The 57,671-nt window shown below is 67.7% G+C and carries 48 protein-coding genes (2 of these 48 only partly in view); 19 read left to right on the top strand and 29 right to left on the bottom strand.

From position 1 onward, the window contains the following. Positions 1–244, bottom strand: the 5' portion of a protein-coding gene (locus ACFQDH_RS04710; protein WP_382398955.1) for a GH92 family glycosyl hydrolase. The gene continues 2,351 nt to the left of window position 1, outside the view; only the first 244 of its 2,595 coding nucleotides appear in the window; it begins with the start codon at positions 242–244; the stop codon falls past the left edge of the window. Positions 245–390: 146 nt separating this feature from the next. On the opposite strand from ACFQDH_RS04710, the gene ACFQDH_RS04705 reads away from it, so the two are divergent. Beyond that, positions 391–1,431: a LacI family DNA-binding transcriptional regulator gene (locus tag ACFQDH_RS04705; protein ID WP_382398953.1), complete on the top strand. Its 1,041-nt coding sequence runs from the start codon at positions 391–393 to the stop codon at positions 1,429–1,431. Between the two features lie 47 nt (positions 1,432–1,478). On the opposite strand, the gene ACFQDH_RS04700 is transcribed toward ACFQDH_RS04705, so the two are convergent. Then, positions 1,479–2,927 (bottom strand): phospholipase D-like domain-containing protein, encoded by a 1,449-nt coding sequence (locus tag ACFQDH_RS04700; protein WP_382398951.1) that lies wholly within the window; start codon positions 2,925–2,927, stop codon positions 1,479–1,481. Between the two features lie 106 nt (positions 2,928–3,033). Beyond that, entirely contained in the window at positions 3,034–4,206 is a 1,173-nt protein-coding gene (locus ACFQDH_RS04695; RefSeq protein WP_382398949.1) for a peptidoglycan-binding domain-containing protein, read from the bottom strand. Between the two features lie 213 nt (positions 4,207–4,419). On the opposite strand from ACFQDH_RS04695, the gene ACFQDH_RS04690 reads away from it, so the two are divergent. Further along, on the top strand, positions 4,420–5,259 hold the full coding sequence (locus ACFQDH_RS04690) for a glycosyltransferase (protein ID WP_382398947.1): 840 nt from the start codon (positions 4,420–4,422) through the stop codon (positions 5,257–5,259). Positions 5,260–5,282: 23 nt separating this feature from the next. Further along, positions 5,283–7,043 (top strand): CDP-glycerol glycerophosphotransferase family protein, encoded by a 1,761-nt coding sequence (locus ACFQDH_RS04685; protein ID WP_382398945.1) that lies wholly within the window; start codon positions 5,283–5,285, stop codon positions 7,041–7,043. A 109-nt stretch (positions 7,044–7,152) separates the two neighbouring features. On the opposite strand, the gene ACFQDH_RS04680 is transcribed toward ACFQDH_RS04685, so the two are convergent. From ACFQDH_RS04680 to ACFQDH_RS04655, 6 genes are all read right to left on the bottom strand, one after another. Next, positions 7,153–10,152 (bottom strand): hypothetical protein, encoded by a 3,000-nt coding sequence (locus ACFQDH_RS04680; RefSeq protein ID WP_382398943.1) that lies wholly within the window; start codon positions 10,150–10,152, stop codon positions 7,153–7,155. After that, complete coding sequence (locus ACFQDH_RS04675) at positions 10,149–10,577, bottom strand: hypothetical protein (RefSeq protein ID WP_382398941.1); 429 nt, start codon at positions 10,575–10,577, stop codon at positions 10,149–10,151. Before ACFQDH_RS04675 ends, ACFQDH_RS04680 begins: the two co-directional genes overlap by 4 nt. Positions 10,578–10,760: 183 nt before the next feature. Beyond that, positions 10,761–11,432, bottom strand: coding sequence for a response regulator transcription factor (locus ACFQDH_RS04670; RefSeq protein ID WP_382398939.1), 672 nt, complete (start codon positions 11,430–11,432; stop codon positions 10,761–10,763). After that, positions 11,429–12,253 (bottom strand): hypothetical protein, encoded by an 825-nt coding sequence (locus tag ACFQDH_RS04665; protein WP_382398937.1) that lies wholly within the window; start codon positions 12,251–12,253, stop codon positions 11,429–11,431. The genes ACFQDH_RS04670 and ACFQDH_RS04665 overlap by 4 nt, the downstream gene beginning before the upstream one ends. A gap of 23 nt (positions 12,254–12,276) precedes the next feature. Next, on the bottom strand, positions 12,277–12,690 hold the full coding sequence (locus tag ACFQDH_RS04660; protein ID WP_382398935.1) for a hypothetical protein: 414 nt from the start codon (positions 12,688–12,690) through the stop codon (positions 12,277–12,279). After that, positions 12,690–14,807 carry a sensor histidine kinase gene (locus tag ACFQDH_RS04655; RefSeq protein ID WP_382398933.1) on the bottom strand — a complete coding sequence of 706 codons (2,118 nt, stop codon included), beginning with the start codon at positions 14,805–14,807 and terminating at the stop codon, positions 12,690–12,692. The genes ACFQDH_RS04660 and ACFQDH_RS04655 overlap by 1 nt, the downstream gene beginning before the upstream one ends. 261 nt (positions 14,808–15,068) lie before the next feature. On the opposite strand from ACFQDH_RS04655, the gene ACFQDH_RS04650 reads away from it, so the two are divergent. Next, positions 15,069–16,220, top strand: a complete 1,152-nt coding sequence (locus tag ACFQDH_RS04650) for a glycoside hydrolase family 3 N-terminal domain-containing protein (protein ID WP_382398931.1) — start codon at positions 15,069–15,071, stop codon at positions 16,218–16,220. Here ACFQDH_RS04650 and ACFQDH_RS04645 read toward each other — a convergent pair. Further along, a complete protein-coding gene (locus ACFQDH_RS04645; RefSeq protein ID WP_382398929.1) occupies positions 16,217–16,996 on the bottom strand; it encodes an SCO6745 family protein in 780 nt (259 codons plus the stop codon). The genes ACFQDH_RS04650 and ACFQDH_RS04645 overlap by 4 nt on opposite strands. Positions 16,997–17,246: 250 nt before the next feature. On the opposite strand from ACFQDH_RS04645, the gene ilvA reads away from it, so the two are divergent. From ilvA to ACFQDH_RS04620, 5 genes are all read left to right on the top strand, one after another. Beyond that, the gene (gene ilvA / locus ACFQDH_RS04640; protein WP_382398927.1) at positions 17,247–18,542 is read left to right on the top strand and encodes a threonine ammonia-lyase IlvA; all 1,296 of its coding nucleotides are present in this window, start codon (positions 17,247–17,249) and stop codon (positions 18,540–18,542) included. A 109-nt stretch (positions 18,543–18,651) separates the two neighbouring features. Then, complete coding sequence (locus ACFQDH_RS04635) at positions 18,652–19,428, top strand: DUF1206 domain-containing protein (RefSeq protein WP_382398925.1); 777 nt, start codon at positions 18,652–18,654, stop codon at positions 19,426–19,428. Next, entirely contained in the window at positions 19,415–19,924 is a 510-nt protein-coding gene (locus tag ACFQDH_RS04630; RefSeq protein ID WP_382398923.1) for a hypothetical protein, read from the top strand. The genes ACFQDH_RS04635 and ACFQDH_RS04630 overlap by 14 nt, the downstream gene beginning before the upstream one ends. A 267-nt stretch (positions 19,925–20,191) precedes the next feature. Then, a complete protein-coding gene (locus tag ACFQDH_RS04625) occupies positions 20,192–21,538 on the top strand; it encodes an HNH endonuclease signature motif containing protein (RefSeq protein ID WP_382398921.1) in 1,347 nt (448 codons plus the stop codon). Positions 21,539–21,680: 142 nt separating this feature from the next. After that, positions 21,681–22,349, top strand: a complete 669-nt coding sequence (locus tag ACFQDH_RS04620; RefSeq protein ID WP_382398919.1) for a hypothetical protein — start codon at positions 21,681–21,683, stop codon at positions 22,347–22,349. A gap of 176 nt (positions 22,350–22,525) precedes the next feature. On the opposite strand, the gene ACFQDH_RS04615 is transcribed toward ACFQDH_RS04620, so the two are convergent. From ACFQDH_RS04615 to ACFQDH_RS04605, 3 genes are all read right to left on the bottom strand, one after another. After that, on the bottom strand, positions 22,526–24,235 hold the full coding sequence (locus ACFQDH_RS04615; RefSeq protein ID WP_382398917.1) for an amidase: 1,710 nt from the start codon (positions 24,233–24,235) through the stop codon (positions 22,526–22,528). A 99-nt stretch (positions 24,236–24,334) separates the two neighbouring features. Continuing rightward, a complete protein-coding gene (locus ACFQDH_RS04610; RefSeq protein WP_382398915.1) occupies positions 24,335–25,690 on the bottom strand; it encodes an NAD(P)/FAD-dependent oxidoreductase in 1,356 nt (451 codons plus the stop codon). A 22-nt stretch (positions 25,691–25,712) separates the two neighbouring features. Then, entirely contained in the window at positions 25,713–26,315 is a 603-nt protein-coding gene (locus ACFQDH_RS04605; RefSeq protein ID WP_382398913.1) for a GNAT family N-acetyltransferase, read from the bottom strand. Positions 26,316–26,414: 99 nt separating this feature from the next. On the opposite strand from ACFQDH_RS04605, the gene ACFQDH_RS04600 reads away from it, so the two are divergent. Then, positions 26,415–26,885, top strand: a complete 471-nt coding sequence (locus tag ACFQDH_RS04600; RefSeq protein WP_382398911.1) for a nuclear transport factor 2 family protein — start codon at positions 26,415–26,417, stop codon at positions 26,883–26,885. Positions 26,886–26,922: 37 nt separating this feature from the next. On the opposite strand, the gene ACFQDH_RS04595 is transcribed toward ACFQDH_RS04600, so the two are convergent. From ACFQDH_RS04595 to ACFQDH_RS04580, 4 genes are all read right to left on the bottom strand, one after another. Beyond that, positions 26,923–28,764: an AMP-dependent synthetase/ligase gene (locus ACFQDH_RS04595; RefSeq protein ID WP_382398909.1), complete on the bottom strand. Its 1,842-nt coding sequence runs from the start codon at positions 28,762–28,764 to the stop codon at positions 26,923–26,925. Positions 28,765–28,883: 119 nt separating this feature from the next. Continuing rightward, positions 28,884–29,588 (bottom strand): aminoglycoside adenylyltransferase domain-containing protein, encoded by a 705-nt coding sequence (locus ACFQDH_RS04590; protein WP_382398907.1) that lies wholly within the window; start codon positions 29,586–29,588, stop codon positions 28,884–28,886. A gap of 31 nt (positions 29,589–29,619) precedes the next feature. Beyond that, positions 29,620–30,333 (bottom strand): GntR family transcriptional regulator, encoded by a 714-nt coding sequence (locus tag ACFQDH_RS04585; RefSeq protein WP_382398905.1) that lies wholly within the window; start codon positions 30,331–30,333, stop codon positions 29,620–29,622. A gap of 286 nt (positions 30,334–30,619) precedes the next feature. Then, a complete protein-coding gene (locus tag ACFQDH_RS04580; protein WP_382398903.1) occupies positions 30,620–30,928 on the bottom strand; it encodes a hypothetical protein in 309 nt (102 codons plus the stop codon). Between ACFQDH_RS04580 and ACFQDH_RS04575 the strand changes: the two genes are divergently transcribed. Together ACFQDH_RS04575 and ACFQDH_RS04570 are read left to right on the top strand one after the other, a co-directional pair. Next, positions 30,916–33,240 (top strand): beta-N-acetylglucosaminidase domain-containing protein, encoded by a 2,325-nt coding sequence (locus tag ACFQDH_RS04575; protein WP_382404807.1) that lies wholly within the window; start codon positions 30,916–30,918, stop codon positions 33,238–33,240. The two genes, ACFQDH_RS04580 and ACFQDH_RS04575, sit on opposite strands and share 13 nt — an antisense overlap. Further along, positions 33,230–36,733 carry a glycoside hydrolase family 35 protein gene (locus tag ACFQDH_RS04570; RefSeq protein ID WP_382398901.1) on the top strand — a complete coding sequence of 1,168 codons (3,504 nt, stop codon included), beginning with the start codon at positions 33,230–33,232 and terminating at the stop codon, positions 36,731–36,733. The genes ACFQDH_RS04575 and ACFQDH_RS04570 overlap by 11 nt, the downstream gene beginning before the upstream one ends. Positions 36,734–36,784: 51 nt before the next feature. Here the strand turns inward: ACFQDH_RS04570 and ACFQDH_RS04565 are convergent, their stop codons facing one another. Continuing rightward, entirely contained in the window at positions 36,785–37,429 is a 645-nt protein-coding gene (locus tag ACFQDH_RS04565) for a GNAT family N-acetyltransferase (RefSeq protein WP_382398899.1), read from the bottom strand. Positions 37,430–37,577: 148 nt separating this feature from the next. On the opposite strand from ACFQDH_RS04565, the gene ACFQDH_RS04560 reads away from it, so the two are divergent. Then, positions 37,578–38,423, top strand: a complete 846-nt coding sequence (locus ACFQDH_RS04560; protein ID WP_382398897.1) for a PhzF family phenazine biosynthesis protein — start codon at positions 37,578–37,580, stop codon at positions 38,421–38,423. A gap of 39 nt (positions 38,424–38,462) precedes the next feature. Here the strand turns inward: ACFQDH_RS04560 and ACFQDH_RS04555 are convergent, their stop codons facing one another. The 4 genes from ACFQDH_RS04555 to ACFQDH_RS04540 form a co-directional block, all read right to left on the bottom strand. Further along, positions 38,463–40,133, bottom strand: coding sequence for a long-chain fatty acid--CoA ligase (locus tag ACFQDH_RS04555; protein WP_382398895.1), 1,671 nt, complete (start codon positions 40,131–40,133; stop codon positions 38,463–38,465). A gap of 81 nt (positions 40,134–40,214) precedes the next feature. Continuing rightward, positions 40,215–41,444: a glycoside hydrolase family 3 N-terminal domain-containing protein gene (locus ACFQDH_RS04550; protein ID WP_382398893.1), complete on the bottom strand. Its 1,230-nt coding sequence runs from the start codon at positions 41,442–41,444 to the stop codon at positions 40,215–40,217. Positions 41,445–41,715: 271 nt separating this feature from the next. After that, entirely contained in the window at positions 41,716–42,495 is a 780-nt protein-coding gene (locus ACFQDH_RS04545) for an SAM-dependent methyltransferase (protein ID WP_382398891.1), read from the bottom strand. After that, the gene (locus tag ACFQDH_RS04540) at positions 42,492–43,151 is read right to left on the bottom strand and encodes a winged helix-turn-helix transcriptional regulator (RefSeq protein WP_382398889.1); all 660 of its coding nucleotides are present in this window, start codon (positions 43,149–43,151) and stop codon (positions 42,492–42,494) included. Before ACFQDH_RS04540 ends, ACFQDH_RS04545 begins: the two co-directional genes overlap by 4 nt. A gap of 58 nt (positions 43,152–43,209) precedes the next feature. Here ACFQDH_RS04540 and ACFQDH_RS04535 point away from each other — a divergent pair, with 58 nt between their 5' ends. Both ACFQDH_RS04535 and ACFQDH_RS04530 read left to right on the top strand, forming a co-directional pair. Further along, on the top strand, positions 43,210–45,432 hold the full coding sequence (locus tag ACFQDH_RS04535; RefSeq protein ID WP_382398887.1) for an MMPL family transporter: 2,223 nt from the start codon (positions 43,210–43,212) through the stop codon (positions 45,430–45,432). Positions 45,433–45,531: 99 nt separating this feature from the next. Beyond that, the gene (locus tag ACFQDH_RS04530) at positions 45,532–46,767 is read left to right on the top strand and encodes an MFS transporter (RefSeq protein ID WP_382398885.1); all 1,236 of its coding nucleotides are present in this window, start codon (positions 45,532–45,534) and stop codon (positions 46,765–46,767) included. 9 nt (positions 46,768–46,776) lie between these two features. Here ACFQDH_RS04530 and ACFQDH_RS04525 read toward each other — a convergent pair whose 3' ends face one another. The 7 genes from ACFQDH_RS04525 to ACFQDH_RS04495 form a co-directional block, all read right to left on the bottom strand. After that, positions 46,777–47,838, bottom strand: coding sequence for an RNA polymerase subunit sigma-70 (locus ACFQDH_RS04525; RefSeq protein WP_382404806.1), 1,062 nt, complete (start codon positions 47,836–47,838; stop codon positions 46,777–46,779). After that, positions 47,831–48,223 carry a VOC family protein gene (locus ACFQDH_RS04520; protein WP_382398884.1) on the bottom strand — a complete coding sequence of 131 codons (393 nt, stop codon included), beginning with the start codon at positions 48,221–48,223 and terminating at the stop codon, positions 47,831–47,833. The genes ACFQDH_RS04525 and ACFQDH_RS04520 overlap by 8 nt, the downstream gene beginning before the upstream one ends. An 87-nt stretch (positions 48,224–48,310) precedes the next feature. Beyond that, a complete protein-coding gene (locus tag ACFQDH_RS04515; protein ID WP_382398882.1) occupies positions 48,311–49,189 on the bottom strand; it encodes an aldo/keto reductase in 879 nt (292 codons plus the stop codon). Positions 49,190–49,250: 61 nt separating this feature from the next. Next, positions 49,251–49,661: a (R)-mandelonitrile lyase gene (locus ACFQDH_RS04510; RefSeq protein ID WP_382398880.1), complete on the bottom strand. Its 411-nt coding sequence runs from the start codon at positions 49,659–49,661 to the stop codon at positions 49,251–49,253. 22 nt (positions 49,662–49,683) lie between these two features. After that, positions 49,684–50,073 carry a DUF2255 family protein gene (locus tag ACFQDH_RS04505; protein WP_382398878.1) on the bottom strand — a complete coding sequence of 130 codons (390 nt, stop codon included), beginning with the start codon at positions 50,071–50,073 and terminating at the stop codon, positions 49,684–49,686. Continuing rightward, positions 50,070–51,104: a zinc-dependent alcohol dehydrogenase family protein gene (locus tag ACFQDH_RS04500; protein WP_382398876.1), complete on the bottom strand. Its 1,035-nt coding sequence runs from the start codon at positions 51,102–51,104 to the stop codon at positions 50,070–50,072. Before ACFQDH_RS04500 ends, ACFQDH_RS04505 begins: the two co-directional genes overlap by 4 nt. 34 nt (positions 51,105–51,138) lie before the next feature. Further along, positions 51,139–52,581: an MFS transporter gene (locus tag ACFQDH_RS04495; protein ID WP_382398874.1), complete on the bottom strand. Its 1,443-nt coding sequence runs from the start codon at positions 52,579–52,581 to the stop codon at positions 51,139–51,141. 101 nt (positions 52,582–52,682) lie between these two features. Here ACFQDH_RS04495 and ACFQDH_RS04490 point away from each other — a divergent pair, with 101 nt between their 5' ends. From ACFQDH_RS04490 to ACFQDH_RS04475, 4 genes are all read left to right on the top strand, one after another. Beyond that, the gene (locus ACFQDH_RS04490; RefSeq protein WP_382398872.1) at positions 52,683–53,591 is read left to right on the top strand and encodes a helix-turn-helix transcriptional regulator; all 909 of its coding nucleotides are present in this window, start codon (positions 52,683–52,685) and stop codon (positions 53,589–53,591) included. A 170-nt stretch (positions 53,592–53,761) separates the two neighbouring features. Then, positions 53,762–55,957 carry an MMPL family transporter gene (locus ACFQDH_RS04485; protein ID WP_382398870.1) on the top strand — a complete coding sequence of 732 codons (2,196 nt, stop codon included), beginning with the start codon at positions 53,762–53,764 and terminating at the stop codon, positions 55,955–55,957. Between the two features lie 10 nt (positions 55,958–55,967). Beyond that, on the top strand, positions 55,968–57,296 hold the full coding sequence (locus ACFQDH_RS04480; RefSeq protein ID WP_382398868.1) for a sensor histidine kinase: 1,329 nt from the start codon (positions 55,968–55,970) through the stop codon (positions 57,294–57,296). After that, positions 57,293–57,671 carry the 5' portion of a response regulator gene (locus tag ACFQDH_RS04475; protein WP_382398866.1) on the top strand. 296 nt of this gene lie beyond the right edge of the window, so the window shows 379 of its 675 coding nt (coding positions 1–379); it begins with the start codon at positions 57,293–57,295; the stop codon falls past the right edge of the window. Before ACFQDH_RS04480 ends, ACFQDH_RS04475 begins: the two co-directional genes overlap by 4 nt.

Here is a 57,671-nt window from a genome sequence, read left to right as displayed (position 1 = left end):
CGGGTGAGGTGTCGGGGCTCCACTGCGTCATACCGAACGGCACGGCGGGCCCGGGGAAGGTGTCGACGGCACCCGAGGTGCCGACGATGGTGTTGACCAGGGACGCGGGGTCGCTCACCAGGGTGGGCGCTGCGTCGGCGGTCGGCACGATGATCAGAGCGGCGGCCGAGGCGAGTGCCGCCGACCCGATCGCGGCACCGGCGCTGCGCGCCAGGCGTCGTGACCGTAACGAGGGAATCTTCACGCTGTGCTCCTTGACTCCGTAGGGCGTTGTCTGTGCTAGACAACGTTGTCAACGTATTCCTGGCGAAGCCCTCCGTGGTGGTTAGTGGGGCGATGGATTTCACTGCACAGTCGTTGTCGTGTATACAGTCCGGAAGCGAGGGAAGGGTGACAACGTTGCCAGCAGATTCGGCAATCGAGGGGCGTCGACCGACAATGCGCGACGTCGCGGCGCGCGCCGGCGTCAGTCTGAAGACCGTGTCCAGGGTGCTCAATGGCGAGTCCGGCGTGTACGTCGAGACCGCTGAGCGGGTTCGCGTCGCAGCCCGCGATCTTCGGTTCGTGCGCAATGAGTCCGCGGCGACCCTGAAGCGGTCCGGACAGCGGTCGCGCAGCATCGGCCTGGTTCTGGAGAACGTCGCGAACCCCTACTGGGCTGCCCTTGCCAAGGCGGTCGAGGACGTCGCCCGGGAACGCGGATTCCTTTTGACGACAGGCAGTTCCGGTGACGACCCCGCGGTCGAGCGACAGCTGCTCGACGAGCTGTGCAACCGGCGGGTGGGAGGTCTGCTGGTTGTCCCAAGTGGCGCCGAGCTGGGCTACCTCGCCGACGAGATCGAGCACGGCACCGTGGTCGTGAGCATCGATCGGCCCGCCGCAGGGGTGAAGGTCGACACCGTGCTGCTCGCCAACGCCGCCGGCGTCCGGGACGGCGTCCTCCATCTGGTCGGTGCCGGGCACCACCGGATCGCGTTCGTCGGGGACACCGTGCGCTACACCGGGTCGCAGCGACTCGCGGGATACCGCGAGGCACTCAGCGCTGCGGGTCTGCCGTTCGACCGCCACCTCGTGCGGCGCGCCCACGATGCGGAGCACGCCCGGGCAGCGGCCCGAGAATTATTGGCACTCGATGACGCGCCGACCGCGATCTTCGCCGGCAACAACCTGCTGACCCGCGGCGTGCTCGAGGCGCTCGGGCCGCAGCGGCGGGAGATCGCCGTCGTGGGCTTCGACGACTTCCCGTTCGCCACGCTGATGGAGCCGCCGGTGACCGTCGTAGGTCAGGACGCCGCCGAGCTCGGCCGCTCTGGTGCGCTGCAGTTGTTCCGCAGGCTCGAGGGCGAGTCCGGCCCGGTTCAGGAGATCGTGCTCGCGACGACACTTGTCGCGCGTGGTTCCGGCGAGCTGACCCCGGCCGGTCGTCGCTGACCAGACTTGGCCCATTGGAAAGTCGGGACCCGCTGTGACGCCGCTGCTCAGCCGTCGACGAGCAGCCCTCGCAGCGGGCCCTGCAACCGGTCCACCCGGCGTGATAGCCCAGAGATCCGGCGGACGCGGTGGATCGGGTCTTGGTGCGCGGCGGAGACCGGGTCCTGTTCATCGCACTGCGTTCGCCAGACCGTGTCGATGACCGACGACGGATCACCGTCCACCTGGTCGGCGGGCAGATCGAGGTGCTCGCTCCAGAGCTGGAGCCGGGTGGTGCGGGCAAGCTTCTCGTCGAGGGTGAGGACGTTCATCTCGGTGTCGTTGTAGAGCGAGTGCTCGTTGAGGTTCGCCGAACCGATCGTGAGCCAGCGGTCGTCGATGATCCCGATCTTCGCGTGCACGTAGACGCCCGGGCTGTCCGCGGTCGGTCCGAGGAGCGTGGTCGCAAGTAACCGGTTGTGGCTGTCGGCGCCGAGCAGCCGACCCAACTGTCCGCGCGTGGTGTCCTTGCCGTTGTTGGGGCGCAGCGGAAGCACCAGCAGCAGCCGGAAGTCGGGGTGCGGTGGGTTACGAAGCTTGTCGATGAGGATGTCGACGACCTCGGCAGACCACAAGAACTGGTTCTCCAGATAAATGAACCGCTCCGCTGCGCGCAGGGCTCGCAGGTAGGCGCCAAGGATCGAGAACTCTCCGTCGGGGAGGAAGCCGTAGATGCTGTTCGGCAGCGTTCGCAGGATCTGAAGGTCCACCTCACCGGCCGGTTCACTCTGGCGTGGGTCAGCGACGTCACGTCCGGTCACCTCGCGCCAACGGTCCACGAAGTGGCGCGCGACATCGACCACCGCCGGTCCCTGTATGACGCTCGCGCAGTCATGCCAGCCCAGCCGCCCGTCGTTCGGGTGCCGGTTGCCGTCCAACCGGTTGCCGCCCAAATGCGTCAGATCGATCCCGCCGACGAACGCGATCTCGTCGTCGACGATGACCAACTTCTCGTGATGGCAGTGCATTGTCCGCTCACGTTTATCCAATTCGCATTCGATGCGCGAGTCGCGTTGGAAGTCGATCCGGTCCTTGGCCACATGTCCGCGAGAGGGCGAGAAGACGGGAAGCGGTGGACCCGCCCATATCAGCAACCGGACTGGCACGCTCTGTGCCTTCTGCGCCAGGAGATCGCGCAACGGAGGCCCCTCAGGACGGAGGAGGAAGTCCGGGCTGGAGTGCCAGCCGGCGATGTGCACATGGGACCGCGCGCCCTCGATCGCCTCCTGCATCCGCCGCAGCGCCGCTTCGCCATCGACGAGAACTTCCATCCGGTTGCCCCTGCGCACGGGCACGCCGTCGACCCATCCCGCGGGAGTGCCGGGGGCCGGCGGGCGAAGCAGTGCAGCGTGTCCGTGACGCCGCAACCGGAACCGATGCTCGGCGGCGATTGCGGCCTCAACTCCGCCTCCGAGTTTGTTGTCGAGGAAGTCCAACGGGGACTGTCGGCTCGTCATGGTCGTCCGCCCTTTCGTGGATCGCAGCCAACCCAACGTATCCACCCGGTGTCCGCGCTCGGTGCGCTTCGGCAAACAACGTCATGTCCATCTTGGGCGGGCGGACTCACCCAGACAACATGCCGCTCACCAAGGCCTGCCAGGTCATCGGACCGCAGATGCCGTCGACGGTCACCGTCGGGACCTCGAGGTGCACGGCCTGCTGGAAGCCACGCACCGCGTTCGCTGTCTTCGGGCCGTACTGGCCGTCCACTGCGAGGTAGGTCGCCGGGTTGCCGGACAGGTTGCGGAAGTTGATCTCCACCTGCACGCCCTTGACCGCCTCACCGTGACTGCCGTTGTGACAGGTGATGACGAGGTGTGACCAGGTCGTCGGTCCGACGACGCCATCGACGACGAGGCCGGCACTGTGCTGGAACTTGCGTACCGCCGCGTCGGTCAGCGCACCGAAGTCGCCGTCCGCGGTGAGCGTCGCACCGTGCGCGTTCAGCAGGTGCTGCAACGTCGGCACCGGGTGACCGTTCGCACCCTTGCGCAGCACTGGCCAGGGCTGCAGGTGGCCGATGGTCACCGTCGTGGGCTGGCGCACCCAGGCCTCGGAGGTGATGTTGACCATGGACGGCTGGTCGATGATGCCGATGGTGTTCCAGGTGAACAACGCATAGCCGGGGGCGCCGGCGCTGACACCGCCGGGCACGCTCACGTGCAACTGTCCGGCCAGCCAGCCGATGGAGCCGTAGCCGCACAGCGAGACGCAGTGATCCTCGTTCGGGTCGGCGTGGAAACCGGTGCCGAACCAGCCGCTCGTCCCGCCTGTGCTGAGCCAGGCGTTGTCCAGCTGGTCCGCGGCAACGCCGAGCTTCACCGGGCCTTGCGCTATCGCCGCGTGCAGGGCGGAGGGATTCGTCCAGTCGACGGTGGCCTGCGGGCCGTCGTCATACACGCTGCCGTTCTGCCGGAAGCCGTCGTGCTGCATCCAGTTGAGGACGTCGGGCAGGTAGGCGCCCTCCAGGACACCGTGGGCGGTGGCCCAGCTGATCGCCTCGGCGTCGGTGATGAAGATCTCCGGGTTGTGGCAAGCCTTGGCGAACGCCTCCTCCGCGGTGACACAATCACCGTGAACATCGTTGCCCCACATGGAGATTCGGGATGGAACCGTCAGGAACTGCAGCGGAGCCGACACCGGTGGCGCGAACGCACGAGCCGCGGCGAGCACATGCCGCGGAGTGGGTATGGCGCCGCGCATCCGCGCGGGAGGTGTGGTGGTCTGGTCGGACATGGTGGTCCCTTTCTAGTGCAGTCAATCAGAAATGGAACAGGCATACGAGCGAACACTCTGAGGAGTCTTCTCGTGGACCGGTTGATACACGAGGCGCCCGTCGACTGAAGCTGAAAGAAGTCTCAGCTTCACTCAGCAACTTCACAGCATCCTTGTGGCACCGTCGCGGACGCAACAGGACCAGCCCTGTCGAAGCGAGAGGATGCCGTGTCGGTGGCGTTCGTGCAGCCCAAATTCAGCGTCGTTGTGCCCCTTTACCGAACAGCCCGGTATCTGCCGGATCTGCTGGAGTCGTTCGATCGCCAACAAGTCGGCAGCTACACGGTGGAGTTCATCTTTGTCGACGATGGCTCCGACGACGACTCGGCCGCGATTGCCGCCACCTGGCTCAACGCGGCCGAGTTCGACGGCTGCGTCATACAACAGCAGAACGCCGGAGTGTCAGCGGCGCGCAATAGGGGACTCGACGCCGCAACCGGCGACTGGGTGACTTTCCCGGACTCGGACGACTTTGTCAGCGATGGGTATTTCTGCTCCGCAGCCAAGGCCTTGGAGCAGCTCGACGATGGTGTCGTGCTGCTCAGCGGCAACGTTCAGCGATTCACCGAATCGACCGGCAAGAAGTCCGATGAGCACCCGCTTCGCTTCAAGTTCCGAGAAGGAACCGGAGCGGTCGACCTCGCGAGGCGGCCGACGTTCATCCAGACCCAATCTGCATCGGCCTTCTTCCGGATGGACGTCATCCGCGAGCACGGCGTTCGGTTCGTCGAAGGGTTACGCGTCGCCGAGGATGCCGTCTTTGCGTCGACGTACTTACTTGCCGCCCCGACGACAAGGATTGCGCCACTGACGGAGTCCGTTTACTACTACCGCCGCCGCGAGGCGGGGACTCGGCCGCGGACACCTATCGCACGAACCCGGATTTCTACTTTGGCAGATTCGAAAGGGGCTATATCCCACTGCTCGAGAGGTTCTCGCAGGCCGAACTGCCGCCGGAGTGGCTGCAGAACATCGTCCTCTACGACCTCGGGTGGTTCTTCCCGCGTGAGCTGACTGTGGAACGCAAGGCGACCCATTTGGACGACGTCGACAAGAAGCAGGTCATTGGCCTGCTCCGAACAGTTCTGGAGTCACTCGACCCGCACGTCATCGTCGACTACCGGCTGACCGCTATAGCTCCGGAAGCTCGCGCACTCATGCTCACCCTCGGTGGCAGCCCGCTGCCCGCGGCGGGTGCGGTCCGGGTCGCGAAGAATGTCCCGGGAGCGTTCGAGCTCAGTTATCTGTTCCAGGGCGAGCAACCCGTCGAGCAGTTGGACTCACTTGGCCGGACGATCAAGCCGCTGGCCGTCAAGACTCGGCAGTTGGACTACTTCGGCCAGGAGGACTTGAAGGAGCGCATCATCAGGCTGCCCGCCATCGCGTCGGTCACGCTCTGCCTGAATGGCAAACCGCAGCTCCTGCGGCACGTCAACTACTACTTCGGTTCGACGCACGCGCACGCGAAGGAAGCCTTCGGCTCTGCTGAGAACCGATCCACCCCGATCTGGAGACAGGTGGCGATCCGGGGCGCCGAGGAGTTGGTCTGCTGGACGAAAGCACCGCTTCGGAACGCGGAGATCGCGCGGAGGGCGGCCACCCTGCGCGGTAGTCGATACCGGGCATTCATCCGGAACTTGGCCAAGACGCCCCATTTCCACCAGAAGTATGACGGTGCGTGGCTCGTCATGGACCGGCTGCGCTCCGCCGGCGACAACGGTGAGTATCTCTACGACTATCTGGACCGCGAGCGACCCGACATCAATGCCTGGTTCGTCCTGCAGAAGGGCGGCCCCGAGTGGGATCGACTGAAGAGTCGCGGGTTCCGGCTCATCGACTTCCGCAGTATCGAGCACCTGGTCGCACTGCAATGCGCCGCCGTCGTCGCGTCCTCCCAGTTGGACGTCGAGATGGAGCAACCGGTCCCCAAGAATTTCTATCGGCGAAGCCAACGGCCGTGGCGTTTCGTCTATCTGCAGCACGGTGTGCTGCAACACAATCTCGCGCACTGGTTCAACGGCAAGGACATCGATCTCCTCACGACCGCCAGCGTCGATGAGCACGAGTCGATAGTCGCCGATGGGACGACATACAAGCTGACCACCGACTCGGTGACCTTGACCGGATTTCCCCGGTATGACGCGGCGGCCCGCGCCGGTGCGAAGCACCCGTTCGGCCAGCGATCGATCATCCTGGTCGCACCGACGTGGCGGAACTCGCTCTTCCTGCCCAAGTCGGCATTCGGGGCTCAGCGACGGTTGAAGGAGCCATTCCTGCACACGGAGTACGGCCGGAAATGGATGGGTTTCCTCTGCCACCCGGATCTCGAGCAGTTCGCCGCACAGAGCGGCGCACAGGTCGTCTATCTCCCGCACCCGAACCTGCGGGGAAACGCGCCAGAGGTTTCTTACCCGGACCATGTGCAGGTCATCGAATCCACGCCGGACACCATTGAGTTGATGAGCAGGGCGCGCGTGACCGTCACCGACTACTCGTCGATCTTCTTCGACGCTGCGCTGGCGAAGTCGCGGGTCGTGTTCTTCCAGTTCGACCAGGACAGTTTCCTCAATGGTGGCCACACCTACCTGCCCGGCCGCTGGGACTACGCGCAGGACGGCTTCGGCCCGGTCGAGTCGTCCGTGGACGGAGCGATCGCGCAGACCATCTGCGCCTACTCGGCGTCCGCGTCGGACTGGCCGGGCGTCTACGACGAACGCGTGGCACGCACCATTCCGTTGACCGACGGGTCCGCCGCCGAGCGCATCACCGACGAGATCGAGGCCAAGTTCCTGAGCTGAGGCGAGAGCCTTTCGCGCACCGGCACGGCCTGGCGTGCTGACGGGTAAGGCGCCATACAGCCCCCGGGCTGAGCTCGGAGGCTGTATGGCGCCGGGCGCTTACGCCGGATCAGACGTGCAGGGCGGGCAGCACCTCCTTGGCGAGCTCCTCGGCCCCGGCCACCAGGTCGTGGAAGTCGTAGGCCAGGTGCACGTTGTCCTCGGTGCCCTGGAAGACGACGTCCGCGTCGAGCGTGACCGAGCCGCCAGAGGTGGCGTCCAGAGTGCCGGTGAACGACGCCGACTTCACGTCGAGCAGGCTGTCCAGCCCGTGCTCGGTGATGTAGGAGCCGACCGCGGCCACGTCGCCGATTGCCGAATTCAATTGTGCCAGAGCCGCATTCGCTGCCTGCAGCACCATGGTGGCGGTGCCCAGCTGCTGCTGGAAGCCGTCGACAGCCTTGCTCGCGGCCGCGATGGCCGCGGTCGTCACCTGCTGCGCGGCGGTCAGCGCGCTCTGTGCCGTCTGCAGCGCGCCCCTGGCAGCCGCCTCCCCACCCTGCAGGGCCAGGATCCGCGGGTCCTGGTCGATCGGGTAGTTCGCCTGCGCGGCCAGTGCCGCGTTGACGGCCTGCTGCGCCGTTTGCAGGACACCGTTCGCCGCAGCGAGCGAGCCCCGCAAGCCCTGGATCGAGACCTCGAGCGCCGCGACCTGGGTGCCGCGCCAGCCGACCTCGGCGCCGAGCTCGGTCCAGCCCCAGGCCTTGTCGTACCAGGCCAGGTTGTTGTACCAGTTGTTCCACCAGGAGATCTCACCGTTCAGCTGATTGATCTGAGCCTGCTGACCGTTGACCTGGTTGGTGAGAGTGCCGGCGGCGCTCTGCGCCACGATGAGCTTCTGCTGCAGGTCGTGCAGTTGCGCAGCCGCACTGTCCCGCTCGGACTGGATCTGGGCGCGAGTCGTACCGATCTGCGCGTCGATCGCACCCAGCGCTTGCTGCGCCTGAGCCACCTTGGCGGAGAAGCCCTGCAGCTGCTGCGTCGCGTCGGCTTGTGCGCGTGTCAGATCGCCCTGCGCGGACTGCACCGATGTGGTGAAGCGCTGCACGTCCGCGTTGGCAGCGGTGACGCTCTGCTGGGCGGCGGTGATGCGGGCCTGCGCGTCGGCGCCGGCCTGCTGCAGGACCGCGGCCGCGCGGCGGGCGAGGTCGGACAGGAAGTCCTGCTGCAGGTCCGCGTGCACCATGAAGCCGGCCCCGGACTGCAGGTTGCCGCCATAACTGTGCACGTCGGCCGAGAAGAGCTCGAAAACCCTTCCGGCACACCGGAAGTCGAAACCGGAGTCGGACAGTGAGACCGAGGCGCCGGCCGTCACGCCGAGCAGGTTGACCTGGCCGTCGAAGGCGATCTTCGGCACCGCGGAGGTGGTCACCTCGATGTCCAGGTCGGGCCCGTTCTTCGGGTCCGTCCCGGTCAGCGAGAAGACATCACCGACGACCACCGGTGACAGCGACCCGCTCGCCTTGATGCCGTTCTGCTGGTCGACCTCGACGTCGGCCGTGGCGGTGAACCCGGAGACGTGCAAGGTGCCGCCGACCCGCAGGCCCTGCTTGTAGGTGAGCGCGCCGATCGAGGTGTCCTCCGGCACGACATACAGGTCCACGTTCTCCAGGGAGATGCCGGCGAGGGTCCCCTGGACGTCGGCCGGGATGTCCGCCGTCACCTGGGACGGGCAGAAGGTGTCCACGACGTCCATCAGCGACAGGTGATTGAACGCCACGATGAGCACGCTCTGGGCCGGGTTCTGCGAGTTGAACGAGACGGCCGCGTTGCCCTGGAACGCACCGATGGTCAGGCCGCCGGCGATGCCGATCGACGGGACGCCCTCGAAGTCGGAGCCGATCTGCAGCGAGACGTCGGTGAGCGCAATTCCCTTGGCGCCGAACGGATCCTGCCAGGTCCCCTTCATCGTGGCGAAGAACGAGATGCCGTTGGGCACGACGCTCACCCCGCCGATGAATTCCAGCGGGCTGGAGTCGATGGTCACGTCGACGGCGCCGGACACCGAGATCGACACGTTCTCCGGGTCCGGGTGCAGCGCGAACTTGGCCTCCTTCAACACGACGCCGTCCGCGATGGTGATGTCGCCGACACCCGCGTCGAGTTCCAGATCCGCCAGCGACGGACCGATCTCGGCCTTCACATCCAGGTGGGCCTCGCCGAGGAATTTGTCGGCGCCCAGCCCGGACAGGTCGAGCCGGCCGTCCAGGAGCACGCCCTCGCTCACGCCCTTGCCGGCCACCGGCTGCAGCTCGTCGAAGGTGAACGCCGTGTCGTCGAACGAGGAGATGACGATGAGCGCATCCGGCAGGTGCACGGTGTCCAGCCCGGTCAGCGCCGGGGAGAGCGACGAGAACCGGTAGTCGTCGTCCAGTTCGATGCCGACCGCGAATCCCCAGCCGGTGCCCTTGCGGACAACGGCCTGCACCCGCTTGAAGCCGGGACCGCTTGCGGCGAAGGACAATTCGGCCTTGTCGACATCGATCGCCAGGACCACATCGGTGAGCGCCAACGAGACCAGTTCCGGCGGCAGGCTGAGTGCGCCGACACCCGCGGCACCGACTACGTCCTGGATCAGCGCGAACGGCGCCACCGAGTCGACGGTTGCGTGCAGGGTGAGTCCGCCGGGCACGGCATACGCGATCGGTATGTCGACCCCGCCCAGGTGCACGGTCCCGGACACGGACCCGGTGGATCCGGTCGTCGTGCGGCTGAAGGCCACCGCAACCTTGCCGACCGAGATGCCGTCCGGACCCACCGGGACGGTCCACTGCGACGGCGACGTGGCGGTGAATGAGACAGCCGAACCGTCCAGGGTGGCGTCGAGCGCGCAGCCGGAAAGGATGAGGTCCGGCAGGCTGCTCGCCACGGTGAGCCCGTATGCCGCAGCGACTGCGGACGCGTTCAGCGTCGCTCCGTCGGTCAGCCCTGCATGCAACGACCACGCAGCAGCGCCGGTTGCGGACGGGTCGCGCTTCACGTTGACGACCATGCCCGCGCCGGCGAAGCTGGCGGTGCCGGTGATGTCGATCTCGGTCCCGTCCGCGGTCCGGGTGAACGTGAATTTCACTGCGAATGCGTCCAGTTCAACGCCCCCGGCGCCCAGGACGGGATTGCGTCCACCGTCAGGTCGCAGCCGACGAGTCGGTGCCCGGCGAGGTCGACGCTGACCCCGACGCTCGCGATCGCGGCGGACGAGACGGCGTCCGCCAGCACTCCCGGTAGCGACGCGAGCGGGTCGCCCGACCCAGCGGCCGCGACGAGCGCGCCGACCGTGACCTGTGAGAGGTCGGCCTGCACCCTGGCCGGCGAACCGTCCGCCGGAGGCGTGACCTGTACGGCGACGCTGGTCGCGCCGACCGTCAGCGTGCCGGTGGTGCCCTGTACTTGCAGGGAGAGCCAGGAGATCCCGGGCAGTGTGTAGACCGTGGCGGGGACAGTGGGCAGTGGCGCGGCGATCGCGGCGGAAGTGCTGGCGTGCATCGTGGTTGTCATGGCTGAATTCCGTTCTGGGAGAACGCCCTACCGTGGTGGCTGGGCTGGTGGAATCCACGATCCGCCGATATCGGGCCTGGGCCGATGGTGCCGGCACGCGTCCTGGAAGCGGGGTGCGCGCACCTCGTCATAGGGGTGCAGGCACCCCCATCTGCCCAGTCCCGAACCGTCAGTCCCGAACGTTCATCGCTGGCCCTCGGCGAGGAACAGCAGCGCGGCCCGCACCCGCGGGTGCTGGCGGGTGTCCCCGGTCAGTCCGAGCTTGGCGAAGATCGAGTTGATGTGCTTCTCGACCGCGTGCTGGCTGAGCACCAGCTCGGCTGCGACTGCGGCATTGGTGTGGCCCTGGGCGATGGCGGCGAGCACCTCCCGTTCCCGGGGAGTCAGCCGTGCGAGGCTGAGATCGTCCGCGCGCGAGCGCACCTGGACCAGCACCTCCACGACCTTGGGGTCGATCGCCGTGCCGCCGGATGCGACCGCCTCGATCGCCGACGTCAGCTCGCCGATCGAGGCCACCCGCTCCTTGAGCAGATACCCGCGACGGCCAGTGCCCTGGCGCAACAGAACCTTCACGTATGCCGCCTCGGCATACTGGCTGAGCAGCAGTACACCCATCTGCGGGTGGGCGCGGCGGCAGTGCTCGGCGATGCGGATGCCCTCGTCGCTGTGCGCCGGGGGCATCCGGATGTCGGTGAGCACGACATCGGGAAGATGCTCCGCGATGGCCGCCAGTGCGGTGTCGAAACTGTCGCAGGCAGCGACCACTTGCAGCGCTTCCGAGCCGTCGATCATCCGCCGGACACCCTCGCGGACCAGGAAGTTGTCCTCGGCATACACCAGTCGGATCGGTTTCACGTCGGCACGCCCGCGGATCCGGGAAGCGTTGCGGTCACGGCGAATTCGTTGTCGCCCAGCTCGCTGCGCACGCTGCCACCGAATGCCTCGATACGGTCGGTCACCAACTCGATGGTCTCGCTGCCGACCGACCCGGCGACATGAGCCTCGAGCGACAGAACGACGCAGGGGCGGGCTGAGATCCCGACCCGGATCGCGCTCGCTCGGTGTCGCGCGAGGTGTCCCAGCGACGTAACCGCGCAGAAGTAGAGGCAGGCTGCGACCTCCGGGCCGACCCCGGATGCGCCGGAGACCGGAAGGCTTCCGAGGTCGGCGGTGACCTCAAGCGTGGCATCCACCCGGGCCCTGGCGAGCCACGACTCCAGCGACGCCGCGAGCCCGACCTCGGCGAGCGTCGGCGGGTAGATCCCGCGCGCGATGTTGCGCAGCTCGTCCAGTGCCAGCTCCGCTTCTCGGGCTGCCGTGGCGAGCGGGCTCTCGAGCAAGCTTTCTCCGGGAGCAGCCACCCGACAGTCACCGACGGCGGCGAGGGCGGCCGAGACGTGGGTGCCGACGCGAGTCGCGACTTCCGCGCGCATCCGCTGCTGCTCCGTCGCGCGGGCGGTCAGCAGACGCTCCCGGGAGGCGCGTAGCGCGGCGGTCAGTCGCTCGAGTTCTGTCTTGCGCTGGCGCAGCTCGACGGTCAGTCGGACGGTCGACAGTGCCGCGCCGGCCGGGCGGGCCAAAGTGTCCAGCATCCGGCGGTCCCACGACGAGAGGGCGCCGGCGTTGTCGTCGCCCTCGACCACGATCTCGCCGAGCGCCGTGCCGGTATGCCGCACGGCGACGGCCGTACCGCGGCCGATCAACGAGCTGGCGGGTGGCCAGGACCGGGCCCACGAATCGCCGTCGGCCAGCCACAGGCGAACCTCGGCTCGTGAGCTGCCGGTCGCGTGGCCGGCGGCTTCGGCGACGCGGGGGCCACCTCGTCGACGGGGAGCGTGGCGGCCAGTTGCGCCGTCAGTTCGCGCATCACTGCATACCCATCGGCACCAACACCGAGAACGACCCGCGCGGCGAGCCGATCGATGGGTTCCCGCAGCAACCACAGCGCGGCGGCAACGACGACGGTGACGCCGACGACCCCGGCCAGTGGCGGCTGGCCGGTGTGCCCAGCGACCAATGCGTATGCGAGTGCGGCCGAACCGAAGACCACCCCCGCCACGACGAACCGGCAGGCGGTCCGCGCGGCCGACAACCGCAGCCCCACCGAGTTCATCAGTGCACTCTCGCGGTGTGCCGGACCGGAAGCCTGCCGTGCAGTCGGGTGCCGCTCTGCGTGCCGCGCATCAACTCGACCTCGCCACCGAGTGCATTCAGCCGAGCGGAGAGCGCGGACAGGCCTCCTGAAGAGTCCGCCGCAGTGCCAGGGGAGGCGCCCGTACCGTCGTCGATCACCTCGAAAGACATCTCGTCGGCGGCGGATTCGACTGAGACCAAAGCGTGCCCGGCATCGGCATACTTCACGACGTTCTGCAGGCCCTCGACGCACGCGAAGTAGACCGCCGTCTCAACCTCCGCAGGCAGTGGACGTGCGGGCGATCCCAGCTCGACGCGCAACTCGACCTCGAGCCCGGTTCGTCCGGCCAGCCGGGCGGCGCGTTCCAAGGCCCCGGCGAGTCCAAGCCGGCGCAGCGCACCGGGCCGGCCGTCGCCACTGAGTTCGCGGATGTCGTTCCGCGCGATGCGCAGCACGTCGCGCAAATTGTCGTGGTCCGGTTGAGACAGCGCAGCGGCGCCGGCGCCGGCGCGCGCGCCGATGATGGCGGCAACCAGAGCCTGCTGGGCACCGTCGTGCAAGGCGCGTTCGAGGGTATGGCGCTCGGCGTCCTGCGCGGCCACAAGACGGCGCCGCGACTCGGTGAGGGCTGCGGCCTGTCCTGCCAGGACGTCGACCTGGCGGGCCAGGGTGACGGTCAACGCGGCGTTGTGCACGAGCAGCCCGGCGTGAGCTGCGATCTCGCTACCGACCGTGTCGTCAGCTGCGGCGAGTCGCTCGCCGGGTGGGGTGTGCACGGCGAGCATTCCGAGCAGCTCACCCTGATGACGGACCGGCCAGCCACGCTCTGCGCCGACCAGGTCGGCAAGCCGGTCGGCTGCCAATTTCCCTGCAGGAAGGTCGAATTCGTCCGATCGGGGCCGGGTGGACGCTGCCGACACCAGTCGGTTCCCGTCAACCAGCCACAGCTCCGCCGCGCTGGCCCGGGTCGCCGCGACCGTCACCGTGACCAGATGCTCGAGTTCGGTGGTAGGTGTCAGGCGCTCCAGCGAGCCGGCGAGCTGGCGCATCGCGTCGGCAGGGCTCAACACCTGACCGAAGACCACGCGGTTGGCCCAGGTGCGACCAGCGGTCCGTAGCGGTTCGACCAGCACGGCCGCCACCGAAAGTGTCAGCGCTGTCACCCACAGGCTGCCGTGCGTCATACGACTGCCCATCGCGACCGCGAGCACGTAGGCCGCGCTGAGCCCGAGAGCAAGCAGTCCGTAGAGGAGGATGCGGCTGAGCAGCCGGTCGATGTCCCACAACCGGTAGTGCACAACTGCGGCGAACAGGACGACGGGAACAACCGCGAAGACTGCCGGAAACAAGCGCTCGATGGTCAGCTGCAGCGATGCCGCCTGGCTCGCCGGGCCCGAAGCTGTGGCGACAACGCCGGCTCCCAACCACACCAGCGCAACGGCCAGGGCGGGCAGCAGGGCGGCGCACAGCAGGCGCGCCGTCGCGCGTTCGCCTGTCGTCGTGCGGGGGTCGGTGATGCGCATCGCCTGTGCGCCGACCCCGATCAGGGCGACGGCGATGCCGAAGAACACCACGAAGAACTGCGGATGGTTCAGGAAGCTGCTGCGCCAGCACACCACCGCCACGACCGCGGTCGTGATCAGAACGATCAGCCGAACTGTCCAGCCTGGCAACCGGATTCGGCGTGGCGGCGTGCCGTCCGGGAAGAGTATGACGGCCCATACGTAGGTCACACCCGAGACTATGTGGAAGGCGAAGTGGATGAGAGCGATCGGCCACGGCGACCCGGTGAGATGGAAGGCGCGGTGACTGGGCAGATTGAAGGTCGCGGCGGTGCCGAGGAGGGCGAACGCGAGCAGGCGCGGCACCCGCTCATCGGGGCGCCGGAGGAACAGCAGCACCCCGAGGGTCAGGTTGAGCACGCTGAAGAAATATTCGACGCCGGTCTCCAGCGGCGTGGTCGCGTCGAGTGCCATGTGCGACATATCGGGCCGCGCGAGGTGCATCGGTACCAGGCCGAGTGCCAGCCAGACCAGGAGGCCGGAGAGATACAGCGCGAACGCGATCCGCACGGCCAGTCGCTCGAACCTGGGCACCTCAGCCCCCTTCACGCCCGCATCAGCCGGTTGTCAACCTTTTCAGAATAGGCCTGCTGGCATCCGGGCGAATCTGAATCGGTTGCCCGCGGTGAGGTGGCCGGCATGGCTGCAGGTGACCCGGGCGGTCAGCGAGAGTCCCTCCCGTCCCGTGCGAATGAAATCCTCTGTGCCGTAAACCGTCCCTCAGAAGCATCGGGACTGCGACACTTGTTTACGCCCGAGCGCACCCCCGATGCCCGGGCGACAAGGAGGCCCGTCATGGGTTCGCAGGTTCGGATCAGCCAGTTTCCAATCAGCAGACGCACCGTTCTTCGCGCGGGAGGGGTGATCGGCGGCGGGCTGGCTCTCGGCCTCGCGTCGACCCAGTCCGCGCTCGCGGACCCGCCGTGGTTCGCGAAACTGTCGCCGGAGCAGCAGGTCGGGCAGCGGGTGATCTTCTCCTACCCTGGCGCCACGCCGTCCGACGAGATGCTGCAGCTGATCAAGGACGGCATGGTCGGCGGGCTGATCTTCTTCGGCGAGAACATCCTCAGCCTCGCCCAGATCGCCGACGTCGTGACCGAGCTGAAGGCCGCACATGCCCAGAGTCCGACGAGCGACTCTCCGCTGCTGCTGATGACCGACCAGGAGGGCGGCGTCGTCCGCCGGCTGCGCGGGCAGGAACCGATCCTGTCCGAGAAACAGGTTGGTGCGTCTGCGGATCCGCTGGCCGAGGCAACGAAGGCCGGCAATGGTGCCGGCCTCGCGCTCAAGTCGATCGGCATGAACCTCAACCTCGCCCCGGTGGAAGACGTCTATCGCGAGGAGGGCAACTTCGATGATCGTTTCGGCCGCTCCTACAGCTCCGACTTCGCCGTGTGCGGTGAGCTCGGTGCTGCCTTCGTCCAGGCGGAGCGGGCGACCGGCGTCGCGTCCACCGCGAAGCACTATCCCGGCCTCGGCTGGGCGACGCGTGACGAGAACACCGACCTCGGTGTCGTCACGCTGAGTCAGTCCGCCGCCGAGATCCGGGCCATCGACGAGGCCGCGTTCACGCCGGTCATCGCCGCAGGCGTCGAGCTGGTGATGACGTCATGGGCGACATACCCGGCGATCGACCCGGACTATCCGGCCGGCCTGTCGAAGATCTTCGTCGACGGTGAGCTCCGCGGTCGCCAGCACTTCCAGGGCGTCACCATCACCGACGCCCTCGAGGCCGGCGCACTCGATCCGTATGGCGACACCGGTGAACGCTCGGTCCTAGCGGCGGACGCCGGCATGGATGTCCTGCTCTGCTCGGGCCGCGATGTTCAGCAGGGTAAGGACGCCGTGAGTGGCGTCACCGCTGCGCTGGCCAGCGGGCGGCTGAACCCCGGTCACTTCAAGATCGCTCTCACGCGGGTGCGGCGGTTGCGCGACAGCCTGAGCTAAAGCACTGCGGCGATCGGCGACAGGCCGTCGATCAGCTCGTCGAGTTCGGCCGCGCTGTGCACGTCGTATGCCGGCGCGGCCAATTCGTCTGTGCAGGCCTCGATGCGTGCCTTGAGGTCCCGTCCCGCATCGGTGAAACCGCCTGCGGCGTCGACGAGTCCGCGGCTGCGCAGGCCATCGACAACCCCCGCGATCTGCGCCGCCGGGAGGTGGTGCAACCGGCCGAACTCCTCGGCTCGCATGCCCATGTCGAGGGCGAGCAGGACGTGCGCTTCGCTGCCGCCGATGCCGTGCGCGACAAGCGTCGCGTTGTGCCCGTCGCCGCGGTGCTCGCGCAGCAGCGTGCCGGCGTGCCAGAGCTTGGCCACCGGCTCTTCGGGTATGGCGAGGGCGCGGAGCCCGGCATACAACGGCCGTCCCTCCATCGGCGCGCTGACCGCTGCCCGGGTGGCGAGGTCGGCGATGCGCACCAGACCGGGGGAGTCGGCGAGTGCACCGATCTTCTGTCGCAGGGCGTCGGCGCTCCCGCGCTCCCGGATGGCGAGAGCTTCCTCCGGGGTGACCTTGCCCCATACCCAGGGGATGTGGCGGGCGACCTCGCCATCGGCGAAGTTGTAGAAGACCGCGTGCACGACCTCGGCGGGCGCCATACCGAGCGGAGCTGCGCGGCCGGCGAAGTAGCCGTCCCAGTAGTTGCGCATCCCGACGGCCAGGAACGCGTCGTTCGGTATGTCGGAGAAGGTGATGGTGCCGATGGGTTCGACCAACTCGAACATGCGGTGAATCTTGTTCTGTGGGTGCGACATCGGTCGTCAGCTCCTGTGATCGGGACAGCGCTCGGGTGGCGTCGTCTCATCATTGCCACGAACAGCATCGCCTGGATACGACAGCGTGGGATGAAATGACCCGACCGTGCCGCACGAACCCGTCGCCGTCACGCCCTCCGTCCATTCGGCGAGACATCGTCTCAACATTCGTCGCAGTGCGTAGATTGAGAGACCGTCGTCGACGAACTGGAGGATCCGCGTGTCAGCCACCGCACACCGCGAACCGAGGGCACCCGAGCAGCCCGGTGGCGCCGGTGTCGTGGCGCGGGCCGCAGCCGAGATCGAGGGCTTCGCGGTGCGAACGCCGCTGCAGCCCAACAGCCGTCTCAGCGAGCTGGTGGGTGCGCGGGTACTGCTGAAACGCGAAGACCTGCAGCCGGTGCGCTCCTACAAGATTCGTGGTGCGGTCAACCTGATTCGCGCGCTCAGCCAGGAGGAGCGCGAGCAGGGTGTCGTGTGCGCCAGCGCCGGCAACCACGCACAGGGCGTCGCGCTCGCCTGCGCGGAGCTGGGCGTCGACGCGCGAATCTACTTGCCCCGCAACACTCCTCGGCAGAAGCGGGATCGGGTCGCATCGCTGGGCGGCGAGCACGTGCGGCTGATTCTGCACGGCGATACGTATGACGACGCGTCCAAGGCGGCGATCCTCGATGCTTCCCGGACCGGTGCCACTCTCGCGCCGGCCTTCGACGACCCGCGGGTGATCGCAGGTCAGGGCACCGTCACCCGGGAGATCCTGCAGGACCTGGGGCGCGCTCCCGACATACTCCTCGTGCCGGTCGGCGGAGGCGGCCTGCTGGCCGGGGCGTTGCTTGCGCTCGCCGAGGCGCCGGCCGAGTTCCACGCCGACCGCTGCCGGGTGATCGCGGTGGAGCCGGTCGGTGCGGCAAGTCTGCAGGGCGCGCTGGACGCGGGTGCGCCACTCGACCTTGGCGAGATCGACACCTTCGCGGACGGAACTGCGGTCCGCAAGGTCGGCGACCGGCCGTTCGAGATCATCCGGGATGCCGGGGTCGAGGTCGCGACGGTCGAGACCGGTGCGATCTGTCAGGAGATGCTGCGGCTCTATCAGGTCGACGGCATCATCGCCGAGCCGTCCGGCGCGATGGCGATGGCGGACCTGGATCGGCGTGGCATCGAACCGGATTCGACGGTGGTCGCCATCCTGTCCGGTGGCAACAACGACGTCAGCCGCTATGCCGAAGTCATCGAGCGAGCGCTCGTGCACGAGGGTCGCAAGCACTACTTCCTCGTCGACTTCCCGCAAGAGCCCGGTGCGTTGCGCCGCTTCCTGCAGGACATCCTCGGCCCGGACGACGACATCACATTCTTCGAATACGTCAAGCGCAACAACCGGGAATTCGGCCCGGCACTGGTCGGTGTGGAGCTCGGCGATCCGGCGTCGTATGACGCGCTGCTGGAGCGCGCCGAGGCGTCCCCGCTGGTTGTCGAACCGATCTCACTGGACAGCCCGATGCTGCGCTACCTCGTCTGAGCACGTCGGGGGCAGGTACCGGCCGTGCCACCGGTCCCGGCCGGCAAACCCCGCGTTCGGGAAAAGGCCGGTGGTGCGGTGTCGCGGGTGGTTATCTGGCCCGGTGAACATGAGCGAGGCGCGCGACGGCGTTCGGCAGGTCAATGAAAGCGGGGCGCTCGACGTCGGCGCCCGTGTCGGCTTCGCCGCCAGCGGAGTGCTGCATCTGTTGATCGCCTACCTCGCAGTGCGGGTTGCCTTCCACAGGTCGGGCAAGTCGCCGGACCAGTCCGGCGCATTGGCGACCCTCGCGCAGAACGCCGCCGGGAAGGTGTTGTTGATCGTCTTCGTGGCGGGCTTCCTCGCACTCGCGCTGTGGCAACTCAGCCGGGTCTTCGTCACTCGCGAGGTCACGGATCGATTGCAGAGCGGTGCGCTGACGGTGGTCTATCTGGCGATGGGCTGGAGCGCGCTGTCCTTCGTCCGGCAGAAGGGTCGTTCGAGTGCGTCCACCTCGACCGACTTCACCGCGACCGTCATGAAGCATTCGGGCGGTCGTTGGCTGGTCGCGATCATCGGACTGGTGATCATCGGCATCGGGATCTACCACGTCCAGAAGGGAATTCGGACGCGATTCCTGAAGGAGCTCCGGGAGCACCCCGGCGCGGCGATCACCTGGACCGGCCGGATCGGGTATGGCGCCAAGGGCATCGCCCTCGGGATCGTCGGTGCGCTCTTCGTGATCGCAGCAGCCAAGCACCGGTCCTCGCAAGCGTCCGGTCTCGACGGTGCGTTGTCCACCCTTCGGCACGCGGTCGCCGGGCAGTTGCTGCTGACCCTGATGGCCCTCGGGCTGGCCGCCTTCGGCGTCTATTCGCTCGCCCGGGTGCGGTATGGCCGGGTCTGAGGAGCCGGCTCCGGGAGAGGAGCGCGCCGTCGCGGCGGCATACGACCCCAGCCGGATGCCGTCGACCGGCGCGCCGCGCGTGATGTGGGCCAGCGCGCTGATTCTGGGGATCGGCGCCGTGCTGCTCATCCCGTGGACCGTCTACCTGGCCTGGACGCTGCCCGGACGCGCCGTGGCCGAGAACTACGACGTGGCGTGGACCGGCTTCGACATCGGACTCATCCTGGTGCTCGCCGGCACGGCGGTCGCGGCGCTGCGAGGGGGCCGTTGGCTGCCCACCCTCGCGGCGGTCACGGCGGCGACGCTGCTCATCGATGCCTGGTTCGACGTGGTCACCGCGTCCACCACCGCCGATCGGGTGGAGGCGGTCGTATTGGCGGCAGTCGTCGAGGTCCCGGTCGCCTGCGCGTGCCTGTGGATCGCCGTCAACGCACAGGAGTTCAACGACCGGCGCGTCGCCCGGGCGGCTCGACGGACGAGCCGTCGAGCGGCCTGAAGGCCGCAGCAGCGCCGTCGTCGTATGACGCCGCGCGGCGCGCGCCGGGGAGCCCGCGCCCGCTACTCGATCGGATCTCGACGAGACTGCAGTTATACGGATTCGCGGAAATGTGTTCGATGAAATGCTAGCCATTGACACCACTCTTCGATATCCTGTAGGTAGGCGAAAACGCTTACAGGGGAAGGGGATTCACACCATGAGCATTGATCATTGATGGTGGACTGTGCCTCGGCGGAACCGGGGCGAGGGCCGGAGGTTCTCGGGGTGTTGCGGGCTGCGGCGGAGGTGATTGACGAGGTTCCGGGTGCGTTGCATCAGTTCGGCGAGGACGACGAGGCTGAGTTGATGGCGACCTTGTTGCGGTTGCAGGGTCGGTCGTCGCAGGTGGGCGCGATCGTGGCTGCGGACGCGGTGGATCGCGGTGTGCTGGTGGGGTCGGATGCGGCAAACACCAGCCAGTGGATCTCCGGGCGTCTGACCGGCGGGACCCGGTTGGAGCCCAAGGCGATCCGGGTGATGGCGTCGGTGGCTGATGCGTGCCGGCACCGCAAGAACACGGTGATCGGCCAGGCATTGTTGAAGGGTTCGTGTTCGGTGGAGTCGGCACGGACCGCGCTGCTCCAAGCGGACAAGGTCGGACCGGTTATCCCGACCGCGGAGCGTGACGAGGTGCTGAGCTGGTTCCTGCAGGTCGACCCCGCGCTCGGGTGTGACGGGCTGACGAGACTGACCCGGGCGATCATCGATCGGTTCGCCCCGGAGAAACTGTCTCAGGATGACGAGAACCTCGAAGGCACCGAATCACTGTCCTGGTCCACCACTGCGACGGGGATGACGCGGTTGGTGGCGGAGTTGTCGCCGGCGAACGCCGCGATCCTCAAAGAAGCGATCAACGCCAAGTCCGCACCCCGGCCCGCGAACCCCGCAGACGGTGGCCGAGGAGCGACGAAGGAGCGTCTCGAGGCCCCGTCTGCTCGAGGCCACGGCTCGGGTGCGGCGTTCGGACTCAACCTCGACGACGACACCACCGACTCGCCCACTGCGTCCGGGCAACCGGTGCGTGACGAGCGGTCACCGGGTAAGCGTCGGGCGGATGCCTTGATGGACCTGGTCGGTGCCGGTGCCCGGGCAGCGACCGGGGACGGCACCCAGGCGAGTGCGGCGACCGTGTTGCTGACGATGGGGTTGCAGGAACTCCTTCACGGTCACGGCGCGACCACCAGCACCGGTGACGTCCTCGACGCGGGTGCTGCCCGCCGGTTCGCGTGCACCGCGGACCTGATCCCGGTCGTGCTCGGCGGACCCAGTCAACCGTTGGATGTGGGGCGGCGAGAACGGTTGGCAACCAGAGCAATCCGGGTCGCAGTCATCCTACGAGACGGCGGATGCACGTTCCCCGGTTGTGACCGGCCACCGGGTTTCTGCGAAATCCACCACGTCACACCCTGGTGGGCCGGCGGCAAAACCTCCCTGACCAGTTCGGCGATGCTGTGCGGCCGACACCATCAGACCGTGCACCGCCAGGGTTACACCGCCGACATACAACCCGACCGCGTGATCTGGGACCTCACACCCGGCCGGATGCCCGGCCACCAAACCACAGCAGCCTGAAGGCAACCCGGCCGAACCGGATCCGTCCGCGCCGTCAATCCACTTTTGCCCGGACAGACGATCCTGACCGTAAACCATTCGTCCGCTGGCGCATTCTGGGGGAGCCTTTCGGAGTGATCGACTCTGCGGCTTCTGTACTGCCATGACGATGGCGAAGTTGACGCGGCGTCAGATCGCCGAGCTGCAGCGGATTCGGGACGACCTTGAACGCGAACCAGATGCCGGTCGTCTGCCCGCGACCGACGATGCGGCATCCCGCGCAGTGCTCGGCGCGTGGCTAGCGGGAGTGATTACGAGCAAGGGATGGACCGACACCTCAGTCTTTGACCTGGTGGAGCAAGCACGCGAAGCCGAGGACGACTTCGTGGCGCATGCGTATGTGGAACGTGTCGTCGCTGCCGTCATGTCCGACAGAGACCAGATGATGCGTCGGTGCGGTGAAGCGAATGTCGCAGTTCGTGAACACTGCCGTGAGCGGGGCTACCAGGTCAGCGGGTGCAAACCAGGTCGCGCCGGCTACCGGACGTGGAAGATCGCCGTGCCAGGGCGGATCGGTGAGGTGGACCTTGAGCTGGACGGCGACGTGTGTTTGCTGACTTTCCCCGGTGGGTTCAGCTGGCCGGAATACGGCTATACATCAGGAGACGCCCGTGAGGCTCTCGAGGATCAACTTCGCCTTCTCGATGCGTACGCCGCACCGACTACTCGAATGGTGTTGAGGAAGCGGGTATTAGGGCGCTCGCGCAGCGAGCTTCACTTCAGCGACGGCACGGTGCTGGGGCGTCACGGCGGCAAACGGGCGTGGTCGTAGTACCGCTTCCGGCGAACCGGAAGACCTGGCGGCATGAGCGGTCATCTTGATCTTGGCCATGCACTCATCGGTCTTGGAATCGTCGGCATGGTCTGGGTCGTCATCGTTCGTGAGCGTCGCGCATAACCCGCAGAAGCCGACCCCAGGAGTCATGCGTCTGCTCAGCGCGCCCGAACCTAGGACCCGGACGGCCCGGACAGCCGCGGCGTCCGCGGCGGCGCCATACGTCGTGAGCCGAGCGCCTCGAAACCCGCGGCCATTCGCAGGAGCGCGTTGTCGTCATACGCACGACCGGCGAAGGTCAGGCCGACCGGCATCCCGATGTCGGCCATGATGCCCAACGGCACGGTGACGGTGGGTATGCCGAGGTGACGGATGACCAGGTTGCCGTTGGCGACCCAGGTGCCGTTGCGCCAGGCGAGGTCGGCCGACGCGGTGTTGACGTCGCTGTCCGCGGGCCCGACGTCGGCGACCGCCGGAAACACCACGGCATCAAGGGAGTTCGACGCCATCCACTCCTCCAGGTCGACCTGTCGGGTGCGCTCGAGTCCGGCCAACCCGTCGGGAAGCGTCCGCAGGGTGGCCAGGTCAGCGCCGGGGTGCTCGCGCACCCAGTCCGGGTAGGTCGCGATGTCGTCCGGGAAGCCGGTGTAGCGGTCCAACGCGCCGGGCGGCTGGGGGAAGATCGTGGCGCCGTCGACGGCTGCGAGTGAGGACAACGCCGGGTCGCCGTTCGCGGCGAGGAAGTCCTCCCACGACCACGGCGACAGGCCATTGATCTCTTCGCTGAGGAACTCCTGACTGACGAACCCGCGCGTGCCGATCGTGGGTGCGCCGGCCCGGTCGCCCTCGTAGTTGGACACGACCGGGAAGTCGACCTCGATCACCTCCGCGCCAGCGGCCTCCAGCTCCGCGCGGGCCGCCTCCCAGAGGGCGATCACCGACCCCCGGGTCTCGATCCGCTCGCCGGTCGGGCCGCCGATCGTCGTTCCGGTGCCGGCGTCGGGGTCGGCATTCACATACATCCGCGGTATGCCGAGCCGTATGCCGGTAAGCGAAAGTCCTTCTCGCAGTGCGGAATAGGACGGCGGGCGGACCGCGCACGACGCAGCGATCGACACCCAAGGCTGCACCCGCCAGAAGTCGCCGCGGGTGTCAGTGTCGTCGGCGACGATGACGTCCAGCACCTCCAGCAGGTCGGCCATGGTGCGCGCGTGCGGCACGACGACGTCCATCGTGGGGACCAGCGGCCAGTTGCCGCGCACCGAGATCACCCCGCGCGACGGCGTGTAGGCGCACAGGCCGTTGTTGGATGCCGGCCCGCGGCCGCTGGACCACGTCTCCTCACCCAGCCCGAAGGCCGCGAAGCTGGCAGCGGTGGCGGTGCCCGAGCCATTGGACGATCCGGATGCGTATGGCGCAGTCAGGAAGTCGGCGTTGTAAGGACTCTCCGCCCGGCCATAGAGGCCTCGCTGCATCCCGCCGTTCGCCATTGGCGGCATGTTGGTCAGGCCGAGACAGATCGCGCCGCCGGCGCGCAGGCGCTCGATGGTGAACGCGTCGCGCTGCGCTATCAGGTCGGCGAACGCCGGACTGCCGGCAGCGGCCGTCAGCCCCTTGACCAGATAGCTGTCCTTGGCCGTGTACGGAATGCCATCCAGCGGTCCGAGGACCTCGCCCCGCTTCCGTCGCGCGTCCGACGCCGCGGCTTCGGCCCGCGCCTCGGGGTTGGGCACGATGACGGCGTTCAACGCGGTCGCCGTGTCCGGCCCGTCATACGCCGCGATGCGCGCGAGGTAGGCGTCGACCAACTCGACCGCGGTCGTCTCGCCCGCCTCGAGCGCGGCGCGCAGGTCGCTGATGGAACGTTCGACGACATCGATCACGGGATTCTCCTCTGGTGCGGCTGACTGTGTCGGCTGGTGGTCTCGATACGGGCTCGCCTAGCGGCTCGCCCTACTCGACCAGCTAAGCGTGGCGACTGGTTAATGGCCGGTGAGTAGCGACAAGACTTTGCCCAGTCTGGCGGGTCGATGAGTCAGCTGCTCCTCGCGGTCGGCCCACGCGGCGACCTGCAGCCCGGCGTTGATGCCGAGCCAGCGGAACGGCTCCGGCTCCCAGCGACGGGAGTGGTGCTGCACCCAGGGCAGCGCCGAGATCTCGGTGCGCTGACCGGTAACCAACTCCGCGATCGTTCGACCGCCAAGGTTGCTCAAGGCGACACCGTCGCCGACATACCCGCCGGACCAGCCGAGCCCAGTCGCAGGGTCGTGACCGACGCTCGGCTGCCAGTCGCGAGGTATGCCGAGCGCGCCGCCCCACTCATGGGTGAGACGCACACCGTCGAGCACCGGAAACATCTGGCGGAGTGAGGATTTCAGCGTTTCGAAGACCTTCCGATCCTCGTCGAACGCCGGCCGGATCCCGGACCTGAAGTGGTATGGCGCACCGCGCCCGCCGAAGACCAGCCTGTCGTCGACACTGCGCTGCCCGTAGACGATGACGTGCCGGTGCTCGCTGAAGGTCTCGGCGCGGGCCAGGCCGATCTGCTCCCATTGGTCCGCGCTGAGCGGCTCGGTCGCGACGATCAGCGAATACACCGGCGCTACCTCACGATTCGACCCAGGCAGATGCGAGGTCCACGCCTCGGTTGCGCGAATGATGTTGCGTGCGTGGATGATTGGTCCGGGGGCGGTGTGCGCCATACCGGGTTCGATAGAGGTGACGTGCGTGTGCTCGACGATGCGCCCGCCGAGTCGCTCGACCGCGGCGGCAAGTCCGTCGACGAGTCGACGCGGCTGCACCCTGGCGCAGTGCGGGTTGTAGGTGGGGCCCAATGTGCCTGTGGCAGCTAGCGTTTCAACCCCGGACTCGCGGTCCAAGAGCTCTGTGCCGAGATCCCATCGCTGCGAGTGGGCCATCTCGGCCTTGGCGCGCGCAAGCTGTGCCCGGCTGCGAGCCACCACGACGGTGCCGCCCTTGCGGAACCCGCAGTCGATTCCTTCGGCGTCGACGACGCGGCCGACTTCGGTCACGCTCTCGCGGAGCGCGGCGTACTGGGCACGCGCGGCGGCCTCGCCGTGCGCCTTCGCGAGCACTTCGGGAGGTGTCGGGTAGAGCGCAGACACCCAGCCGCCGTTGCGCCCGCTCGCGCCGAATCCGACGTGCTCGGCGTCGACCACCAGGACGGACAGCGAAGGGTCGGCCTGCAGGAGGTAGTAGGCGGACCAGAGGCCGGTGAAGCCCGCGCCGACGATGCACACGTCGACCGTCGCGTCGTCGGCCAGTGAGGGCCGACCGGCCGGTGAAGTCCCGTCCCACCAGAGTGGTCGTGCCGCCATACGACGATCGTTGCGTATGACGTCAGCTCTGCGGCGCACGGGGTGTCGCGGTGTCCGGCGGGCCGCCCGTCGACGCCCAGGAACCAAGCGGCTCCTCCGGCTGGTCCTCGTCGGACTCCTCGACACCACAAATGACGAGACCTCGAGCCTGGTAGTTGGCGAGCGCGGCGGGCCCGTCGAGCGAGCAGGTGTGCACCCAGACCCGGCTGACCTCCGGCAGGTCGGTGCGGTCGGAGACCGACCACGCAGCCTGGACGCCGTGCGCGAGCAGTCGCCCGCCCAGCCCGTGGCCGATCGCCTGCTCGGCCAGCCCGAAATAGCGGATCTCCACGTGGATGCCGTCGCTCTGTCGCACGGGTTGCAGGTGCAGGTAGCCCAGCGGCACGCCCCCGCCATACAGGATCCAGAACTCGGTGCCCGGCACCGAGAGTTCGTCCAGCCACTGCTGTCGCGACCAGCCCAGCCGGTCGGTCCAGCGCCACGGTCCACCGACGAGTCCGTAGAGGAACCGGGCGTATTCGGGTGCAACGTCGGTCGCCAGGTCCACTCGCACCCCGTCGGGAAGCTCCGGCGCTGGCTCGGTCGGTGCGTGACGCATCTCCAGGGTGGTGGTCGTGACCTTCATCCGGGTTCCTCTCGTGGGCTCAGGTCCCATGGTGCAACACCCGGTGGATACTGAAAACGCCCACGCTCGTGGACGATGTATGGCGCAAGGAGTGGTGACATGGCAGCGAAGGGACTCGTCCCGCCGTTCGATCGGGACAGCGCGACCGCGAAAGTGCGTGCAGCAGAAGACCTTTGGAACACCCGCGATCCGGCGAAGGTCGCAGCCGCCTATTCACCCGACAGCCGCTGGCGCAACCGGACGACCTGGGTCAACGGGCACGACGAGATCGTCGCGTTCCTGACCCAGAAGTGGGATCGCGAACGTGACTACCGACTGATCAAGGAGCTGTGGGCGTTCGGCGGCAACCGGATCGCCGTGCGCTTCGCGTCGGAGTCGATCGGCAAGGACGGGCTCTGGTACCGCTCCTACGGCAACGAGCAGTGGCAGTTCGACGACGAAGGGCACTGCCAATTCCGGCACGCGAGCATCAACGACCTGCAGATCGAGGAGTCCGACCGGCTCTACCGATGGGATGCACCCGGCCCGCGCCCGCAGGACCACCCCGGGCTGAGTGACCTCGGCCTCTGAAGGGAGCCCGCTTCGGGTCAGGCGACGCTTGCAATGGTCAGGCCCGCCTTTCGCCATACATCTCACGGATGACGTCGGCCGCCCGCTCGGTGATGACGTTGCGTTTCATCTTCAACGTGGGTGTCAGGTCCCCGGACTCGACGGTCCACTCCGCGGGGAGCAACCGCCACTTGCGGACCGACTCCGCACGGGACACCAACTCGTTGCTCGCCGCCACCTGCTGCTCGATCGCGGCCATCACCTCGGGGTGGGTGCTGAGGTCCTCGCCGTCGTAGATGCCGTTGTTCCGGGCCCAGTACGCGGCACCTTCCTCATTGAGCGTGAGCAGCGCGGAGACGTAAGGGCGGCCGTTGCCCACGACGAGTGCCTGGCCGATGAGTGGGTGCTGGGTCAGGCTGTCCTCCAGCACGCCGGGTGCGATGTTCTGGCCGCCGGCGGTGACGATGAGGTCCTTGGACCGGCCGATGATCCGCAGATGCCCGCCCTCGAAGCTGCCGAGGTCGCCGGTGCGACACCAGCCGTCGGTGGTCAACGCCATCCGGGTCGCCTCCGGGTCGCCGCGGTAGCCGGTCATCGCCTGCGGTGCCTCGATGAGTACCTCGCCGTCCGGGCCGAGCGTCATCCGGACACCGGGCAGGGGCGGGCCGACCGTGCCGATCTTCGCCCCGCCCGGCGGGTTGACGTTCGTAATGCCGACCTCGGTGAGCCCGTAGCCTTCCAGGATCTCGAAGCCGACACCCTCGAAGAACCGGCTGAGGTGCGGGCTGAGCGCACTACCGCCCGAGATGATCGTCCGGCACTGGCCGCCGAGCGCCGCCCGCAGCTTGCGGTAGACCAGCCGGTCATACAACGCGTACCTCGACCGCAGGCCAGCTCCCGGCTCGGGCGTGCTTGCGACCTCGACAGCAGTCCGCTCCGCGGCGGCGAAGATCTTTGCCGCCCGACGGCCCTTCGCCTGGGCCTTCGCAGCCGCTGCGGCGTAGACCTTCTCGAAGACACGGGGCACCGACCCGATGTATGTCGGGTGGTGCGTCACGAACGCCTCTGCGACGTGCGTCATGTCCGGCTCGTGGATCAGCACGTAACGCGCCAGCAGCGTTGCGGTCTCGAGCACACGGCCGAAGATGTGCGCCAACGGCAGCATGAGCACGGTGCGCGGCTGGTCGCCGCGGTCGACCGCCTCACGGATGACGGAGTATGCCCCGTCGGCGCTGCAGAAGAACGAGGCATGGGTGATCTCGCACCCCTTGGGTCGGCCCGTCGTGCCCGACGTGTAGACGATCCCGTGCAGGTCGGACTCGGCGACCGCGGCAGCGCGTTGGTCCAGCGTGGCCTCGTGGACCGACGACGCGGCCTGCTCAATCTGCTGCAGGGCACCTTCGTCGACGATCAGGACCTCGGGCCGTATGTCGTCCGCGAGCTGATCGACACGCGAGGTGGCGCGCAGGTCCGAGCTCTCGACGACGAAGAGCTGCGCTTCGGAATCCGTGAGGATCCACTGGACCTGAAGGGCGGAGGAGGTGTCGTAGATCGGGGCGACGGCCACGCCGATGTAGGCACACGCCCAGGACAACAGCGTCCACTCGTACCGGGTCCGGCACATGATGGCCACGACGTCGCCCGATTGCAGGCCGAGTCCGATCAGGCCACGCGCGAGCAGGCGGATCCGCTCGCGGAAGCCGCGTGCGGTGACCTCGGTCCACCGATCGGCGGGAGCCGAGGTGTCCCCGTCGGGCGGCAGCAGCAGCACCACGGCGTCGGGCACCTCCGCGATCCAGTCGACGGAGAGCGGACCGGTGCGCGGGAAGGTTCGCGCCTCTGGTCCGCCGTCCAGCTCGGTGACGGTCGCGGGCTTGAACAGGTTCTGGTGTCCGGTCATCAGTGCAGTGCCTCGTGGAGAGTCATGGCGGTCACGTGATGCGGTGGTGCACCGGACCGACTGGGAGATTATCGGAATCCTGGCACGTCATGCCCTGCACGCCGGTGTCAGTTGCGGGCTCACTCCCGAAGTTCGGTGATCCGGTCGTTGACGAATGCCGTGGCTGCTGAGCCGGCCGGGCCGAGGTCGACGCCGGCCGCCTGGGCTTCGCGGGCCCGCTCGACGAGCTGACTTGCGCCACGGTTGGCGACCCACCATGCGGCTCCGTCGAGCTTCGAGAGCAGTCTTCCCGTCGCGGCATACGCGCTTGCCCGGCAGGCGTTGAGTACGGCATATCGCTGGTCGGAATGGTCGAGCCCCCAGCGCAGTTCATCGCCCAAGTGGTCGAGCAACTGTCCGCGGTCGACCGGTCCGATGACTTCCGCGGGTTCCGGTCCGGTGAGAGCGATTCCCGCGGCGCGGGTCACGGCGTAGTGCGCGATCAGGTCGGGATCGCCGTCGCCGCTGTCGGTATTGGCGCGGTGCTCGGCGCTGTTGACGTGCAACAGATACGGCCAAGGCCACTGCGGTTGTATGGCGGCAGACCTCGCGACCACCGACAGCTCAAGGGGTCGAGGCGAGCCGACATCGGCCAGCAATGCACGGCCGAGCCCCGCCACGCCTTCACCGGTCTCGGTGATGACGAGAACGTCCAGGTCTGAGCTGTTCGTCATACCGCCCAGTGCGGCGGAGCCGTGGACATACACGCCGACCAGGCCGGGCAGCAGGCGCCGGCACGCGGACACGACTGCGGCTCCCTGGTCCTGCCAGGCTTCTTCGACCACATGACTCAACGTAGTGCGGACGGGACGCGGATCAGTCTGTCGTGCTGAGCGGGAACCACAACTCGTAGCGGCTCGCGGGCAGGACGGCCTGCGAGAACTCCACCGGTCGGCCGGCTCGCGTCGAGCGACGGATCAGGCGGATCACGGTGGATGTCGCCGGGATCGATAGCAGGCGCGCTTCGTCGGGATGGGGCGCACCGGCGGAGACCGACTCCTCTCCGGCGTCCGGGGTGATGCCCTGCTCCGCCATCCACTCGAAGGTGCTCTCCGGCGGTTCGCCGCTCAGCAAAGGCCGTGCGAATCGCATGGGAAACCAGGCGCGTTCGAGGGCGAGGGGCTGTCCGTCGCCGAGCCGGAGTCGTTCGATGTATGCCGCCCCGGCGCCCGCTCGCAACCGGAGATGTTGCCGTGCGTCGGCAGGCGGCTCCGGGTCACGCCGCCGGTCCAGGGTCGTTGTCGTGGGGTTGAGATGCGCACGATCCAACTCGGCGGCGAAAGATCCCAGCCGGACGCGTAGAGCGATCGGCGGCGGCTGCACGAACGTGCCCTTGCCGCGGGTTGCGAGCAATCGACCTTCCCGGGTGAGAGTCATGAGAGCCTCACGGATTGTCATCCGCGCGACGCCCCAACGCTCGGCGAGCGTCCGCTCGGTCGGGAGCGCGGCGCCGACCTCGAGCGTGTCGATCAGCTCGCGCAACTGCTGCTCCACCATCGCCCGCCGGGCTCCCTGCGGGGCACTGTCCACCCTCAGTCCCTCGACCATTTCCGCCCCTACTCTCGCGCCGTCCACCGACCCTAGTGCGGTGCGTGTCATCGCGTGTGACCCTTGACACACCCGCGAGTAACCACCAAGTTGTGCTCGAACCCATTGGTCTAGACCAAGGAATGTCATGAGCCCTCATCCGCGTTCCGTCACGCGAGTCGTTCTCGCCGCTGCCACTACAACCGTCGCCTCTGCCGCGCTGGCCCTGTCGGCCTCCGCGGCCCCACTGCCCGCAGGGTCTTCCGGAACTCCCGCCGGCACTGCGGCATCAGCTACCGCACCGACCGTCAGCCCCACGCCGCAGCACATCGCGTCGCTCGGCGCCCCGGTACCGGTCACCTCGCGCGTCCGGCTCGTTGTCGACGCCGACACTGACGCGCCGGCGCTGCGTGTGCTGACCACACTCCTGCATGCGCACGGCGTGACCAGGATCGACAAGGTCGCCCCGGGTGCCGCGCCGAGCGGAGCCGGCCTGCTCACCATCCTGCTCGGCACCAGCACACGACCCGACATCGTCACCGCGGTCGGCGACACCGCAGTGCCCACGCAGCGCGAGGATACGCGCTGCGATCGACACGGGCCGGAGCCGGAAAGACTGTCGCGATCGGTGGAGTGGACGGCGCTGGGCAGTTCTACGGCGTCCAGACCCTTCGCCAGCTCTTCGGTGGCTCGACGTCGGCTCCGACGATCGCGAGTGTCTCCGTGTCCGACTTCCCGTCGATGCCGTTGCGCGGCACCATCGAGGGTTTCTACGGCCCGCCGTGGTCCCACCAAGCCCGCCTGGACCACCTGGACTTCCTCGGTCAGGTCAAGGCGAACACCTATGTCTACACACCGAAGGCCGACCCCTACCTGCGCGACAAATGGCGGACGCCATACCCGGCCGACAAGCTCAGCGACCTGAAGTCGCTCGTGTCCGAGGCCACGGACAACCACGTGCACTTCACGTATGCCGTGTCACCCGGCCTGTCGATCTGCTACTCGTCCACCTCCGACCGCAACGCCCTCGAGGCGAAGTTCCAGAGCATGTACGACCTTGGGGTCCGGTCCTTCTCGATCCCACTGGACGACATCAGCTACACCAAGTGGAACTGCGCCGCCGATCAGACGACGTATGGCGCGCCCGGCCGGGAGTCCGCCGCCAAGGCGCAGGTGAGCCTGCTCAACGACATTCAGCGCAACTGGATCGACAAGCACGCGGGCGCTCAGCCGCTGCAGATGGTGCCGACGGAGTATGGCGACCTGACCGACACGGCATACAAGCAGACGATGCGCGCAACCCTCGATCCGGACGTCGTGGTGATGTGGACTGGCACCGACGTGGTGCCGCCGTCGGTCACCAACGCGCAGGCCGACGCGGTGTCGAAACTGTTCGGCCGCAAGGTTTTCCTCTGGGACAACTATCCGGTCAACGACTTCGGCAACACCCGCGGCCGGTTGCTCCTCGCGCCGTACGACAAGCGCGAAGCCGGACTGTCGAATCATCTGACCGGTATCGTCGCCAATCCGATGAACGAGGCGTACGCCAGCGATGTCGCGGTCTTCGGGACGGCCGACTTCAGCTGGAACGACAAGGCGTATGACGCGACGACCGACTGGAAGCAGGCGATGTCCTACCTCGCCGGTGGTGACCCCACGGCCACCGCCGCACTGCAGGTCTTCGGCGATCTCGAGCACATGGCACCGACGTTCGGCGCGACACCGTGGCAGCCTCAGGCGCCGGCGCTCGCCGAGCGGGTCAAGGCGTTCTGGACGGCGCTCGACGGCGGCCACCCGGCCGACGCGATAGCAGCGCTGCGGACGTATGCCGTGCAGATCCAGGACGCTCCGGTCACGATCCGTGGTGGGGCCGTGTCGGCCGGGTTCGTGAACGACGCCGACCCGTGGCTCACCGCGACCGGCCTGTGGGGACAGGCGATGGTGGCGCAGCTCGACGCGTTGTCCGCCCGGCTGGACGGAGACGTTTCGAAGGCGAATACCCTTACCGCGCAATCGAAGTCGCTGCAGAAGCAGGCGGCGGCCGTCATGGTCCCCGAGGGCCGCAACAACTGGGGCTCCGTGCCGGTCAAGGTCGGCGACGGCGTGCTGGACACCTTCCTCACCGCGGCGGGCGACCTCGTCGATCACCCGGTCACTGTGCAGGTCCCGGCGAAGGCGTTGCTCGCGACCGACGGCACGACGAAGGTGCCGGTCGAGGTCACCAACCGGGTGGCCGGGGACGCAACGGGCGTCAAGGTCACCGTGTCGGCGCCTAGTGGCGTGACGGTGACACCGGCGACCGTCGACATCGGCTCGCTCGCGGCGGGACAGACGGCGAAGGAAACCGTGACGTTGGGCGCGACCGGTAGCACGCCGACGGCCCGCGAGGTGTCCCTCACCACGAAGGTCGACTGGACCGGATCGGGCGGTGTCGAGTCGGCGACCACGACCGACGACTTGCAGTCCAGCTGCGCGCTCACTCCGACTCGGCCGGTGGCTGCGACCGCTGACAGTGAGGAGAGCGGCGCCGAGCAGGACCCGGTGACCAACGCGATCGATGGTGACCCGGCGACGTTCTGGCACACCGACTGGTCTGTCGCGCCGGTGCCGAGCACACCGCACTGGATCGCCACCGACCTCGGCGCTTCCCGCAGCGTGTGCGGGGTGCGCTACCTACCGCGGCAGGACGGCAACCCCAACGGTCGGATCGGGAAGTACGAGGTCTACACGAGCACCGACGGCAAGAGCTGGGGCGACCCGGTAGCCTCCGGTACCTTCGCGAACACCGCCTCGGAGAAGTGGATCCCGTTCTCCGAGAAGGCTGCCCGCTACGTCAAGCTCGTCGCGGTGACCGAGGTCAGCGGCAACCCGTGGACGAGTGCGGCGGAGGTGAGCGTTGATGCGCGCTGAGCCGATGACACCGCGCCGCCGCCGGAGGACCGTGTGCGGCCTGGCCGCGATGACGGCTTTGGCATCGGGCGTCGCCTGTGCGGTGACGTCGCCGGTGGCCACTGCCGCCGTGCCGCAAGCAAGGCACCTGACGGCCGCCGTCCCCGCCTCCGCGACGAGTCCGGTCTCGTTCCCGGGCAACGACGGTCGCGCACACAAGGTCGCCTGGGACTCGCACTCGCTGAAGATCGACGGCAAGCGGTTGGTTGTCTACAGCGGCGAGCTGCACTACTGGCGGCTGCCCAGCCCGGATCAGTGGCGCGACGTGCTGCAGAAGATGAAGGCATCCGGGTTCAACGCGGTGTCGCTCTACTTCTTCTGGGGCTATCACTCCAGCCGGCCGGGACAGTACGACTTCACCGGCGTGCGCGACATCGACCGCCTCCTGACGATGGCGGAGCAGGAGGGCCTGTATGTCATCGCCCGACCGGGCCCCTACATCAACGCCGAGGCGAGCATGGGCGGCCTGCCGCCATACATGACGACGTATGGCGGCCGTCCGCGCACCCTGGACGACCCGAAAAGCGTTGCGGCAGATGTCGATTGGCTGGCGCATGTCAACGCGATCATCAAGAAGCACCAGATCACTGACGGCGGCGGCAGCGTCATCGCCGAGCAGGTCGAGAACGAGCAGATCAGCCACGGCGCCGACCAGATCGCCTACATCGAGCGACTGGAGTCCGCCGTCCGGTCCGATGGCATCACCGTGCCGCTCTTCCACAACGACTGGGGCGATGGGCACGGCTGGAACGTGCCGGGCGGCAGCGGCGGCTCCAAGCTGAACCTCTACGCCTTCGACACCTACCCGCTCGGGTTCAACTGTGCCGGTGGCCGTGGCACCCTCTCCGACTACGAGTCGAGGATCCGCGGATACTCACCGAACACACCGGTTTTCATCGCCGAAGGGCAGGCCGGCGCCTTCACGCCATGGGGTGCGAGCTTCCAGACCTCCGACTGCGCCAAGTTCGTGGATTCGTCCTTCGCGCGTGAGTTCGCGGCCAACAACCTGGCCAACGGCGCGACGATGACCAACGCCTACATGGAGTACGGCGGCACCAACTGGGGTTGGACCGGTGACCCCGGGTCGGGCTTCACGTCATACGACTATGGCGCCCCGATCGCCGAGGACCGCAGCATGCGCCCGGCGCTCGCGGTGCAGAAGGAGTACGGCTACCTCTACCGGGCGGTGCCGCAGGTGGCGTCGGCGCACGCGGTCGTGCCGCCGTCCTTCACCTCGACGGGCGGTGGCCAGGTGCGGGTCGACCAGCGGCTCAGCGACGAGGACGCCGCGACCGGCTCGGTGACCGGCAACGGCACCCGGATCTTCACCATCCGGCACGCCGACTCGAACGACACATCGACGTCGCACGTCACGATGCCGCTCGATCTGGGCACCGTGCCGCAGCCGCCGACGGCGCCGGCCTACACCTGGAACGACACCGACCCGTCGATCACCTACACCGGCAACTGGACCCACGCGTCGAAGGAGTCGTGGACCAGCGGGGATTACCAGGATTCCGAGACGTTCTCGTCGACCGCGGGCGACAGTGTCGAGGTTCATTTCGACGGGCCGACGATCCGCTGGATCGGGCCGGACTCGTCCAACCACGGCACCGCCGATGTGTATGTCGACGGGGTCAAGAAGGCAACCGTCGACAGCTACGCATCGTCGCCACAGTTCCAGCAGGTGAAGTTCGAGGCCGACGATCTCGGCGCCGGACCGCACACCCTGAAGATCGTCGTCACCGGCGAGAAGGGCACCCCCACGTCGCAGGGCACCTTCGTCTCGGTCGACGCCTTCGACACCAACCCGACGAAGCAACCCACGCCACCGGCGGGTCCGACGACATACCCGCGGATTCCGCAGTCGGGGCCGGGCATCACTGTCGACGGCCGCGACGCCACAACAGTCCTGGCGGACTACCGCTTCGGCGAGCACCGGATGGTCTACTCGACATCGCAGCTGCTCACCCAGGTAACGAACGCGCCGGACGACACCGTCGTCCTCGACGGCGCCACGGGTACGGCGGGGGAGACCGTCTTCCGCTACGCCGATCGCCCGAAGGTCGAGACCGTCAGCGGCCCGGCACCGGACGTCACGTGGGACGCGGACCGCGGTGACCTCCGGCTGAACTACGTCCACGGTCAACGCAGCGTGCTGCGGATCACCGGTGCCGGGCAACCGCCGCTACTCGTAGTGCTCGCGGACAGGGCCGCCGTGCCGACCACTTGGCAGGCCGACACCGGTCACGGCTCGGTGCTCGCACTCGGCCCGGAGCTGCTGCGCACGGCGCGGCTGTCGAACGGCCGGCTCGACCTAACTGGTGACACGGAATCAGCAGTGACAGCAACGGTGTTCGCGCCGGCCACGGTTCGTAGCGTGACCTGGAACGGCAAGCCCGTCGACGTGACGCGGACCGCCAGCGGTGCGCTCGAGATCAGCCTGCCCGGTGCGACGCCGCTCACGGGCAGCACGCTCACCGGTTGGCGGTCGGCCGACTCCGACCCGGAGCGGAACCCGTCGTTCGACGACAGCAGCTGGCGGGTCGCCGACCTGCGCGCGTCGGAGAACGCTCAGCATGCGGCCGGTGCGCAGGCCGGGGTCGTCCTCGACGCCGAGGAATACGGCTTCTCCGAGGGCGACGTCTGGTACCGCGGCCGGTTCACCCCGACGGCAGACGCGACGACTGCGAAGGTGACCGTCAATACGGGAACCGCCGGCGTCGCGCTGGTCTGGGTCGACGGGAAGTATGCCGGCTCGGTCGGCGACGGGACGTCCACGATCACCTTGCCTGAGGGTTCCGTCCGTCCCGGACACCAACCGGAGGTGTCGGTGCTGGTCCGCAACATGGGCCAGTACGAGGACTGGTCGGCCGACGGCCGGTCCAAGGGCGGTCGCGGCCTGGTCGACGTCGCGATCCCGGGAGCGACGGACTGGACCTGGCGACTGCAGGGCGCGAAGGGCGGCGACCAACCGGTCGATCCGGCACGCGGGCTCTACAACACCGGTGGGCTGTATGGCGAACGGCTCGGTTGGTATCTCCCGGGCGCACCGGATGCGTCATGGCCGCAGTCGAATTCGCTCAAGAGCACCCGCCCGGGGGTGACCTTCTACCGCACACAGGTGAAGGTCCCGGCGCCCCAGGGCGAGGACGCGTCGTGGTCGTTGCGGTTCAACGACGCCAGCGGCAAGAGTGATCGCTACCGTGCGTTGCTCTACGTCAACGGCTGGAACACCGGGCAGTACGTGCACAACATCGGCCCGCAGCAGCAGTTCGTCATACCGGCGGGGTTCCTCAAGCCGGGCGCCAACTCGATCGCGCTCGCGATCACCGCGGAGCAGGCCGGTGTCGGTCCGGACTCCCTGACGCTGGTGAACGACTGGACCGTGCGCGGCGGGGTAGGTGGCAAGGCGAACACGTCACCGACGTGGTCGGAGGTGTTCGGCGACTGAGCCCGCCGGCGCGCCTTGCCCCTGCCAATTGTGCGGTTCGTAGGCCATGGATCAGGTCAGCGGCAAGAACACTCGGCAGGCGTCGGCGCCGTGCAGCTGGATGTCGCTTCTGCGCTGTTGTTCCCACGTGCTGCGAGTGAGCCGCCATCGATTCATCACGGCTGCTTCGCCCAGCCGAGTCGCATGGTCCATTCCGTTGGGCTCGTAGCCGAGGTCCTGCGAGACGGCATTGGAACCGCGGTTGTCGACGAACGCGTCGCTGTGTGCTTCCTTCGCCCCAAGACCGTCGAACGCAAGGTGCAGGGCAGCCGCGCGCATCTCGTGACCGAGCCCCCGGGCGCGGTGGTCGGCGGACAACCAGGAGAAGGTCGTGACTGTGCCGAAGGTCGAGAAGCCCTCGCCGATGAGGTCCTGCATCCCTGCCGCCTCACCGTCCACGACGACAGCCATGGACAGCCGCCACGAGTCGGCCTCGACCCGGGTCCGGCCACGCCAGACCGCCCGCAGCCATTTGCCCACGCGCAGGTCCGGGTCGGCCTCGTAGAGCGAGATCGGGTCGTCGTATGGCGGCGGGTCGGCGTCCGCCTTGCCCGCACGCACGGCCTCCGCGAGTTGGTCCAACAAGTCGTCGGTGGCAGCGCGGAGTTCCAGCATCGGCGTGCTGACACGGACGTGCAGGAGGGGATAGTTCTTCATGGTGTGAAACCTGCTTTGCAGGGTGTTGTTGGCCGGCCTCGATTCAACTCCATCTCTCGCCGGCGTTCACTCGAATTGTTGGTCGGTATGGCCACTGGTTCCGAAGTGGCTGTCGAGGCGCATCGCCCGGGACAGGGAAGATGAGTGCATGGCTCTGTCGAATCTGTTGCGTTATTCCGCCTTCACCGCGTCGTCCGGTGGTGGCAACCGGGCCGGCGTCGTACTGGACGCAAGCGCGTTGACTCCGAGCGAGATGCAGTCGATCGCGGCGGAGGTCGGCTACAGCGAGTCGGCATTCGTCACAAGCGAAATCCAACAGAACGAGCCGATCTCGATCCGCTTCTTCGCGCCCGAAGGGGAGGTCGCGTTCTGTGGGCACGCAACGATCGCCACGGCCGCCGCGATCGCCGAGAACATCGCGCCCGGCGCCTATGAGCTCTCCACGCAAGTCGGCTCCGTACTGATCAACGCGGACCTGTCGAAGTCCGGTCCGCGCGGGAGCCTCGACAGTCCTGCCACCGGCTCCGTGCCGTTGTCGCCCGGTCGGTTGGATGAGTTGTTGCGCGTGTTGCGCTGGTCACCAGAGGTTCTGCATCCGGCATACCGACCGGCCATCGGCACGGCCGGCAATCACCACCCCGTGCTGGTTGTCCGCGACGTGGAATGTCTGGCGACGCTGGACTACGACTTCGCGGGACTTCAGCGAATGTGTCGACAGCACGAGTGGATCACCGTGCAGTTGGTAACGCCCGATGGGCCGGGCGTATGGCGCGCACGGGATCCTTTTCCCTACGGGGGCGTCGTGGAGGACCCGGCCACCGGATCTGCGGCGGCAGCGTTCACCGGATATTTGCGATCGCTCGGTCAGCTCGCCGAGGGCGACAGCTTCACCATCCGTCAGGGCATCGAGATGGGGCACCCGAGTGAGCTCGAGGTCCTGGCCCTGTCCGACCGCGCCAGAGTGAGCGGCGCCGTCGTCCGACTTCCTGCCTGACACGAACGCACCGCGAACCGCACGGCGTCCGGCCCTGGATCAGTCGGTGGGTTGCTCGATGTGCAGGTCGCCCGCGGCATACCGCTCACGCAAGCGCTTCTTGTCGAACTTGCCGACGCTGGTCTTGGGCACCTCGTCGATGACCGCCCACCGCTCGGGCAGTTGCCAGTGAGCGACCTTGCCTGCCAAGTGTTTTCGCAGATCGGCCGACGTCGTCGTCGAGCCCTCCTTGATGACAACGGTCGCCAGCGGACGCTCGCCCCACTTCTCGTCGGGGATGTTGACGACGCTGGCCTCGACGACGTCCGGGTGGGACATGATCAGGTTCTCCAGGTCGACCGAGCTGATCCACTCGCCGCCGGACTTGATGACGTCCTTGGAGCGGTCGGTCAGCTTCAGGAAGCGATCAGCACTCAGCGCACCCACGTCGCCGGTTCGGAACCAGCCGCCCTCGCCGAATCGTGACGCGCGGTCCTCGATATCTGCCGGCGCGTCGCCCTCGTTGGTGAGATAGGAGGCCGCGATCCACGGTCCGCGGATCTCCAGCTCGCCCACGCTGACTCCGTCCTGCGGTTGCACCAGGCCGTCGGGGCCGATGATGCGGCCCTCGAACGAAGCCAGCAACCGGCCCTGCGACGAGCGATAGCGCCAGTATTCGTCCGAGCCCTCTTCCAGCCCGGGCGGAGGTATGGCGACAGAACCCATCGGCGACGTCTCCGTCATACCCCACGCATGGATGATCTCGATGCCGAGATCGTCCTGGTAGCGGCGCATCATCGACTCCGGCGCCGCCGAGCCACCGACGATCAGCCGCTTGACCGTCGAGGCGTCGGCCTCCTCGTGCTCGGTGAAGTAGCGCAGCAGATCCGACCAGATGGTCGGCACGCCGGCTCCGCCGGTGATCTGCAGCTGCTGGATCATCGTGGCCAGGGGCTCGGCCTGCAAATAGCGGCCGGGCATGACCAGGCTCGAGCCGGAAAGCATTGCCATGTAAGGGAATCCCCAGGCATTCGCGTGGAAGAGCGGCACGACCACCAGCAGCTTGTCGGCCGCGGACCAATGGAAGGTGCCCGAACCGGCCATCGCGTGCAGGTAGTTGGAGCGGTGCGAATAGGCCACGCCCTTGGGGTTGCCTGTGGTGCCCGAGGTGTAGCAGAGCGATGACGCGTCGTTCTCGTTCAGGTCCCGGACCCAGTTGAATGTCGTCGGCTGCCCGTCCAGCAGCGTTGCCCAGTCGTGCACCTGCGCGTGCTGAGCGAGGTTGTCCCGCAACGCATCCGGGATGGGTCCGTTGACGATGACGTGCTTCACTGCGGGCAGGTGGGGCAGCAGCTTGCCGAACGGCTCGGCGAGGGTGTCGTCGACGAGGACCACCTCGCTGCCGCCGTGGTTCGTGACGTAGACGAGCTGCTCGGGGAAGAGCCTGATGTTGAGCGCGTGCAGGACCGCACCCATCGACGGGACGGCGAGGTATGCCGCCAGGTGCTCGGCGTTGTTCCACATGAACGTGCCGACCCGCTTGTCACCCTCGATCCCGAGACCGCGCAACGCATTTGCGAGTTGGGCGGACAGCTGGCCCAGCTCGGCATACGTCGTGGTGCGTGGGCCGCTGTCGGTCCAGGTGATCACCTCGCTGTCGGCATACGCGGTGGTGCCGAACTCCAGCAAGGTGGAGATGAGCAGCGGGGTCTCCTGCATGGTGCTCTTCATGAGTGCAGCCTGTCACTCACAAGGCGGCTGCGGGAAGGATCTGCGACAACCTCTTCGTCGCCGCGAGATCCAGCCACGGCACTAGCAGTAGAGCAACCCGTGTTGCGACTTCAGGGTGAGCACCCGGTGCACGGCCGCGCTGACCTGGCTTGCAAAGGTCGAGCTGGTCTTCATCCTCGCCAGGATCGCGGCCTCCATGGTCGGGACGTCGTGGGGCGCGCCGGTCAGGGCGATGTCGCCGCCCGCTGCGATGAACCGGACGGCTCGATCGCCGACCGAAACATGCTGCACCGCAACGGCACTCAGTGAGTCGCTGACCACTACACCGTGGAATCCGAGGTTCCCGCGCAGGATCGTCTTGATGATCTTGGGCGAGAACGCCGCCTGGTTGGCCGAGTCGATCTTGGGATACCAGGCCAGGCCGATCATGACCATCCCGGCACCGGCAGTGATGCCGGACTTGAAGGGTGTCAGGTAGGCGTCGGTGGACGTCGTCGTGTTGTCGGTGATGCCGGTGCTCGACGTGTCGGTGTTGTTGGTGATCCGGCCGAGGCCAGGGAAGTGCTTGAGCGTTGCGATCTCACCGCGGGAGTTCAACCCGTGCACGACATTCGTCACCGCCCTGCTCACAACGCTTGGGGTGTAACCGTATTCGCGGTAGTAGTGGCCGATCGGGCCGTTGCGGGTGCCGAGCGACTGAGGCACGGTGTCGCTGACGGGAGCGAGGTTGACGTTGACTCCGACGTCGCGCAGTTGTTGCCCGACTTTGGCAGCCGTGCTCGCCTGGTATGACGACGACCAGGTCCCCTGAGTGAGCGCGGTAGGCAGTGTGGTGAAGCCGGTGCCCTTCAGTTGCTGGACGTAGCCGCCCTCCTGGTCGGCCGCGATGAACAGCGGGATGTTGCCGGTCCAGGCGGTGGAAGTCAGACCCTGGTTGGCGTCCGAGATGTGGCCGACCGTGCTGTTGCCGCTCCAGCCACCGAGAAGGACGATGTTGCCGACGTGGTCGTATTTCATCAGCGCGTGGACGTAGGACTGGTCGTCGTGAGTCAAGCCGACCATGAGCAGCTGCCCGACCCGCTGCGCGGACGTCAGCTCGCCATACTTCTTCGTGACGCAGGCCGCTCCGGTCGGGCCGAAGCTCTCCAGCGCCTTCCACCCGAGCCGGTCGACGACCCCGGTCGAGTCCAGGTGCCTGGAGGTCTGGAAGCGCTTGACCGCGCTCACCGTCGCGTTGCCGAAGATCCCGTCGGCACCGGATGACCCCACGGAAAACCCGTGCTGGATCAGCAGGCTCTGGGCGCGCTTCACACAAACTCCGGTCATCCCCTTGTAAAGGACCGGATTGGTCGTGCACGTCGTCGTTGTGGCGTGCTCGACCGCCTGCGATGGCCCGGACGATGCAAGCGACATACCAAGTGTGGCCATCGCGAGTGCCGTGCCAAGCACCAGCGGTCGCCCCCGAAAATATTCATAGCTGACTCCTCCGATGAGTGCTCACTCAGTATGACGCCGGTCGGTGTCAGTCGGTTGTCAAGAATCTTCGGTTCGCCGCGAATTCCGCAGCGGAAATTCCGGACATTTACCGGCGAGTGAAGGAACCTCGGTGCACGGTCAGGATGCCCGTGTTCATCCCTCCGGCGAAGTTCAGCACCCGCGTCACGCCGCCGGTGAGCAGGGTCGGAAGCGTGGCGGGGCCGCCTTGCGTCATACGAGCGCCCACTTGGTGGAACCACTCCAGGGCCCACCCGGTCTCGTCGGCCCACTCGACGGTCTCGAAACCGCTCGCCTCGATGCACCCGCGCAGTTCGTCCGGGGTCGCGAGGAAACTGTCCGTTCCGTCGATGGACCACGGCAGCGGCAGGTCCGGGTCGCCGCGGCCGGCGCGGCACACCTCGAAGACGGCCAGCCGCGCGCCAGGCTTCAACCGGGCCGCGATGGCTGCGAAGAAGGCGCCCTTGTCGGCGACGTTCATCTGCACGTGGATCGTGTATGCCGCCTCGAAATCCGACCGGTCGAGTCCCGAGACGTCGGTGCAGTGGAACTCGACCCGGTCGGCCGGCCCGACGGCGCGGGTCAAGGCGGCCGCGGTCTCGACATACGACGGGGTGATGTCCACGCCGAGGACGGAGCAACCGGTCGACCGGGCGACCTGCCGCGCGGGACCACCGAGGCCCGACCCGACGTCGAGCGCAGTCATCCCCGGCCCGAGCCGGAGCGATGGCAGCAGACGGTCGACGGCCGCGGTCCCACCGGCGTGGAACTGGTCGATGTCGTCGAGTTGTGCCCTGCTGAGCGCACCGATGTGCTCCGCTGTGCGCTCCTCGATCGTGCCGATCAGGTCGGTCTCGGTGTAGGTCATGCGTGGTCTCCTTCCGATGCTCCGGCGGCATCCGTCAGCTCCGTCAAAAGCGTTGTGTCGCCGTCGATCTCGAGGCCGAGCCGCTGTGCTTCGGCAAGGGTGACCAAGCCGGAGAGTGCGCCGCCCACCAGCTGTGCCGGGCCGGTCAGTGTCACGTCGACCGCACCGTCGAGGCCACGTTCCATCGAACAGCCATCCTTATTGAGGGTGACTCGGACGGACCCCTCCTCGGTGCGGATCCCGAAGACCAGCTGCTGGCCCGGTGCCAGGCGGTCGCGCAACGCCGGGTCGGCGATGAGGCCGACCCACTGTGGCTGGACCGCATCCGTCGCGGACGGGCCACCAAGCATCTTCGGCAACCCCCAGCGGGCCAGCGAATTCAGCACGTCGTCCAGGGCGCGACCTCGGTCGGTCAGCTCGTAGACGGGCGCACCAACCGGTGCCGGCGCCTCGCGCCGCTCGATCAGCCCCTCCGCCTCCATGGCCTTCAGCCGGTCGGCGAGCAGGTTGGTCGCGATGCCCGGCAACCCGCGCTTGAGATCGGTGTAGCGGCTGGGCCCGAAGGCCAGAAGCTCGCGCACGATCAGCAACACCCATCGGTCGCCGACCACGTCGAGGGCTCGCGCCACCGCACAGAACTGGTCGTAACTCTTCACGGGATGACCGTAGACAAGATGCTTGAGTAAATCAAGTTTGTGGTTTATTTTTTCAACCATGACAAATTTACTCGCGCACCTCGGGGCCCTCGTCATCCGACGCACACGGCTCGTTCTGCTTCTCTCGGTCGCGGTGCTGTTGGGCGCCGCCGTCCTCGGCGCCGGCGCCTTCGGCAAGCTGCAGGCCAACAACGCCTTCGAAGACCCGGCCGCGGACTCGACCACCGCGCAGCACCTGCTGGACCAGCACTTCGACGGTGCCGACACCGTGGTGCTGCTGGTGCATGCACGGTCAGGGACGGTCGACGGTCCCGACATACGGGCGGTCGGTGACGCTGCGGCGCATCGGCTCAGTCACACACCCGGTGTGTCCGACGTCGTCTCCTACTGGGCCGGCCACGATCCGGCACTGCGCTCCACGGACGGGCGATACGCACTGGTCGTCGGCACCGAGCGGAGCACCGACGCCGTCGGTGCGAAGGCGCTCGCCGCCCTCGCCTCGACAAATGACGCCGCGACCGTCACGGTCGGCGGGGACGCCGAAGTCAACCACGACATCACCGAGCAGGTCGGCAAGAGTCTGCTCGTCGCCGAAGCGATCGCGGTGCCAATCATCCTGGTACTGCTGGTGATTGCGTTCGGTAGCTTGGTCGCGGCACTACTCCCGCTCGCGATCGGCGCGATCGCGATCGCCGGGACCTTCGCCGAGTTGTCCCTGCTCGGGTCGGTGACCCCGGTCGCCGTCTACGCGATCAACCTGACGACCGCGCTCGGTCTCTCGCTTGCGATCGACTACGCCCTGCTGATGGTGAGCCGCTACCGGGAGGAGCTGTCCGGCGGCGCCGATCCGGAGCGGGCCGTCATCCGTGCCGTGACGACAGCCGGGCGGACGATCGTCTTCAGTGGCATCACCGTCGCCGCCGCGCTCGCGGTGCTGCTGATTTTCCCGCTCTACTTCCTGCGTTCGTTCGCGTATGCCGGCATCGGGGTCGTGCTGATCTCGGTCGGCGCTGCGCTGGTCACGCTCCCGGCACTTCTCGTCGCGCTCGGTCCCCGGGTCAACGCGGGCCGGCTGCCCTGGGCCAGGCGTCGTATGCCGGCAACCGCAGCACCCTTCTGGGGCCGGGTCGCGGACCTGGCGATGCGTCGCCCGGCACTGACTGCGCTGCCGGTGGTGATTCTGCTGCTGTTCGTGGCGGCTCCGGTGCTGCACGTCTCGTTCGGCACCCCGAACGACCGGGTGTTGCGACCGGACACCTCGAGCCGCAGCGTCGGAGACGTGCTGCGAGCGGACTTCAAGGCGGATTTGGCCGACGGGGTGGACGTGGTCACCGACCGGCCGTTGCCCGGGTCCGCCATACAGCCTTATGCGGCAAGGCTTTCCGCCCTGCCAGGAGTGGCGCGGGTGCAGACCAGTGTGGGCGTGTATGCCGGTGGGCTGCGCGTGAGCTCCGCGGCCGACCCGAGGCTCGCCAGCGAGAGCGGCCAGCAGCGGCTGGAAGTGATCCCGTCCGTCGACCCGCGGTCGGGCGCCGCCCAACAGCTCGTGCGAGAGCTCCGCAGCGGTCCTGGCCCGCAGGGAGCGGCCATCCATGTCGGTGGCCAGACGGCCCAGCTGATCGACAGCAAGCACGCGATCGGTAGCCGAATCCCGTTGGCAGCGTTACTCATCGTGCTGACGACCTTCGTGGTGCTCTTCCTCTTCACCGGCAGCGTCCTGCAGCCGCTGCGCTCGTTGCTGCTCAACCTGTTGACCCTGTCGTCCACGGGAGGACTGCTGGTGTCGATCTTCCAGGACGGTCACTTGTCCGGGCTCTTGGACTTCACGCCGCTGCCACTGGACACGAGCATGCTGATGCTGCTCTTCTGCATCGCCTTCGGCCTGTCGATGGACTACGAGGTGATCGTCCTCAGCCGGATCAAGGAGTTGCACGACCAGGGTTTGGACAACCGCACCGCGGTCGTCGAAGGCCTGACGCGAAGCGGCCGCATCGTCACCACCGCCGCCGCGCTGGTCGCGGTCAGCTTCCTCACCTTCGGCACCTCGACGGTCAGTTTCCTGCAACTCTTCGGCATCGGTGCGGGTGTCGCCGTGCTCATCGACGCGACCCTGGTGCGCGCCGTCCTGGTGCCGGCCTGTCAGCGCCTCCTCGGGCGCGCCGCGTGGTACGCGCCGCCAGTGCTGCGCCGGCTGCACGACCGGCTCGGCGTCGTCGGGGATCTCGCGGATGACCCATCCCCGGAAGGAGATTCGGCGCCGGCCCTGTCGAAGATCGGATGAGCCGAGTGCATCGGAGCGCGTCGACACTCGCCTCTTCGCCCAATAGCTCGGACGCTGAGTCTGAGTCGCGCCCCCAGTTCGAGGGTGAACACTGATCCGGTGAGCCACCCGGCAGAAGATGCGACCTCGACCGACGGGGCAGGCTCGAACCGCCTGACTCCCATGCGTTTCGTCCTGGGCTTCGGCGTGGTTGCCGGGCTGGGCGACTTCGTCTACGAAGGCGCCCGATCGGTGGTCGGGCCCTACCTGGCCACGTTCGGAGCCAGCGCCGCCCTGGTCGGTCTCGTCACCGGAGCGGGGGAGGCCGTGGCGTTGCTTTTCCGGCTGGTGTCCGGGCCGCTGACGGACCGGACCCGCCGGCCCTGGCCGATCACGATCGCGGGATACGCGATCACCATGGTTGCGGTGCCGCTGCTCGCAGTCGGCAACCTGCTGTGGCAGGTCGTGGTCCTGGTTATCGGCGAACGCTTCGGCAAGGCAGTGCGAAGTCCCGCCAAGGGCACGATGCTGGCCGCCGCCAGCAGCAGCATCGGTCGAGGTCGGGCGTTCGCGATCCAGGAAGCGCTCGACCAGGCGGGTGCCGTCGTGGGGCCGCTGACCGTCGCTGCGATGGTTGCCCTGTCGGGGTATCGGCTCGGCTTCGCCGTGCTCGCGATCCCCGCAGTGGCGAGTCTGGTCGTTCTCGCCTTCCTGCGGCGCGGCGCGCCCCATCCGGAAGCCTACGAGCAGGAGCGAGCCACCCCGCGCGGCGCGGAAACCGTTCTGCTGCAGGCGGAACGGCCGAGGTTGTCCACCCGGTTCTGGGGCTACAGCGCATTCACTGCGCTGACCATGCTCGGCTACGCCACGTTCGCGGTGCTGGCGTTCCACCTGCAGGTGCGACACGTCGTGCCGACCTATCAGATCCCGATCATCTACGCGGTTGCCATGGGTGTCGACGCATTGGCAGCGCTGGCTTCCGGGTGGATGTATGACCGGGTGGGCCTGCGTGGCCTGGTGGTTCTCCCGCTGCTCGCCGCGGCGGTGCCGGCCCTGTCTTTCTCCACGAACGTCGCGCTGGTGTGGACGGGCGCAGTCGTCTGGGGTGCTGCGATGGGCGTGCACGAGTCGACGATGAAAGCGGCCGTCGCCGACATCGTCCCCGCGAGCCGTCGCGGCTCGGGTTACGGGATCTTCGCCGCCGTGTATGGCGTTGCGTGGCTCGTCGGATCAGCGGCGATCGGCGCCCTCTATGACGTTTCGGTCACCGCGATCATCGTGTTCACGTCAGTGGCTCAAGCCGTCGCACTCGTCGCGTTCGTCCCGCTCGTGCTCCGGCGGACGCAGGCCGCCTGACCGGTGCGCTCAGTCGAGTCGGGCCGGTAGCCCGAAACGCTCGTAGGTCGCGCTCAGGCTCCGCTGATCCATCGGTTGCTCCGGAAAGCGTTGGTACGAACCGTCATCGGGAGCATCCGTCGACCGCACGATGAACGCGGTCACATCGCAAACCCGGTCACCGCGCAACGTCAGCACGTTGAGCGCGAACGGCAGATGAGTCCGCGCCGCCTCGTCCCAGGCGTAGAACGCGAGCGCAGGCTGCGCGTTCGCGCTGGAAAGCGTGACCTTCCAGCGCCATTCGCCATTCAACGGCGACTCGCGTGCCCAGGTCTCGACCGATGTGCGCGGGGTGTACCAGGTCGCCAGCGGCGGCATCGCGAACGTCACGTCCTCGGTGAGTATGGCGGTGAACGCCGCGACGTCACACGTCTCCCAGGCCGCGACATACCGCTCGACGAGCCCCCGCAACGCATCGTCGCCGAGCGCCCGCACGGTCGCTTGCTGGGTCCGCTGTGGCACGCGCTCGCCGACGGCGGCCCGGGCACGCTGCAACCCGCTGTTGACCGAGGCGACGGTCGTCGACAGGCAGGTCGCGGCCTCGGCGGCGCTGAAGCCGAGCACGTCGCGCAGGATGAGGACTGCGCGCTGGCGCGCGTTCAGGTGCTGCAAGGCGGCGATGAACGCGAGTTCCACCGCCTCACGTTGGTCGTATGCCGCTTCCGGCGAGGCCTTGCCCGGGGGCAGCGAACTGTCCGGATATGGCTCTATCCATACGGATTCGGCCATCGGTATTCCCGGTGGGGTGTGCGGCTCCGCGGCGGGCGAGAAGTCGTGCGGGAGTCCTCGTCGGCTGCGACGACGCAACTCGGTCAGGCACACGTTCGTCGCGATGGTATAGAGCCAGGACCGCACCGCGTGGCCGTCCCGCAGCCCGGCAGCGCCCCGCCAGGCGCGGATCAGCGTGTCCTGGACGGCGTCGTCGGCGTCATACACCGAGCCGAGCATCCGGTAGCAGTGCGCGTGGAGCTCGGCTCGGTGCCGTTCGACCAGAGCGGCGAAATCGACGTCCTGGTCAGTGTTTTCAGTCAGCGTCTTCGACCACCATCAGGCTGTGGCCGCTCGTGTCGCGGAACCAGAACATCGGCGGCACGGGGTCGCCCATCCGGGAGATCTCGGCGTCCACGTCGACACCCTTGGCCACCATGTCGGCGTGCACGGCCTCGACGTCAGTGGTGGTGAGGGTGATGCCGGTCTGGGCCGGCTCGAAGGTGGTCCCTTCCGGTGGCGGAGCGAGGGCGATGCCTGTGTCGCCCTCGGGCGGATACATCTCGATCCACCGGTATCCACCGCCGAACGGTTCGTCGGTGCGCTTCTCGAAGCCGATCGATTCGTAGAACGTCACGGCCTTGTCCTGATCGGGCGTCGACACGCAGACGAGGCTGATCCCGCGGAGCGCGGTCTTGGTCACTGGCATGGTGCACCTCCTGGAAAGCAATGCTGGCACCAACTACGACCCGCGTCACTGGCGAAACTCATCGGTCGGCAGCGCGGCTGTCAGCAATCAGGCCTCCGGGATATCCCGGCCGAAGGCGGCGAGGGTGATCGCGTCGGGTTCAGGTCCGCCGCGGACACCGGTGTCGAGACCGTCGATGGCCCGCAGCTCTTCAGCTGTCAGGTCGAAGTCGAACACGTCGATGTTCTCGGCGATCCGAGCCGGCTTGACCGACTTCGGGATGACCTGACGGCCCTCCTGCACGTGCCAGCGCAGCATCACCTGGGCGGCGCTCTTGTTGTGTGCCGTCGCGATGCCGGTGATGGTCGGGTCCTGCAGGGTGCTGGTGTGCTGGCCGTCGCGGTAGAAGGTGATCCCGCCGATGGGTGACCAGGCCTGGGTGAGGATGCCGTGCTCGGCGCCGAAGTCCTGCACCGTGCGTTGCTGAAAGTAGGGATGCACCTCGATCTGGTTGACTGCCGGCACGATCTGGGCCGAGTCGAGCAGGCGGGTGAGGTGCTCGACCATGAAGTTGCTGACGCCGATCGCGCGGACCTTGCCGTCCGCGAGCAGCTTCTCCAGTGCGCGGTACGCCTCGAGCGTCTTGTCGAACTCGGCCGGCAGCGCCTGGTGCAGGATCAGCAGATCGACCTGGTCGACGCCGAGCTTGCCGGCGCTCTTGTCGAACGCGTGCAGCGTCTCGTCATACCCGTAGTCGCTGATCCAAACCTTCGTCTCGAGGAAGATCTCGGAGCGGTCCACGCCTGATTCGCGTATGGCGGCACCGACCTCCCGCTCGTTGCCGTATGCCGCGGCGGTGTCGATGTGCCGGTACCCGGCGTCGAGCGCGGACGCGGCGGCGGCGGTGGTCTCCTCCGGCGGGGACTGGAAGACGCCGAAGCCGAGTGCTGGGATGGTGATCTGGTTGTTCAGGGTGTAGCTGTTCATGACTCTCCTTGAAAGGGATTGGATTTCAACGGTTTCCAGGGCAGTTGGCGCGGTCGTGGGCTCACCCGGCCACGGCGTTGGCCGCAGCGAACTGCTCGTCGGTGACCGGGTCGAGCCAGGTCGTGGCGTCGCCGTCGCCGGCTGCGTCGAGGATTGCGTAATGGCACATCATGTTGTCCGCGGTGCCGCCGTGGAAGTGCTCCTCACCAGCCGGCGTCCACACGCTCTCGCCGGCGCGCAGCACGATCGTGCGGCCGTCCCGGGTGCCAACCAGGCCGACGCCGTCGGTGCACACCAGCAGCTGGCCGTTGGCGTGCGAGTGCCAGTTGGTGCGTGCGCCGGGCGTGAATCGCACGTGTCCGCAGACCAATTGGGATGTCCCGTCGCCGTTGAACACCGGATCGAGCCACACGTCGCCGACGAAGTTCTCTGCAGGTGTCTTCACAGTCTCGTTGCGGGGGTTCTTGTTCATGGGTGTCTCCTTGTGGTGGTTGTCAGGCGGGGTCGACGCGCAGCGTGGTCTCGCGGGCGACGTCGCTGGTGATGCTGGCGACCGGCCCGGACCACTTCCCGTATTTCGAGCGGTATGCCGCATCGAGCGCGTCGTCCAGCGCGGTGGGTTGCCCCACGTGGTCGCCCACCTCGACGAAGACGATGTCCCGGTCCACCGATCCTGCGCCGAGGCGACCTTGATGCGCGGTCTGCACACCGCGGTACCACGCTGCGGTCGTGCCGTTCACCGAGCGCACGTAGACCGCATCGTCGTGGCGGACGAGCCAGACGATCCGGTCCGAGCGCAGGCTGCCGTCGCGCCGCCGGGTGGCGATGACGACTTCATCGACGCTGTCGATCGCGTTCAGTTCTGCTGTGCTCCAGTTGCTCATGGCTTCACCAACACCTTCAGTGCCTTGCGGTCCTTCATTGCCTCATACCCGGCTGGGACGCCGTCCAGGTCGACGGTGTCGGTGAAGACCTTGCCGGGTTGCAAGGTGCCGTCGAGCACGTCGGGCAGCAGCTCCTCGATGTAGGCCCGGGCCGGCGCGACTCCACCGGTGAGGGTGACGTTGCGCAGGAAGGTGCCGAAGTCCGCAGGGACCTCGCCATACTGCGGTGCACCGACGCGAGAGATCGTTCCGCCGTCACGGACGACGGCGTATGCCGTCTCGATCGCGGGCCGTAGGCCGACGCACTCCAGCACGGTGCGGGTGCCGCGGCCGCCGGTCAGCTCGCGCACCCTCTCGATGCCTTCGGCACCACGCTCGGCGACGACGTCGGAGGCGCCGAACTCGCGACCCAGGTCGGTGCGGTCCTTGTGCCGGCCCATCAGGATGATTCGTTCGGCACCAAGCCTTTTGGCCGCCATCACGGCCATCAGGCCGACGGCGCCGTCACCGATGACGGTCACGTCCGTGCCGGCGTTGACTCCCGCCGTGACCGCGCAGTGGTGGCCGGTCGAGAAGACGTCGGAGAGAGTGAGCAGCGACGGCAGCAGCGCGGAGTCCTCGCTGACCGGCAGCTTTACGAGGGTGCCCGATGCCTGCGGCACCCGGACCGCTTCGCCCTGACCGCCGTCCAGTTCGGTGCCGCCCCAGCTGCCGCCGTGCAGGCAGGAGGTCTGCAGCCCCTCCTGGCAGAACTCGCAGGTGTTGTCGCTCCAGACGAACGGGGCCACGACCAGGTCGCCGCGCCGCAGCCCGGTCACCTCGCTGCCGAGTTCCTCGACCACGCCGAGGAACTCGTGGCCGATGCGAGCACCGGTCGGGCTCGGCTCCTTGCTGCCGTAGGGCCACAGGTCCGACCCGCAGATGCAGGACTGTACGACGCGCACGACCGCGTCGGTGGGCTGCTGGATGGTCGGGTCCGGGACTTCCTCGATGCGAATGTCGCCGGCGCCGTAGATGAGGGTTGCGCGCATGGGTGGGTAGCTCCTTCGGGAGGGGTGGTGTGGGTCAGTGATTGGTGCGGCGTAGCCGAATCAGTTTGGTAATGAAGAGGGTCAGCACGACGAGCAGCGCGAGAGCGAGGATCGCGGCGGCGACCTCGAGCGCGACATGGACCTGTGCGGTGAGCACGGCCGACGCGGTGTCGCGCCCGGCGCCGGCGTGAGCCGACACCGTGACGAGCACACCGAGACCGACCGCGGAGCCCACCTGGTGGAAACTGTTGATCAGGCCTGATGCGGCTCCGGCGTCCGACGACTGGACACCGGCGAGTCCGAGGCTGGTGACAGGGGCGAAGACGAGCCCCTGGCCGATGCCGATCAGCAGCATCGGTGCTGCGACCGCGGTCCAGTAGGAACTGCCCGTGCCGACCTGTGCGAGCCAGAGCATCCCGACCGCCGCGAGTCCGACGCCGGCCGCCAGCGGCACGTTCTGTCCGAGCCGTTGGGTGACCCGCGGCACCGCCATTGCGACCACGAAGTTGACGACCGTCATCGGCAGGAAGCCGAAACCCGCTGCGAGAGCAGTGAATCCGAGCACACCTTGCATGTACTGCGAGGTGAAGAAGAAGAAACCCATCATCGCGGCCATGTAGAGCATCCGCGTCAGGTAGCCGACGACGCGTTCGTGGGACGCGAAGAGCCGCAACGGCATGATCGGCTGCTGCGCCCGGCGCTCCCCGGCGACGAGCGCTGCCATCAGCACCGCGCCGATGACGACGGATCCGACGGTGGTCGGTGCGCCCCATCCGGAGCCGGCCGCATGGATGATGCCGAACACCAGAGCGCCCACGCCGAGCGTCGCGGTCAGCGCTCCGGTGACGTCGAACCGTCCCGGTTGCCGCGGCGTCTCCGGCAGGAAGCGCGGCGCGAGGACCATCATGGCGACGCCGATCGGGACATTGATGAAAAAGCCCACCCGCCAGGAAATTTCGGCCGCCAGTGCACCACCGATCACCAAGCCGAGGCTGGCTCCGATGCCAGCTGTGGCGCCATACAGACCGATCGCCTTCACACGTTCCCTGCCGGCCGGGAACGACGCCGTCAGCAGCGACAGTGACGACGGCGCGACGATCGCCGCCCCGATGCCCTGTATGGCGCGAGCCGCGACCGCGAACCAACCCGTCGGAGCCACGCCCACGAGCAGCGACGCGAGCGAGAAGATCGCCAGGCCGACGATGAAGACCCGGCGCCGGCCGAGCAGGTCGCCGGCGCGTGCCCCGAGAAGCAGGAGACCCCCGAAGACCAGCGTGTAGGCGTCCGACACCCACGCCAGGCCGCTGGCGGAGAAGCCGAATGAGGCACGGATCTGCGGGAGTCCGGTGAAGATGATGCTGTTGTCCAGCAGGATCATGAAGTAGCTGAGCAGGATGACGACCAGGATCATCCGGGTGTTCCGAGGCGTGGTCTCGGCAGCACCGGACCCGGCTCGGGCAGTCGTCGTTGTTGTCACGACACCCACTGTCGGGGTCGCGGCGGCCGGGCGGCAGTGCCTGTTCTTCCAGGTAACGCCAGTACCTCCCACTGGTGCTGGTCGGCGCCTACCGTGAAGATATGAACGATGCCGAACACTGCGCCGAGGTCAAGGAGTTCCTGTCCTCCCGCCGCGCCCGCGTGACTCCCGATCGGGCTGGGCTGCCGGCATACGGCGGCACCAACCGTCGGGTCCCAGGGCTCCGTCGTGAGGAAGTCGCGTTGCTCGCCGGTGTGAGCATCGACTACTACGTGCGGATGGAGCGCGGCAACCTCGCCGGCGCATCCGATTCCGTCCTCGACGGTGTTGCCTCCGCCCTGCAGCTGGACGAGGCCGAGCGCGAGCACCTCTTCGCGCTGGCCCGCGCCGCCGGTCCCGGTGCTCGCCGCCGCGCGCGCACGACGCCGACTAGCGTGCGGCCCGCCATACAGCAGATGTTGGACGCGTTCACGGGAGCGCCGGCGTGGGTACGCAATGCCCGGCACGACATCATCGCGACGAATGAGCTTGCGCGAGCGCTCTATTCACCGGTGCTGCGCTCGGCCGTCGCCGGGCCGACGAGCACCCGGAAGGCCAACACCACCCGCTTCATGTACCTCGACCCGGCCGCGCAGGACTTCTTCATCGAGTACGAACGTATGGCGCAGGACGCCGCAGCCATGCTGCGGCTCGAAGCCGGACACAACCCGTACGACACCGAGCTGCACAGTCTCGTCGGTGAGCTGTCCACCAAGAGCGAGCTGTTCCGGCAGAACTGGGCTGCGCACAACGTGAAGTTCCACCGCAGCGGCCGAAAACGCCTGCGGCACCCCGCTGTTGGCGAGCTCGACCTGAATTTCGAAGGCATGGACATGCCGGCCGAACCTGGCCTGCGGCTCAACGTCTACACCGCCGATCCCGGCTCGCCCACGGACGACGGGCTCAAACTGCTGGCGGCGTGGGCGGCCAGTCAGTCGATCGGAGCAACGGAGCTTTCCCAGGATCGGTGATCCTGTCGGGCGTGACGCCTGCGTGAATGTACTGCATCCGCGGTAGGCGCGAATGCCCACGATCGGACGATTTCAGCGGCCACCGCAGCGGCAACCCTGGGTATGCCGCGAAATCTTCGCGGACATCCACGCCGATCGTCGAAGGGTTCCACCGTGTCCGCTCTTGCCAGATGGTGCAGCAAGCACCACTTCGTTGTTCTCGGGGGTGGATCGGCACCCTGGTGGTGCTGGCTGCCCTGCTCGCCTCGATGGGCACCGGATTCAAGGACGTCACCGGTCTCCCCAGCAGCGAGTCCTCCCACGCCTACAGCCTGCTCGGGACGTCCTCGAACAGCAGCACCCAGACCGGGCGGATCGCCTGGCGCACCGACGGAGCGGCGGTCGACTCGGCCGCGGTCCGGGCCGAGACGACGACCATGCTCGACGAGGTTGCCAAGCTTCCGGGCGTCCTCAAGGTGACGAGTCCCTACACCCGTGCGGGGGACGGCCAGCTGAGCGCGTCACACCACACGGCGTACGCAAACGTCACGATCAACACCGACAAGGCCGACGTCACCGACGTCGATCACGCCGTGCAGAAAGTGGTCGGCAGTCACCTCGACGTCACGCTCGGCGGTCAGGCATTCGCGCCACAGACCAAGGGCGGCGGTCCCGCCGAGATCATCGGCATCCTGGCCGCGCTGGCGGTTCTGCTGCTCGTCTTCCGGTCGGTCTGGGCGGCTGCGCTCCCCATCATCACCGGCGTGGCCGGGGTGATCACCTCGCTGTTGCTGGTCATGCTCGCCTCGCACGTTGTCGACCTGTCGTCGAACGTGATCACGATGGGGTCGCTGATCGGCCTCGGGGTCGGCATCGACTATTCGTTGTTCATCGTCAACCGGCACCGCAAAGCGCTGATGTCGGGATCGTCGGTCGCGGAGGCAGCCGGACAGGCCGCTGACACCTCCGGCCGGGCGGTCATCTTCGCCGGACTGACCGTCATCGCGGCACTGCTGGCCATGGTTGTCGTCGGAATGAGCGTGCTGACCGGGATGGGGCAGGCCGCCGCCATCACCGTCGCGTTCACCGTGCTCGCGGCATTGACCCTGCTGCCGGCGCTGCTCGGACTCTTCGGTCTCCGGGTGCTGTCCAAACGGCAGCGGGCCCAGTTGGCCGCAGGTGATCTCGACAACGCGGATGGAGAGGGCGGGTCGGGGCGCAGCACGCCGGCCGCCGCGTGGGGTCGGTTGGTCACCCGCGGTCCCAAGCGGATGATCGTGCTCGCCGGGGTAGTGCTGGCGATCGTTGCGATCCCGACGCTGAGCTTGCGCATTGGCAACGCCGATGCCAGCACCGACCCGGGACAGTCGCAGTCGCGGCAGTACTACGAGATGATGTCGCCCGCGTTCGGCAAGGGCGTCGACGCCGGCCTGGTGCTGGTGGCATCGACACCCGATCAGGGCGCGACTCGCGCGCTCGACTCTCTCGCCGACCAGGTGGCGAAAACCGCTGGTGTCGCGACGGTTACTCCGCCTCAGGTCGCCCGCCAGGGTGTCTCGGTCGTGCAGGTCACCCCGACAACGAGTGCCGGGAGCCAGCAGACGGAGGACCTGGTCAACCACCTGCGAGACGACGTCATCCCCGCCGCCGAGGCCGGCAGCGCGCTGCATGTGTATGTCGGCGGCGAGACCGCCAGCAACATCGACATCGCGCAGGCACTGATGAGCAAGCTGCCGCTCTATCTGGCGCTCGTCGCGATACTCGGGTTCCTGTTGTTGGTGATTGCATTCCGCAGTCTGCTGGTGCCGTTGGTGGGTGCCATCAGCAACTTGGCGACCATCGTGGTAGGCCTTGGTTTCATCACCGCGATCTTCCAATGGGGTTGGGGCACAAGCCTGCTCGGCGTCGGCGATGGCGGGCCGGTCTCCTACATCGTCCCGGTGATGATCGTCGGAGTGATGTTCGGTCTGTCGATGGACTATCAGGTCTTCCTGGTCAGCCGCATGCACGAGGAGTGGACGCACGCCGCAGACAACGACAGATCGATCCGGGTGGGACTGAAGGAGACCGCCAAGGTGATCGCGACCGCCGCCACCATCATGTTGTGTGTCTTCGCGTCGTTCGGGTTCAGCGGCGAACGCATCGTTGCCTCGATTGGCGTCGGCCTCGCGCTGGCCGTGGTGGTGGACGCGTTCGTTGTCCGGATGGTGCTCGTACCTGCGCTGATGAAGGTCCTCGGCGCCCGCAACTGGGCCTACCCGCGCTGGGCCGACAAGATCACTCCGCACGTCTCCGTCGAGGGTCCCGGCACGGCTACCCTCGGAGACCAGCAGGTCTCCGCGGAGGCGCCGAGGCGACTCGCGATCGCCGAGAACGAGAGGCCGTGACGGGCACCCAGTGAGCACGACCAGCCAACGTCGTCAACCCGGCCGCGATCTCGTCGTGGCCGGGTGGGCGTGGTTGACCGAACCCGGTGACCGGCCCACCCGAGCGGACCGGTCGGCGACCGCGATTGCCCTGGTGGTGATGCTCGCCGCAGTGATCCTGCGCAGCCGGCACGCCGAATACCCCGGGGCCGAGCGGCTCGTGTTCACCGTGCTGGCGTGGCTGCCGCTGCTCGTACGCACCAGGTGGCCCGGACTCGTGCTGGTCGCGACCCTGTTCGTCGAGGCGCTGCAGCTGATCGTGATGCGCGACCAGGGCGCCGACATACCCACGGCCGTCGCGGTCGCCGCCTATCAACCGGTGCCCGTGGCGACAATGCTCGCCGTTTACACCGTTGCCACCCGGCGACCGCAGCAGCAAGGGTGGCTCACTGCCTCCGCGGTGGCGGGGTTTCTGGCGATCGTCGCGCTGCTCTTCCAACCCCTGTCGCTCTGGGGCACCGACCTGGTCATGGTCGAGCTGGTCGTCCTCGCCGCGGTCCCTGGCGTCATCTCGCGAAGCCGGCAGGACCAGCGCCTGCGACGCGCTCGCAGTGCCGCCGATAACACCCGCCAGGCGGTGATCGAGGAACGCCTGCGCATCGCCCGGGAGTTGCACGACGCCCTCGCCCACAACCTCACCCTCATCAATGCGCAGGCCGGAGTCGCGGACTACCTGATGACGCAGGACCCGGAATCGGCCCGAGCAGCATTGTGGGGCATCACTACTCACACTTCGGCTGCCATCGACGATCTGCGCGGCACGATCGGGCTGTTGCGTCGAGATGGCGATCCGGCCCACTCCGAGCCGCGAGGCGCGGACGACCCACTCGCCCCGCTGCCGGGTGTGCGAGCCCTTGGCTCGCTGCTTGACCGCTTCCGGGCGGCAGGGGTCGAGGTCGTCATGGTCGTGTATGGCGAGCCGTTCGACCTCCCCCAGCAGGTCGACCTGGCTGTTTACCGGATCGTGCAGGAGGCCGTCACCAACGCAGCCAAGCATGCCTCCGGTGCCGAGGTCGCCGTGGCGATGACCTGGACCGACGCGGAGGTCGGCATCGCCATACACAACGCGGCCGGCCGCGATGCCGTCCGCCCGCCCGCGACAGCTGGAACCGGGCACGGCCTGATCGGCATGCGCGAGCGAGCGCTGGCCGTCGGCGGGACCTTTCGCGCGGGGGCGACTGCGGACGGCGGGTTCGCCGTCGCGGCACGGCTGCCCGTTCCACGGCGCCGGCACCGCGCCGACGGTGACATACCACCCGAACCGGATCGCGAATCTCCTGAAAGACACGGCGCACCATGACTATTCGCATCGCCCTCGCAGATGACCAGGAGCTCCTGCGAGCCACCTTCAAGCTGCTCATCGACGCTGCGCCTGACATGGAGGTGGTCGCAGAAGCATCCACCGGGGCGGAGGCCATCGAGCGGGTCCGCGAAGCGCTGCCCGACGTGGTGGTCATGGACATCCGGATGCCGGATCTGGACGGCGTCGAAGCGACCCGACGGATCAGTGCGGACCGTGCGCTGGCGGCGGTTCACATCCTGATGCTGACCACCTTCGAGACCGACGACCTGGTGATCGCGGCGATGCGCGCAGGGGCTTCCGGGTTCCTCGGCAAGGGTGTCACCCCGGCCGTCCTGCTGGACGCCATCCGCACCGTCGCAGCCGGAGAGTCGC

This window comes from Flexivirga alba (assembly GCF_042661025.1).
Taxonomy (GTDB): Bacteria; Actinomycetota; Actinomycetes; order Actinomycetales; family Dermatophilaceae; genus Flexivirga; species Flexivirga alba.
Note: the sequence above shows the minus strand (reverse complement) of the source record. Positions and strands in the feature narration are given on the sequence as shown.

Coding starts and splice junctions, on each gene's coding strand:
- ACFQDH_RS04700 (WP_382398951.1), bottom strand. CDS start 2,927: ATGACGAGCCGACAGTCCCCGTTGGACTTCCTCGACAACAAACTCGGA.
- ACFQDH_RS04570 (WP_382398901.1), top strand. CDS start 33,230: ATGCGCGCTGAGCCGATGACACCGCGCCGCCGCCGGAGGACCGTGTGC.
- ACFQDH_RS04660 (WP_382398935.1), bottom strand. CDS start 12,690: ATGAACTCGGTGGGGCTGCGGTTGTCGGCCGCGCGGACCGCCTGCCGG.
- ACFQDH_RS04565 (WP_382398899.1), bottom strand. CDS start 37,429: ATGAAGAACTATCCCCTCCTGCACGTCCGTGTCAGCACGCCGATGCTG.
- ACFQDH_RS04485 (WP_382398870.1), top strand. CDS start 53,762: ATGGTGCAGCAAGCACCACTTCGTTGTTCTCGGGGGTGGATCGGCACC.
- ACFQDH_RS04535 (WP_382398887.1), top strand. CDS start 43,210: ATGACAAATTTACTCGCGCACCTCGGGGCCCTCGTCATCCGACGCACA.
- ACFQDH_RS04490 (WP_382398872.1), top strand. CDS start 52,683: ATGAACGATGCCGAACACTGCGCCGAGGTCAAGGAGTTCCTGTCCTCC.
- ACFQDH_RS04515 (WP_382398882.1), bottom strand. CDS start 49,189: ATGAACAGCTACACCCTGAACAACCAGATCACCATCCCAGCACTCGGC.
- ACFQDH_RS04645 (WP_382398929.1), bottom strand. CDS start 16,996: ATGTTCGAGTTGGTCGAACCCATCGGCACCATCACCTTCTCCGACATA.
- ACFQDH_RS04675 (WP_382398941.1), bottom strand. CDS start 10,577: ATGACAACCACGATGCACGCCAGCACTTCCGCCGCGATCGCCGCGCCA.
- ACFQDH_RS04610 (WP_382398915.1), bottom strand. CDS start 25,690: ATGGCGGCACGACCACTCTGGTGGGACGGGACTTCACCGGCCGGTCGG.
- ACFQDH_RS04500 (WP_382398876.1), bottom strand. CDS start 51,104: ATGCGCGCAACCCTCATCTACGGCGCCGGCGACATTCGCATCGAGGAA.
- ACFQDH_RS04630 (WP_382398923.1), top strand. CDS start 19,415: ATGGCCGGGTCTGAGGAGCCGGCTCCGGGAGAGGAGCGCGCCGTCGCG.
- ACFQDH_RS04505 (WP_382398878.1), bottom strand. CDS start 50,073: ATGAGCAACTGGAGCACAGCAGAACTGAACGCGATCGACAGCGTCGAT.
- ACFQDH_RS04635 (WP_382398925.1), top strand. CDS start 18,652: ATGAGCGAGGCGCGCGACGGCGTTCGGCAGGTCAATGAAAGCGGGGCG.
- ACFQDH_RS04605 (WP_382398913.1), bottom strand. CDS start 26,315: ATGAAGGTCACGACCACCACCCTGGAGATGCGTCACGCACCGACCGAG.
- ACFQDH_RS04600 (WP_382398911.1), top strand. CDS start 26,415: ATGGCAGCGAAGGGACTCGTCCCGCCGTTCGATCGGGACAGCGCGACC.
- ACFQDH_RS04545 (WP_382398891.1), bottom strand. CDS start 42,495: ATGACCTACACCGAGACCGACCTGATCGGCACGATCGAGGAGCGCACA.
- ACFQDH_RS04520 (WP_382398884.1), bottom strand. CDS start 48,223: ATGCCAGTGACCAAGACCGCGCTCCGCGGGATCAGCCTCGTCTGCGTG.
- ACFQDH_RS04695 (WP_382398949.1), bottom strand. CDS start 4,206: ATGTCCGACCAGACCACCACACCTCCCGCGCGGATGCGCGGCGCCATA.
- ACFQDH_RS04560 (WP_382398897.1), top strand. CDS start 37,578: ATGGCTCTGTCGAATCTGTTGCGTTATTCCGCCTTCACCGCGTCGTCC.
- ACFQDH_RS04510 (WP_382398880.1), bottom strand. CDS start 49,661: ATGAACAAGAACCCCCGCAACGAGACTGTGAAGACACCTGCAGAGAAC.
- ACFQDH_RS04650 (WP_382398931.1), top strand. CDS start 15,069: ATGGGTTCGCAGGTTCGGATCAGCCAGTTTCCAATCAGCAGACGCACC.
- ACFQDH_RS04595 (WP_382398909.1), bottom strand. CDS start 28,764: ATGACCGGACACCAGAACCTGTTCAAGCCCGCGACCGTCACCGAGCTG.
- ACFQDH_RS04620 (WP_382398919.1), top strand. CDS start 21,681: ATGACGATGGCGAAGTTGACGCGGCGTCAGATCGCCGAGCTGCAGCGG.
- ACFQDH_RS04555 (WP_382398895.1), bottom strand. CDS start 40,133: ATGAAGAGCACCATGCAGGAGACCCCGCTGCTCATCTCCACCTTGCTG.